We start from the raw sequence: 56,236 nt of genomic DNA, 5'->3' as shown, positions 1-56,236 counted from the left end.
GTGCGTCTCGTCGATCAGGTACTCGGGGGCCTGATAGTCCTTCAGGTAGATCATCTTCGGTTGTTCGGTGCGCATGCTGGAGTCCTTACTGATGCACGGCGAGCTGATAGGCCGTGTATTTACGAATATTGATCACGCCGGTATCGAAAATCAGGTATTGGCCCTTGATCCCCAGCAGCGTGCCTTCGGCAATCGGGTTCTTGTCCAGGTTGAAGCTGACGATCTTCGCCGGGTACTGCTCGACCGGATAACGGATTTCGAGCGGTTCGACATCGGCAATAGTCTGGATTGCCTGCAGGCCGAATCGTTCCTGCAAACCTTGCAAACCTTCGGCGCAACTTTCAAACAGCTGATCGCGAACCTGCGCCAGATCCACCGATACCGCCTCGCCCTTGAGTAAAGCACGCCAGTTGGTCTTGTCGGCCACCTGACTGCGGAACAGGTCTTCGACGAAGCCCGACTGCTGACGGGTCGAGACGCGCATGATGGGCAAGGCCTGTCGGGCGCCCTGGTCGATCCAGCGTGTGGGCAACTGGGTGGCACGGGTAATCCCGACTTTCACCCCCGACGAGTTGGACAGATACACGATGTGATCGGTCATGCAGAACTTCTCGCCCCACTCTGGCTCCCGGCAGGTGCCGGCGTCGTAGTGGCAACGCTCCGGGCTCATGATGCAGATGTCGCACTGAGCCAGTTTGGTCATGCACGGGTAGCAGTAACCCTGGCTGAAGCTGGTTTTGGTCTTGCGTCCGCAATGGGAGCAGTGAATCGCCCCCAGGTATTCCAGGCGCACCGTGCTGCCGATCAACGGATTGACCGGCACCTCGACGTCGCCCAGACGAAAAGCGTACTGCACATTCGGCCCATCTAGGCGTGCCGACATTTTACTGATTGCACCGCGGCCAATCTCGATCAATGGATGGCATCCGACTTGAATAGGATGTTCGGCACGGTGATCGACTTCGAACTGCATTCCTGCGGCCCCATGTAACCGGTGCGCTCTTCCTCGGGCAGGTTCTGGATTTCCCAGGCGATCATCGCTTGCAGCGACAGCTCGCGTTGCTCGGCGGTGAGTTTGCCACCGTCAGACCATTTACCGATTTCCACCGCCAGTTTCAGGCTCCGGTAGATATCAGGGGTGATGTTTTTGATCATTTCATTAAAAGAGGACATCAAGGGCTCCGCGCTCTTTATTCACATAACTGTTTTAGACGGCCAGTTTACGGCGGTTGTACAAACCGCCCAACAAACCGGTGAAGCATCCGATGAGTAACCCGCTGACGTGAGCCGCGTTGGCAATTTCACCGAAGCCAATCATCGAGACCAGCCCGGACAGACACAGCAGCAGCCACACCAGCATCATCACCAGAACCCCTCGAGGCAGGCGATAGGCCGGGTTCGGCGACAGGACCTGGAAAATCCAGCAATGCCCGAGCAGGCCATACAGGACCCCGGACAACCCACCAAACAGCGTCGCCCCACTGAAAACGAACTGGGCGTAGTTGGACACCACGCTGAACAACAGCGTCAGGCCGATCAGATTGATACTGCCCTGGCGCGACTCGATGCGCCGCCCCAGTTCCCAGAACCACATGCCGTTCATGGCCAGGTGCAGGATGCCGAAGTGGATCAGCATCGGCGTTACCAGACGCCACCACTGCCCCGCCGCCAGACTGTCGGCCAGTGGCGTGAAATAAATGTATTCGCCGACGACACGAAAATCGAGAAAGGTCAGCCAGTGCATCGTGTCGAGGTTTTCGCCCAGCAGCGTCACCGCGCCGACGATCAGGCTCAGCAACAACACCAGTGCAGTGGCCTTGGCGTAGCGCAGTTGCTCGGCAAAACCGGGGCGGCGCGTCGTCTGCGCCACGGGAATGTCCAGTTGCTGATCAGGGTCGCCAGCCGGGAAGCGTTCATACAACGAACGCACGTCCTCGCTGATGTTGGCGGGCACCCATAGCACCTGTTCACCCGCCTCTTCACTGACCCGATGCGGCACCTGCATGCGTTGCAGCAGTTTGACGAACCCACTCAAATCCACCGCCAGTGGCAGACGCAATACGGCCACAGCACTCATTGCAGCACCTCCGGCCGCTCGACATCGACCCAGACGAATTTATGCGGATCGAGGCGGGTTTCCTGATCCAGGCGATAGGCGACCAGTTTGCCGTAGAGCACGGCACTGTAATCCAGGCAGGCCAGGTTCGGACGGATCGGTGCCGGTTTGCCGCTGCGCCAGTAGTGGCCGACAAACAACAAAGGTTCGTCGACGCCGTAGCGCAGCAAGGTGTTTTTTTCGGTAGAGGACAGTGGCGTCTGGGCCACGGGCTCGGGCAAGGCGTCGGGCTGGAACACAATGTCTCCGTAGGTTTGCGGGTCGTCTTCCCAGAATTTGGTGCGAAAGAACGAACGCGTCAGGCCATCGCCGCTGGTCATGGTCAACCCATGGGGCAAGCGCATGTCGGTGCCGCGCAGCAGGCGGTCGAACACGGTGCAGGCAAAACTGCCTGGCACCGCCGAAGCCTGGAGGAAATGCTCATCGACGCAACCATCGGGAAACAACGCGCGCAGCGGTTCGATCAAGCCCGAATCCCAGCAGGCATGCACCACCCGGAAGCGCCCGGCATCAATAAACAACGGCAACTCGTAAAACCATTGCTGGAAGTCATGCCAGTCGCCGGGATGGTTTTCAAATTGAGTGAGGGTTTCACCCAGCAGGCGGGCATGACGCGGCGTGTGTTCACGCACGAACTGCTTGCCACTGCCCGGAGGCGCCGGGGTGCTCCAGCCGAGGGCGTTGAATTCATGGTTGCCCATGATGCACAGCGCCTGGCCAGCCTCGACCATGTCATGGACGATGTGCAGCGCTTCGCGAATCCGCGGGCCGCGGTCGATGATGTCACCGACGAACACCGCCATACGCGACGAATGTCGCCAGACGCCACCTTGTTTTTGATAACCGAGCCGGTCGAGCAAGTGCTCAAGGGTCAGAGCGCAACCGTGCACGTCACCGATCAGGTCGTAGCTACGCGCGGGATCGAGCATCAGTCGCCTCCACCACCCAACCGACTGCCCCAGCCGAGCTTGGTCCGGCAGACTTCATAGTAGTTGTGGTCGAGCGGATGGATCAGCCGAAGCTTCTGGGCCTTTTTGCTGATGGTGATGGTGTCACCGGGCGCGCAGGTGAAGTGGTTCTGCCCGTCACAGGAGACTTGCGGGTAGATCTGCATATCCTTGGACACGACGATTTTCAGCTCACTGTTGCCATCGACCACAATTGGTCTACCCGACAAGGTATGGGGGTACATCGGCACAATCACAATAGCGTCAAGCTTGGGATGCATGATCGGGCCACCTGCCGACAGCGCGTAAGCGGTCGAGCCGGTCGGCGTGGCGACGATCAGGCCGTCAGCCTTCTGGCTGCAGACGAACTGGCCATCGATGTACAGCTCGAACTCGATCATCCGCGTCGACTTGCCGGGGTGCAGCACCACGTCGTTCAACGCATCGCCCTGGCCAATAGCCTCGGCGTGGCGGCGGACTTCGGCTTGCAGCAGGAAGCGGTTTTCCACCAGATAGTGGCCGTCGAGCACTTCGGCGACTTTGACTTCCAGCTCATCGGGGCGGATATCGGTCAGGAAACCCAGGCTGCCCCGGTTAATGCCGAGCACCGGGATATTGTGTCGGGCCAGCGCACGTGCAGCGCCGAGCAAGCTGCCGTCGCCGCCAACCACAATCACCATGTCACACACTTCGCCGAGCATCTTGCGCGACGACGTTTGCAGGCCATGACCCGGCAGGACTTCGGCGATGGTGTCTTCGAGAATCACGTGCAGGTGACGATCGAGCAGAAACCGTTTCAGTCGGCGGACGGTATCCAGCACCTGAGAACTGCCCAGGCGACCGATGATGCCGATATTGCGAAATTGCTCCATGGGGCTCCTGCGGGGATCTTGGACGGCGAAAAACACGATTATGGGCGAAAGCCGCCCGTAGACAAAATCCTTTCAGCCACAACGATGTACTCCTGTTTAAGGCTATGCTCGCAAGATGATCCTATTTCCAGACTTGCTCCAGTTGCCCCACCAGTTACGCCATCCCGAAGTGCGTGATCTGGCGTGGGTCATCCTCGCGCCGCCGATGCTCGACGTCACCCCGTGGCCGCAGCGTCATCCGCTGGCCGGCAGCGACTGGGTGCAGGCACCGCAGCGACTGGAACAATGGCTGCGGCAGCTCGATCGCGACAGTTATGACTTGTTGCACTGGCTGGCGCAGGCCAGGACCCGGCGTCTGGGCTTGTACTATGAGCGACTATGGCAATACGCCGTGCGACACGCACCGGGAATCGAGCTGATTGCCGCCAACATGCCGATCCGCCGCGAAGGCCACACCCTGGGCGAACTGGACATGCTGCTGCGTGATCGCGACGGCGTGCATCATCTGGAACTGGCGATCAAGCTTTACCTCGGCCCGCAGAATGGCGACGGACACGACACAGCGCAATGGCTCGGCCCGGGTTGTCACGACCGGCTGGACCGCAAACTGGCGCACCTGAGCCAGCATCAATTGCCGATTTCCGCGCGCCCTGAAAGCCGTGAAGTCCTGGCGGCGCTGGATATCCAACGGTTCAGTGCCCATTTGTGGCTGGGCGGCTATTTGCTGTATCCATGGCCGGGACAGTCCGCATCACCAAGTGGCGCGCATCCGCAGCATCTGCGCGGTAGCTGGTTGCATCAAAAGGATTGGGCCGAGTTTGTCATGCAGCGTCCATTCGGCCGCTGGCAACCCCTGCCCCGCCACGCCTGGCTGGCGCCGGCGCACTATCCCGCCGAGCAGACCTGGAACACCGAACAGCTCGATGCCTGGCGGAGCGAACTGGACCCGCTGGCTCCGGCGCAGTTGCTGGTGCGATTGACCGAAAATGCCGAAGGCGAGTGGGAAGAAGCCGAGCGGCTGTTTCTGGTGGCGGATCTTTGGCCGAATGTGCCGGGCCAGGGCTGAGTTTTTTGTAGTGACTGGACTGGCCCTATCGCGGGCAAGCCCGCTCCCCCAGGGATCTTTGGCGTAAGAAAATCCTGTGGGAGCGGGCTTACCCCCGAAGGGGTCGACTCGATCTAAAAGGACAACCGCAAAGCCAACGCCGCCAACGTCGCCAACAACACCGGCACCGTCAACACGATCCCCACCTTGAAGTAATACCCCCAGCCAATCCGGATATTCTTGCGCTGCAACACATGCAGCCACAGCAACGTCGCCAGACTGCCAATTGGAGTAATTTTCGGCCCCAGGTCGCTGCCGATGACGTTGGCATAGATCATCGCCTCCTTCACCACGCCCGTCGCCTGGCTGGCATCGATCGACAGCAGACCGATCAGCACCGTCGGCAGATTGTTCATCATCGACGACAGCAGCGCCGTCAACACCCCGGTGCCCATCGCCGCGCCCCAGATGCCGTAACCGGCAAAACCGTCGAGCCACCCGGCCAGATACCCGGTGAGCCCGGCGTTGCGCAGGCCGTAAACCACCAGGTACATGCCCAGCGAGAAAATCACGATCTGCCACGGCGCTTCTTTCATGACCTTGCGCGTGGAAATCTTGTGGCCCCGCGCGGCGATGGCCAGCAGCAACGCCGCGCACACCGCCGAGATCGCACTGATCGGAATGCCCAGCGGCTCCAGGGCAAAGCAGCCGAGCAACAGAATCAGCAACACCACCCACCCGGCATAAAACGTGGCCTTGTCGTGGATCGCGGACTCAGGATGCGCCAGTTGTCCGGGGTCGTAATCCTTGGGAATGTCACGACGGAAAAACCACATCAGCATGGCCAGGGTGGCCGCGACGCTCACCAGGTTGACCGGGACCATCACCGCCGCATAGCGGTTGAAACTGATGTTGAAGAAGTCCGCGGACACAATGTTCACCAGGTTCGACACCACCAGCGGCAAGCTCGCCGTGTCGGCGATGAAACCGGCGCCCATGACGAACGCCAGGGTCGCCGCGGGGGAGAAACGCAACGCCAGCAGCATGGAAATCACGATGGGCGTGAGGATCAACGCAGCCCCGTCATTGGCGAACAACGCCGAGACCAACGCCCCGAGCAGCACCATATAAGCAAACAATTTGCGCCCGCTGCCCCGACCCCAACGGGCCACATGCAGCGCCGCCCAGGCGAAGAACCCCGCCTCGTCCAGCAATAGGCTGATGATGATAAGCGCAACAAAAGTGCCGGTGGCGTTCCAGATGATCTGCCACACAATCGGGATGTCGCCCAGGTGTACCACACCGAAAATCAGCGCCAACACCGCGCCCAATACCGCACTCCAGCCGACACCGAGGCCTTTGGGTTGCCAGATCACCAGGGTAATGGTCAGGAGGAATATCAACGACGCAACAAGCATCCGAGCAGCCTTCAGAGAATGGAGAAACAATCAGCGGCACCGAACCGGACGGTCAAACAGCTGATCGCTGTGTCGCAGTTGTGCCAGATGACGGGAGATCTTAAAGCAAAGTCTGAAAACCGCTGGTTTTTGTAGCAGCTGCCGAGCCCGCGAGCTGCTGCTACAGGGGCCGGGTTGAATTCACAACCGGATCACATGTCCTTCCACCGGTGCGGTCTGTCCAAGAAACAGGCGGGATATAACGCCTTGCGCCGCTTCATAGCCCTGACTCTCGATCACTTTAAGCAATGGATTTTCAGTCGCCGTCACCTTCTGGAAAAACCGCTGCAAGCCCTCGCCAATATGCTGACTGACCCCTTCAGGCCCCCAGTTGGCATTGCGCTTGCGGATTTGGATTGGCGCGAAAAAGAACACGGGCTGGGGTCCCGAAATGGCCGTTAGCCTGGCCTCATCGGTACTCTGTGCTGAGCCGGCGAAGCAGCTATAAACCAATTGCCCGGCAAAATGCTGGTGTACCTGATCGCGCAAATCCAGGTCGCCGGAAAAGTCCACATAGAGTGTCGGACGGTCCGTGGCCAGACTCGTCAATTCCGAGTAGGACACCGTCCGTTCATAACAACCGAGCCGCTCGACAAAATCCATGTTACCGGCAGAGGTCAAGGCTACTTTTTCCAGTCCGGGGTGGTTTTCCAGACAAGCAGCCGTGCCATAGGCGGTTTTGCTCGAAGCGCTGGAGAATACCAATCGAGTCGCGCCGAAGAACTGCTTGTCCTGGAGGAAGTCCGCCAACATTGACGAGGTCAGAAACAGCGGCTTGAGCAATATCTGCAAGTTTTCAGTTTCGGGGCTGTAGTACGAATCCCAACTGCAACGGGTGTATTGGTTGTAGGCGGAGGTCAACCCGAGCCTATGCTCGGCGCCGTCGTAGAAACCACGTTCAGTGACCCGTTCCGGGCGCATCCACAGATGGCTGGCAATCGGGAAATACCCGTAGAAGCGCTCACCTGGCGTGATGCCTGTCACATCCGAAGCCACAACATCGGCAAAACCCCAGGCAGGGACGTGGCCCCATTCCGCCAGACCCGTAGGAAAAAATCCCCAATAGTTCATCGAATCGCCATAGGCGGCGTAGGTAATGTTATTGGTCGTCAGTGCGCAACGTTCAATCTTCAGAATCACCTCTCCAGCAGCCGGAACCAGGCTACGTTGCTCCTGCTCGATTCGGCTTTGGTCGAGGGCATTTTTACGGGTAATCAGCCGTGTTACCGTGCTTGAACTTTGCATTTTTCAGACTCCTACTGCCACCCAGTGGCGGGTCACACCAGAGTAATGACAACCGATGAAGAGCGGGTTCGGAAACTCCAGGGACAATAAGCCAACACTCAACCCCCGCGCCAAACCGTTGAAACGACCGAGTCAGGCCCGGGCGATTTTCACCGTTGAGGCCATTTACGAGGCGTTTGTTCGGATTTGGCGACGTGATGGCTGGTCGGGGTTGACAACTCGCGAGGTGGCATTGGAAGCAGGCGTTGCGATTGGCACGCTGTACGACTATTTCCCGAGCAAGGAAGCCTTGCTATCGGGTTACATCCGGCATGCGCTGGATACCTTGTTACAGCAACTGGATCAACACGTCGTACACGCGAACGACCTGGACTGGCCAACCCGAATCAAACGCCTGATACGCCTGACCTGCGAATCCGACGATGCCCGACAACTCCCCTTCGTCCATGACGTGTTGGTGATCGAACACCTGATCGCCGAGCCCAAACATCATCGACGACATTTCCAGGAGCTGTCGAACAAATGGCGTGAAGCCTTCGCCGCCTGTAGGGATTTGCCGGCGCAACCGTCAGAAATGACCATTGATGCCTGGGTAATCATGGCTTGGGGCGGTCGTCGTTATTGCGTTGCCGTACAACCAGCGGCGGAGCAAACCGCCGCATGGCTGTCGGAAATGGAAACGATGATCTGTAGTCGACTGGCCAGCACCCCGTAACGAATGTGGGAGCGGGCTTGCTCGCGAAGGCGATCGATGAATCAACATTAGTGTTGAAGGTGATGGCCTCTTCGCGAGCAAGCCCGCTCCCACATTTATTACCGGGTCACAGTTTCTTGTGTTGTTCGACCCAAAGTCCATAAGCGTTTATGAAGCTTTGCAGGAATGGCTTCACCGATTCGGACAGTTTGCCCGCCTCGTCGAACGCCGAACCGGCACCGCCCAGATAGGCTTCCGGCTGCTGCATGCACGGCACATTCAAGAACACCATCGACTGGCGCAGGTGATGGTTGGCACCAAAACCGCCGACCGCACCTGGTGAAACGCTGATCACCGCCCCGGGCTTGCCGCTCCAGGCGCTTTTGCCATACGGACGCGACCCGACGTCAATCGCATTTTTCAACGGCGCCGGCACTGAACGGTTGTATTCAGGGGTCACGAACAGCACCGCGTCGGATGAACTCACTTGTTGTCGGAAAGTGCTGTAGGCTGCCGGCGGTGAATCTCCATCGATGTCTTCGTTATAGAGCGGCAGATCGCCAATTTCGATGATAGTGAGTTTGAGGTTGGCAGGCGCCAGGTCGGCCAGGGCCAGCGCAACCTTGCGATTGATCGATGCCTTTCTCAAGCTGCCGACCAGTACGGCGATCGTATAGACGTTGCTCATGGAAGATTCTCGACTGTCCGATAGAAAGAGCTAGTAGTTATAGATGACGATTCAAGCAGCGGGCGAGCGAAAACACCGCCCCTGACTATTTTTTTCCTGTAGGAAAACTTACCTCGCCCAACCACGGTCTACTGAGCCGCAAATTGAGTGATTTATCCCCAGAGGTTCTAAGCAGATGGCAGCAGTACTCGTCGGTCAGTTCCATGCAAGAGACGCGGAAGGCCGCGTTTATTCCGTGCATGAGTTCCAGGAATCCACCCCGTCGGCAGACGGTCTTACCGGCTCGGTGCCTGTCACCACTTACAAGCTGGCCATTGGCGATCGCGTCAACAAGCTCGATGACAACGAGTTTCTGCTGGTGCAATCGGGCGTTACCATTACCCGTGAGCCGGAAACGAACGTCGTTTCATAACTCGATGTTATGAGCAGAAGTCATATGCGCGGACTTGGGTTAGGATTCAGCCACTGACTTCCTCACCTGCTGAACATGGACTTCACGCATGCGTTTACGTCATATCGAAGTGATCCAGGCGCTCCTGCAGACCGGTCACCTGGGCACCGCCGCCGAATGGCTGCAGTTGCCGGTGGCCGAGGTCGAACATATTCTGCGCGACGCCGAGGATCAGTTGGGTTTCATGCTGTTTTCCAGCGTGCGTGGACGCTTGCAGGCCACGCGCGAGGCGCGGGAGCTACAGACCGGCATCGCCCATGTCTACGACGCGCTTGAACCCGTCCAGCGCCTGGCCAACAGCCTCAAGCAATATCAAGCCCCTCCGCTACGAATCATCTGTACCCCGCCTTTGGCACAACAGTTGTTGCCCCACAGCATCGCAACCCTGCGCCGGCGCCTCCCCGATGCGCCTTGCACCCTGCTGAGCCAACCCACCCGCGAGATCGTCAAAAGCCTCCTGCTGCGCGAGAGCGATCTGGGGCTGAGCCTGCATGATCCCGATCACGCCGACATTCACTGTCAGGTAATTGCCCAAGGCAAACTGCAGCTGCTGGCGCCCCATGGCTGGCTACAACCGAAACAGAAGTACATTTCTCTGCAGGATCTGGCCGGGCAGTCGATGGTGGGGCTGGAAGGTCATGATCCGCTGAGTCCGGCGCTGGACAACAAACTGCATGCGCTGCGCCCTGCCCCGGTCATTCAGACCCGGGTTCAGACTCACCAGATGATGCGCAGCATGGTCGAGGCCGGAGAAGGCCTGGCCATCGTCGACCCTTTCACCGCCCTTGGTGCCAAATCGGCTGGCCTGGATGCCTGCCCGATCGCACCCGCCGTGCCCATCAGTCTCTATGCCTTGAGCCTGAAGAACGGCGAGCCGTCACCAGCCGTTCAGGCGTTGCTGGAGATCATCACGGAACAAGCCGCGGCGATGCTGGCGAGCTGAGCGGGTTTTCCAGCGGATTATCGAACAACCGATACCAGAACAGCGCCACTTCGGCAGTGTTCGGATCGATGCCGCGATAGCGCAGGTGATCAATCCCGCCAACCACGTAACCGCAGCGTTCATAGAGCCGGCAGGCCCCAAGGTTGTTGTTTTGGGTTTCGAGCATGATGCCCGGCAGTTTCTTTTTGCGGCTCCAGAACTGCGCCACGTCCAGCAGTGCCTTGGCCACACCATGCCGCCGTGCCGGCGCATGCACCGCCAACTCGTCGATGTGGGCAAAGCCGTTCCAGTTGGTGCTGACCACCAGGTGACCCACCGGCTCGTCATCGAGAAAAGCCATGAAAATCTCGCTGTCGGCAGCATCACGGAAACTGCTGAACTCCTCGGGATCGATGCCGTAGCACTTTCGATAAGAGGTGATCGGCGTCACCGGCCATTGCTCCACCGGCTTGCCAATTTCGGGGGTGCCATAGGCGGCGACTTCAAAACTGAAGTCACTGCCCCAGATGTAGGCCGCGAAGCCATCGTCGGCAACGCGCACCGACAGCCCTGGGTATTTCGGATTCATAACCGGTTGCATACTGGGAAAGGTCCTCATTCCTTGATGCAATCGACGGTGTAATGCCGTCCATTGCCCTCGTCTTCGTGTTGCAAGCCGTGCACATCAGCGACAAACCCTGGAAAACTGCTGTCGAACGTACGGGCGAACGCCAGGTAGTCAATGATCGAGCGGGTCGACTCAGTGAAACGCTCGCCGGGCATGATCAACGGGATCCCCGGCGGGTATGGCACAAGCATTACCGCTGCGATCCGCCCATCCAGAGCATCGATCGATACCGCTTCAACTTCACCCCGCACCAATTGATCATAGGCGTCCGCTGGCTTCATGGCGATTTCCGGCAACACCGTGTACATGCGCTTGAGGTGTTTGGCCGTGGCATTGCTGCGATAGCAGACGTGCAATTGATCGCACAGATCGCGCAGGCCCATGCCTTGATACCGCGCGCCATGCTGTTGCGCCACGCAAGGCAGGCACGTTGCAAGACTGACGTTGGCATCGTAGCTGCGCTTGAATTCCAGCAACTCGGTCAGCAACGTGCTCCATTTGCCCTTGGTGATGCCCATGGAGAACAACACCAGGAACGAATACAGCCCGGTCTTCTCGACGACCAGTCCGCGCTCCCAGAGGAATTTGCTGACCACTGCCGCCGGAATCCCCCGCTCGCTGAGGGCGCCGCCAGCGGTCAGGCCTGGCATTACCAGGGTGACCTTGATCGGGTCGAGCAGCACGTAGTCATCGGTCACGCCGCCAAACCCGTGCCAGTCAGCGTCGGGTTGCAGGAGCCAGTCTTCGGTCACGACCCGCTCGATACCTTCCACCGAAGGCGGCTGCCAGATAGAAAACCACCAGTCATCTGCGTCAATGTGCTGACGCAGGTTGGCCAGGGCACGGCGAAAGCTCAGGGCCTCGTCGAACATTTCCTGCAACAGTGAACGCCCGGCCGGGCCTTCCATCATGGCTGACGCCACATCCAGCGAAGCGATGATGCTGTACTGCGGCGAGGTGGAGATATGCATCATGAAGGCTTCGTTGAAGCGATCGCGGTCGAGCTGCCGCGCACCGCCATCCTGCACGTGAATCATCGAGGCCTGGCTGAACGCGGCCAGCAGTTTGTGGGTGGAATGAGTAGTAAACACCAGCGGGCTGTCTTCGCTGCGGGAAGTGCCCATGCCATAACGCCCGGCGAAAAATTCGTGAAACGCCGCATAGGCGTACCAGGCTTCGTCGAAGTGCAGGACCTCGACGCTGTTGCCCAGGTTCTGCTTGATCAACTCGGCGTTGTAGCAAAGGCCGTCATAAGTCGAGTTGGTGATCACCGCCAACTTGACCTTGGGCGCTCGGCCCTTGGTCAGCGGGCTGGCGTCGATCTTGGCCTGGATTGATTCGCGGCTGAACTCGCTCAAGGGAATCGGACCGATGATCCCCAGTTCGTTGCGCTCCGGGCACAGGTACAACGGGATGGCGCCGGTCATGATGATCGAATGCAGCACCGACTTGTGGCAATTGCGATCCACCAGCACCAGATCATCGCGAGCGACCATCGAATGCCAGACGATCTTGTTGGCAGTCGAGGTGCCATTGATCACGAAAAAGGTGTGATCGGCGCCGAAGTTACGGGCCGCACGGGCTTCCGCTTCTTCCAGAGGGCCGGTGTGATCGAGCAGTGAACCCAGCTCCGGCACCGACACTGACAAATCCGAACGCAGGGTGTTTTCTCCAAAAAACTGGTGAAACGCCTGCCCCACGGGGCTCTTGTGGTAAGCCACGCCGCCGCCATGACCGGGCGTGTGCCAGGAATAATTGGAGTCGGCCGTGTGTTGCACCAACGCCTTGAAAAACGGTGGCAGCAGACCATCCAGGTATTTGCGCGCGGCGCGGGCCACTTGCCGGGCGAGGAACGGCACCGTGTCTTCGAACAAATAAAGAATGCCGCGCAGCTGATTGAGCTCGGCCATGGCGTCGGCGGGAGCGTTCTCCAGCGTTACCTGTTCGCCCAGGGCGAAGATCGGCAAATCCGGGGCACGCACCCGCGCCAGGCCGATCAACTCAGCCATGTTCTGTAACAAATGAGAATTCGTACTGGCGTCTTCAGAAGCAATCAACATGCAGGACAGACCGTGATGGGTCGAAGCGACCAGCCGCCCTTCGGCGTAATCCACCGCCGAAACGATACTGAAACCTTCCTGCTCCAGCTCCCGGGCGATGCCACGCACGCGATCACCGGCAACCGTGTCGGCCTTGATGTCGCGATGGACGATCAGGACCGGGAATTTCAAATCTTTGTACATGAGGCTCAGTGTCCTGAGGCGGCGGACCGTGGTCGGCCAATAACCTCAGGGTAGAGGGTTGGAGTGAATGTGGCGAGCGTCGATGCCCTGAAGCGGGTCAGTCCCTGCACTCAAATGTGGCAATAGGGCTTGTCTGTGGCGAGGGAGCAAGCGCCCTCGCCACAAAAAACCTTTCACTTGAAACCGGCGAATCAGGCCTGAGCCTTGGCCTCGGCCAGTTGCTGCCAAAGCGATGGAGCACCGGCGGATTTGGCGATGGCTTCCAGGCGAGCCACATGCTGGGCCAGGTCATCTTCGCTGGCACGGATGATTCGCGTCGGCTGGCGATCGACCGGCAGACGACGGATTTCAGTAGCGGAGTTGTCCGCGCCTTCACCGGAACCGTTGCCATCGGAGGCATTACCGGCCAGGGACAGGCTGGTCTGGCCACCGGTCATGGTCAGGTAAACGTCGGCGAGAATCTCGGAGTCGAGCAAGGCGCCGTGCAGTTCACGGCCAGAGTTATCGACGCCATAACGTTTGCACAAGGCGTCAAGGCTGTTGCGCTGCCCCGGGTGACGTTCCCGGGCCATCATCAGGGTATCGAGGATCGAGCAGTGTCGCGTGATGTCTGCGCGATCCTGATGGCCCATCAGGGCGAATTCGTTGTTGATGAAACCAACGTCAAACGCCGCGTTGTGAATGATCAGCTGCGCGCCCTTGATGAATTCGAAGAACTCATCGGCCACTTCATTGAAACGCGGTTTGCCCACCAGGAATTCGTTGGTGATGCCGTGGACGCCGATGGCGCCTTCATCGCTTTCGCGGTCCGGTTGCAGGTAAACGTGAAAATGCCGGCCCGTCAGGCGCCGACCGATCAACTCGACACAACCGATTTCGATAATCCGGTGGCCGTCGGTCACCGGCATGCCGGTGGTTTCGGTATCGAGTACAACGGATCTGGTGGCCATCAGTGCTCAGCTCTCAACGGGTCATTCGTGCAAAAGCGGCGATATTAACACGGCAGCTGGCTGAAGCCATTTTGATGCGGCGAGGTTCTGTAGGAGCCGGGTTTGTCCGCGCCCCAGACCGAGGTCAGTCAGGAACATCGTGTCATCGTTCTTCGCGAGCAAGCCCGCTCCCACATTCGACCGAGATCCAATGTGGGAGCGGGCTTGCTCGCGAAGGCCGCGACGCGGTGCATCGCTAATGCAGGGATCAGGCCTGCTTGTACCCACGCACTTCATCCACGCCACGGTTGGCCAGTTGGTCGGCGCGTTCGTTGCCGTGGTGGCCGATATGCCCGCGCACCCATTTCCAGGTGACGTTGTGGCGGTTCACCTGCTCGTCGAGCAGCTTCCAAAGGTCGGCGTTTTTAACCGGTTCTTTCGCAGCGGTTTTCCAGCCGCGCTTTTTCCAGTTGTCCATCCACTCATTGATGCCTTTCATCACGTACTGGGAGTCGGTCACCAGCAGTACGTCACAGGAGCGCTTAAGTTCTTCCAGGCCGCGGATCGCGCCCATCAGCTCCATGCGGTTGTTGGTGGTGTTGGCTTCGCCGCCCCAGAGTTCTTTTTCCACGCCCTTGCACACCAGCAATGCCCCCCAGCCGCCTGGGCCGGGATTGCCTTTGCAGGCGCCGTCGGTGAAGAGTTCTACGCTATCGCTCATGCCAATCTATCCAGAAAATGCGGTGGCTCGCCGATCGGTGACCGACGATGCCCGAGGCCGGGGCAAACCCGGCCGGGAATATAAAAGTGTGTTTTACGGATCGATGCGACGACGGTTGACCTTAGCCATCGGCAGCGGAATCAGTTTGCCCATCGGTTCGCGTCGCTCCTGACGAACCGGACGCAGGCCGACGACGATCTTGCGCGCCACCAATAAATAGAAGCCGCCGCCAGACAGTTGCCAGTCACCGGCCTTGCGCTCCCAACCGGCCAGGCGGGCCTGCCAGGCGGGTGACGCAAGCGGCGGACGATAGCACCCGAAGCGGCGTTTCTCCAGCGCGAAACCCAGCAGATTCAGCCAGTCGCCGACCCGAGACGGGGAAATGCAACGGGCCTTGCGCAAGGCATCGTGGGCGAAGACGTGACGCAAGCCCCAGGTGCTCCAGGGATTGATCCCGATGATCACCAGATGCCCGCCGGGCCGCACACTGCTCGCTGCTTCGCGCAGCAATCCGTGGGGCGACAGGCAGAAGTCCAGCCCGTGCTGCAACACCACGACATCGGCGGCATGCTCGCTCAACGGCCAAGCCTGTTCTTCGCAGACGATCTCGACTCCCGGCAACGGCGCGCCGAGGCGCACGTTGCGCTGGACTTGCGGCGCCGACGGCGGCGTTTGCGCCGACGGGCCGTAATGCACCAGGTAACCACCGAAGAAGCGCCCCAGCTCGTCTTCGAGCATGCGCCGTTCTTCGTCCAGCAAAAATTGCCCGATCGGGCCGGACAGCCATTCACGGGCCGCGCTGATCAACGCCAGCCAGTCAGGATCAGCCTGAGCGAACGCTTTATCGGTCATTGCATTCTCCAACGCGCCAGGAAGTTCTAAGATGCGCCATTGTTTACCGCTTGGCGAATCCGACGATGATACAGATCACAGCCCTGCCCGCCTTCACCGACAACTACATCTGGTTGTTACAAGACCCCGACACCCGGCGCTGCGCCGTGGTCGATCCGGGCGATGCCGCGCCGGTGCAGGCCTGGCTTGCGGCAAATCCGCAATGGATATTGAGCGATATTTTGATCACTCACCATCATCATGACCACGTCGGCGGCGTCGATGAGCTGAAAAAAGCGACGGACGCGAACGTCTACGGCCCGGCCAGCGAAACGATCCCTGTGCGAGATGTTGCGCTCAAGGACAACGACCGGATCAACGTGCTGGGCTGCGACTTCGACGTCATCGAAGTCCCTGGCCATACGCTTGGGCACATCGCTTTTTATCACCACGGCCATTTGTTTTGCGGAGACACCCTGTTCGCCGCCGGTTGTGGGCGCTTGTTCGAAGGTACGCCGGAACAAATGCACGCCTCGCTGACGCGGCTCGCAGGCCTCCCAGAAGACACGCAAGTCTACTGCGCCCACGAATACACTTTGAGCAATCTGCGCTTCGCCGCAGCGGTCGAACCTGGCAATCCTGACATCGCCCATCGGCTGGCCAAAGTCGCTCAACAACGGGAAGCCGGGATCATTACACTGCCCTCCACGCTGGCCCTGGAAAAACGCACAAATCCGTTTCTGCGCACAGGAGAAACATCCGTTAAAGAAAAAGTGGACGAACGGAACGGAACTCAAACCAGGGCTCCCAGTGCGGTTTTTGCTGCTCTTCGTGCTTGGAAAGATAAGTTCTAAGAGGATTGCCTGATGGTACAAAAATTCTGAATGGTTGACCGCAGGGGGTGCGCTTTCTAGAATCGCCCGACATTTTTGCCCGGAACTTACTTCCAGCCAATGTCGTCATCTATTCGCAAAGCCATCAATTCAGACGCATTGACCCGCTTGGCTCAAGCCATCGCGGTGGCTGTGTCCGCCACATTGGCGGGCTGCTCGAGCCATGTGCCGCAAACCGAAGCGACACACACGCCGAATATCGCCGCTCGAGCCAAGCAGAAACCTATCTGGCTTACCGAAAAACCAACACCGCAAATCCCGCAGGACGTCTGGGAGCGCATGCGCCAAGGCTTCCAGTTGCAGGACAACGTGGGCGTCAACCCGCGTATCGAGCAACAGCGCCTGTGGTTCGCCAGCAATCCGTCCTTCCTCGAAAACGCCGGCGAACGCGGCAGCCTCTACATTCATTACATCGTCGAACGCCTTGAAGAACGCAACATGCCGCTGGAACTGGCGCTGCTGCCAGTGATTGAAAGCGCCTACAACCCGATGGCCTATTCCCGGGCCAACGCGGTGGGTCTTTGGCAATTCATCCCTTCCACCGGGCGTTACTTCAACCTGCGTCAAACCCGCTTCTACGATGGCCGCCGCGACATCACCGCCTCGACCACCGCGGCCATGGATTACCTGACCCGCCTGCACGACATGTTCAACGGTGACTGGTTGCTGGCACTGGCGGCCTACAATGCCGGGGAAGGCACGGTCAGCCGGGCCATCGAGCGCAACGAGAAGCTGGGGCTGCCGACCGATTACTGGAACCTGCCCCTGCCCGCCGAAACCCAGGCTTACGTGCCCAAGTTGCTGGCCTTGTCGCAAGTGGTTCTGGCACCCGAAGCCTATGGCGTGAACCTCAACCCGATCGCCAACGAACCGTACTTCCAGGTCGTCGAAATCAACCAGCGCATGGACCTGTCCAAGGTTGCCGCGGTGGCCAACATCGACGAAGACGAACTGTTCCAGCTCAACCCGGCCTTCAAGCAACGCACCACCATCGACGGCCCTCAGCATTTGCTGGTGCCGACGTCCAAGGCGCAACTGCTGACCGCCAGCCTGTCGACCATGCGTCCTGATGAGTTGATCAGCAAGAAGTCGCTCAAGCCGGTCTTCGACGGAGCGGACAGCACCGAAGTCGCCAGTCTCAAGCGTGCCTACCGAGTCAAGCGCGGCGACAATCTCGGCACCATCGCCAAGGCCAACAAAGTCGACGTCAAGGACCTGCAGCGCTGGAACAAGATGACCGGCAAGAACCTTAAAGTCGGCCAGACCCTGGTGATGCAGGACACCACCAAACGCAGCGCCGGACGCGTCAACACCGTGGTGGCAGCGAACAGCAAGGGCAACAGCAAGGCAACCAGCAAGACGCAACAGACCCAATACAAGGTCAAGCAAGGCGATTCGCTGTACATGGTCGCCAAACGCTTCAATGTTGAAATGCAGCACCTCAAGCGCTGGAACCCTCGTGTTGGCCAGGCGCTGAAGCCGGGGCAGATGCTGACGGTTTCCAATCCGCACTAAAAAACGAACCCCTGATTTTCAGGGGCTTTTTTTGCCTGCAACCCGGTTTCTCTGGCGTGAATGCAATTCCTGTGGGAGCAAGCTCGCTCCCACAGGTTCTACGCCAAGCCGATCGCGCCAGCAATTAACCACGCATTAAGCCCCCGTCTTTTTCCTGTCGATACAAGCTGTTACTGTACGGCCCACAAAGCCCAAGCCGCCTGGATCGGATCTCTGACTTGAAGCGTCCCCTCCTCCTGTTCCTGATCAGCCTGGCCTTGAGCTCCACCGCAAGCGCGACGATCAGCGAAAGCCACGGTTATGCGCAGTTCGGCACGCTCAAGTACCCGGCCAGATTTACCCACTTCGACTGGGTCAACCCGCAAGCGCCCAAGGGCGGTACGTTGCGGGTGATGGCGTTTGGCACCTTCGATACACTCAACCCTTACACCTTCAAGGGGTCAAGCCCGGTTTCCACACCGAACTTCCTGCAATACGGCATCAACGAGCTCAATGAACCGCTGATGGTCGGCACCGGCCAGTACGCGCCGTCCGGCGATGAGCCGACATCCAGTTATGGCCTGATCGCCCAATCAGTGGAGTACAGCGAGGACCGCAGCTGGGTGGTGTTCAACCTGCGCCCCGAAGCGCGGTTCCACGATGGCACACCGATTACCGCGTACGACGTGGCATTTTCCTACCGTTTGCTGCTCAAGGAAGGTCACCCGCAGTACCGCACCAATCTTCAGGAAGTGTCGCGGGTCGATATCCTCAACCCGCATCGCATCCGTTTCGTCTTCAAGCGCGCCGGCAATCCCTTGCTGATCCTGCGCTTGGGCGAGTTGCCGGTGCTGGCGCAGCATTACTGGAAAGGTCGTGACTTCAAGGCCACCACCTTCGAACCGCCGCTGGGCAGCGGCCCGTATCGCATCACGTCGGTAACGCCCGGCCGGGCTATCGTCTTCGAACGGGTCAAGGATTACTGGGGCAAGGACCTGGCGGTCAATCGTGGCAAGTACAACGTCGACCGCATGGACGTCGAGTTCTACCGCGACAGCGACGTCGCGTTCGAAGCCTTCAAGGCCGGCGAGTTCGACATCTACATCGAGCACCAGGCGAAGAACTGGCAAAACGGCTACCACTTCCCGGCGGTGCGTCGCGGCGATGTCATCAAGGCGCAGATTCCACACCAGATCCCGACCCAGAGCCAGGGCCTGTTCATGAACAGCCGCCGCCCGGCGTTCTCCGACGCCAGGGTTCGTGAAGCGCTGGGGCTGATGTTCGATTTCGAGTGGACCAATCGCACGCTGTTCAGCGGCGCTTATAAACGTGCCATGAGCTACTACCCCAACAGCGAATTTTCCGCCACCGGCCTGCCGGTCGGCCATGAATGGCTGATGCTCAAGCCGTATCGTGAACAATTGCCCGCCAAGCTGCTCACCGAGCCGTTCAGCCTGCCGCAGACCCAAGGGCGCGGCATTCCGCGGGAAACCATGCGCAAGGCCCTGAGCCTGCTTGCCGAGGCCGGCTGGAAGCTGAGCGGCCAGCATGTACAGAACACCGCGGGGCAACCGCTGCGTCTGGAGATCCTGCTGGTCAATCCGAACCTGGAGCGAATCCTTCAGCCTTATGTCGAGAACCTCGCCAGCATTGGCATCGATGCTCGGCTGCGCACCGTCGACCGCGCCCAATACAAGCAGCGCCTCGATCAGTTCGACTTCGACATGATCCTGATGACCCTCGGCCAGACGCTCAGCCCGGGCCTGGAGCAATGGCAGTACTTTCATTCCAGCCAGGTCGGGGTCAAGGGCAGCAAAAACTACGCGGGGATCGCCAACCCGGTGGTCGATCATTTGCTAGAACAATTGCTCGCCGCCCAGACCCGCGATGAACAGGTTGCCGCCGGCAAAGCCCTGGACCGAGTGCTGCTGTGGCAGCACTACATCATTCCCAATTGGTACCTCAATTATCACCGCCTGGCTTACCGCAACCGGTTTGCCTTTGTCACAACGCCGCCCTACACCCTGGGCCTGAACGCGTGGTGGCTGAAATCTTCGGAGAAAGATCGATGAAACCCATACGCGCCCTGCTGTTGCAGGCCAGCGGTCTGTTGTTCGCCGGGCTGGCCTGCGCCGCCCCGCAACATGCCCTGACCCTGTACAACGAGCCACCGAAATACCCGGCCGACTTCAAGCACTTCGACTACGTCAACCCGGATGCACCCAAGGGCGGAATCTTTCGCCAGGCAGGTTTCGGCGGCTTCGACAGCCTCAACCCGTTTATCAGCAAGGGAGTGCCGGCCGACGACATTGGCATCATCTACGACACCCTGGCCAGACAGGGCCTGGATGAACCATTCACCGAATACGGGCTGGTGGCCGGCAAGATCGAAAAAGCCCCGGATAACAGCTGGGTGCGCTTCTACCTGCGTCCTGAGGCGCGTTTCCACGACGGTCATCCGATGCGTGCCGAGGACGTGGTGTTCAGTTTCCAGACGTTGATCAAGGACGGTGCGCCGCTGTACCGCGGTTACTACAGCGATGTGGCCGAAGTGATCGCCGAAGACCCGCTCAAGGTGCTGTTCAAATTCAAGCACAACAACAACCGCGAGCTGCCACTGATCCTCGGCCAACTGCCAGTGCTGCCCAAGCACTGGTGGGCGACCCGCGACTTCAACAAGGGCAACCTGGAAATGCCGTTGGGCAGCGGCCCCTACAAGGTCAGTGAGGTGAAGGCCGGGCGTTCGGTTCGCTATGAGCGGGTCAAGGATTACTGGGCCAAGGACCTGCCGGTGAATCGCGGTTTCTACAATTTCGATGTGATGACCACCGATTACTATCGCGACAATACCGTGGCCCTCGAAGCGCTCAAGGCCGGTCAGTTCGATTACTGGCTGGAGATGGCCGCGAAGAACTGGGCCAATGCCTACAACGTCCCGGCGGTCACCGAGGGTCGTTTGATCAAGGAACAGATCCCCAACGGCAACCCCACCGGCATGCAGGGCTTCGTGTTCAACCTGCGCCGCCCGGTGTTCCAGGACGTGCGCGTGCGCCAGGCGCTGACCCTGTTGCTCGACTTCGAATGGACCAACAAGCAATTGTTCAACGGCGCCTACGTGCGCACCCGCAGTTATTTCGAGAACTCGGAAATGGCCGCCACCGGCCTGCCGGATGCCGATCAACTGGCGATCCTCGACCCATTCCGCAGCCAGCTGCCGGCGCAGGTGTTCTGCGAGGCCTTTGAGAACCCGGCCACCGACGGCAGCGGCATGATCCGCTCCCAGCAACGCAAGGCCTATCAATTGCTGCAAGAGGCCGGCTGGCGCATCGTCGATGACAAAATGGTCGACGCCACCGGCAAACCGGTGACCCTCGAATTCCTGCTGGCCCAGACCGAATTCGAGCGGGTGTTGCTCCCGTTCAAGCGCAACTTGAGTGACCTTGGCATCGAACTGGTGATCCGCCGGGTCGACGTCTCGCAGTACATCAACCGCGTACGCTCACGGGATTTCGACATGATTGTCGGCAGCTTCCCGCAGTCCAACTCTCCGGGCAACGAACAGCGCGAATTCTGGATGTCCGCCGCCGCGGACAAACCCGGCAGCCGCAATTCCATGGGCCTGAAAGACCCGGTGGTGGACCAACTGGTCGAGCAACTGATCAACGCCGACTCGCGCAAAAGCCTGGTGGCTCATGCCCGCGCGCTGGACCGCGTGCTGCAATGGGGCTATTACGTGATCCCCAACTGGCACATCAAGACCTGGCGGGTGGCTTACTGGAACCACATCGGTCATCCAAAGGTCTCGCCCAAATATGACATCGGCATCTCCACCTGGTGGATCAAGCCCGATGCCAAACCGGCGATAGAAATCGAAACCAAACTGCAAGCCGACCCTGCGGGCACGGAGTAATCAGATGCTGGCGTATATTTTTCGGCGACTGCTGCTGATCATCCCGACCTTGCTCGGCATTTTGCTGATCAACTTCGTGATCATCCAGGCCGCGCCCGGCGGGCCTGTGGAACAGATGATCGCCAAGCTCGAAGGCTTCGAAGGCGCCACCAGCCGCATCGCCGGTGGCGGCGCGGAAGTCTCGGTGGCCGGCTCGGCCTATCGTGGCGCCCAAGGCCTGGACCCGGCGTTGGTGAAGGAAATCGAGCACATGTACGGCTTCGACAAATCGGCGCCAGAACGTTTGTGGATCATGATCAAGAACTACGCCACCCTGGATTTCGGCGATAGCTTCTTCCGCGACGCCAAGGTTATCGACCTGATCAAGGAAAAGATGCCGGTGTCGATCTCCCTCGGGCTGTGGAGCACCCTGATCATGTACCTGGTGTCGATCCCGCTGGGGATCGCCAAGGCCACTCGACATGGCAGCCACTTCGACGTCTGGACCAGTTCGGCGATCATCGTCGGGTATGCGATCCCGGCGTTTCTGTTCGCCATCCTGCTGATCGTGGTGTTCGCCGGTGGCAGCTATTTCGACTGGTTCCCGCTACGGGGGCTGACCTCTAACAATTTCGATGAGCTGAGCATGGGCGGCAAGATCCTCGACTACTTCTGGCACCTGGCCTTGCCGGTGACCGCGCTGGTGATCGGCAACTTCGCGACCATGACCCTGCTGACCAAAAACAGCTTCCTCGACGAGATCAACAAACAGTACGTGGTCACCGCCAGGGCCAAGGGCCTGACCAACCACCGCGTGCTCTACGGCCATGTGTTCCGAAACGCGATGCTGCTGGTGATTGCCGGGTTCCCCTCGGCGTTCATCGGCATCTTCTTCACCGGCTCGTTGCTGGTGGAAGTGATCTTCTCCCTCGACGGCCTCGGCCTGATGAGCTTTGAAGCCGCGATCAACCGCGATTACCCGGTGGTCTTCGGCACACTGTTCATCTTCACCCTGCTGGGGTTGGTGGTGAAGCTGATCGGCGATCTCACGTACACCTTTGTCGATCCGCGCATCGACTTCGAAAGCCGGGAGCAGTGAGATGACCCTGTCCCCTCTTAATCGCCGACGCTTCGAACTGTTCAAGGCCAACAAGCGTGGCTGGTGGTCGCTGTGGCTGTTCCTGCTGCTGTTCGGCCTGAGCCTCGGCGCCGAACTGATCGCCAACGACAAACCGCTGGTGGTGCATTACGACAACGGTTGGTACTTCCCGGCGCTCAAGCGCTACCCGGAAACCGCGTTCGGCGGCGAATTCCCGCTGGAAGCCAACTACAAGAGCCCGTACATCCGCGAGCTGCTCAAGGCCAAGGACGCCTGGGTGGTGTGGGCGCCGATTCCCTACAGCTACCAGAGCATCAACTACGACCTGAAAGTCCCGGCGCCGGCGCCACCGTCAACGGACAACTTACTGGGCACCGACGATCAGGGCCGCGACGTGCTGGCCCGGGTGATTTACGGCTTCCGGATTTCGGTGCTGTTCGCCCTGACCCTGACCATCCTCAGCTCGATCATCGGCGTGATCGCCGGCGCGTTGCAGGGTTTCTATGGCGGCTGGGTCGATCTGGCCGGGCAGCGGTTCCTGGAGATCTGGTCCGGGTTGCCGGTGTTGTACTTGCTGATCATCCTGGCCAGTTTCGTCCAGCCGAATTTCTGGTGGTTGCTGGGGATCATGCTGTTGTTCTCGTGGATGAGCCTGGTGGACGTGGTCCGCGCCGAGTTCCTGCGCGGGCGTAACCTCGAATACGTGCGCGCGGCCCGGGCGTTGGGGATGCAGAACGGTGCGATCATGTTCCGTCACATCCTGCCCAACGCCATGGTCTCGACCATGACCTTCATGCCGTTCATCCTGACCGGCGCCATTGGCACCCTGACCGCCCTGGATTTCCTCGGCTTCGGCCTGCCGCCCGGCGCGCCGTCCCTGGGTGAGCTGGTGGCCCAGGGCAAATCCAACCTGCAGGCGCCGTGGCTCGGTATGAGCGCGTTTGCGGTGTTGGCGTTGATGTTGAGTTTGCTGGTGTTCATCGGCGAGTCCGCTCGCGATGCCTTCGACCCGAGGAAGTGAAATGAATCAGGACAATCTGATCGAAGTGCGCGACCTGTCCGTCGAATTCGGCGTCGGGGATCGCTTCCAGCGAGTGGTCGAAGGTGTCAGCTTCGACATCAAGCGCGGCGAAACCCTGGCGCTGGTGGGTGAAAGCGGTTCCGGCAAATCGGTGACCGCCCACTCGATCCTGCGCCTGCTGCCCTACCCGCTCGCCCGGCACCCGTCCGGCACCATCGAGTATTCCGGGCAAAACCTGCTGAGCCTGAAAGAGAAAACCATCCGCCACATCCGTGGTAACCGGATCGCGATGATCTTCCAGGAGCCGATGACCTCGCTCAATCCGCTGCATTCGATCGAGAAACAGATCAACGAGGTGCTGGGCATCCACAAAGGCCTGATCGGCAAAGTAGCGACCAAGCGCACCCTGGAATTACTGGAGATGGTCGGCATTCCGGAGCCAGAGAAACGCCTCAAGGCCCTGCCCCACGAATTGTCCGGCGGCCAGCGTCAGCGGGTGATGATCGCCATGGCCCTGGCCAACGAGCCGGAACTGCTGATCGCCGACGAACCGACCACCGCACTGGACGTGACCGTTCAGCTGAAAATCCTCGAATTGCTCAAGGAGTTGCAGACCCGACTGGGCATGGCGTTGCTACTGATCAGTCACGATTTGAACCTCGTTCAAAGAATTGCGCATCGCGTATGTGTCATGCAGCGCGGTTGCATCGTCGAACAGGCATCGTGCGAAGAGTTGTTCCGCGCGCCGCAGCATCCGTACACTCGGGAACTGCTGGCAGCGGAGCCCAGCGGCAAGCCGGCCACCAATGTCATTGGCCCGCCGCTGCTGCAAGTCGAGGACCTGAAAGTCTGGTTCCCGATCAAAAAAGGCTTCCTGAAAAAGACGGTGGATTACGTCAAAGCGGTAGACGGCATCAATTTCAGCCTGACTCAGGGCCAGACCCTGGGGATCGTGGGAGAAAGCGGTTCCGGCAAGTCGACACTCGGTCTGGCGATTTTGCGGCTGATCGGCAGCAAAGGCGCCATCCGTTTTGAAGGCAAGCAGCTAGACTGCCTGACGCAGCAACAGGTTCGGCCGCTGCGGCGGGAGATGCAGGTGGTGTTCCAGGACCCGTTCGGCAGCCTGAGTCCACGGATGTGCGTGAGCCAGATCGTCGGCGAAGGCCTGCGGATCCACAAGATGGGCACAGAGGCAGAACAGGAACAAGCGATTATTGCGGCACTGAAGGAGGTAGGCCTGGACCCGGAAACCCGGAACCGCTACCCCCACGAATTTTCCGGTGGGCAACGGCAGAGAATCGCCATTGCCCGGGCATTAGTGTTAAAACCGGCGCTGATTCTGCTGGACGAGCCGACCTCGGCCCTCGACCGGACAGTGCAGCGCCAAGTGGTGGAGCTGCTGCGTTCACTGCAAACCAAGTACAACCTGACGTATCTGTTTATCAGCCATGACCTGGCTGTCGTCAAAGCGCTGAGCCACCAGCTGATGGTGGTCAAGCAAGGCCAAGTGGTCGAACAGGGAGACGCGCAAAGTATTTTTGCCGCCCCCCAACATCCGTATACACAGCAGTTGCTGGAAGCCGCTTTCCTGGCACCAGCCACTGCGCAATAACCTGAAAAGAGGAGCAACACATGGGTTTTCTCGCCGGTAAGCGCGTACTGATCGTCGGTGTCGCCAGCAAGCTGTCCATCGCATCCGGCATCGCTGCCGCCATGCATCGCGAGGGCGCTGAGCTTGCCTTCACTTATCAGAACGACAAACTCAAGGGTCGTGTCGAAGAGTTCGCGCAAAGCTGGGGTTCCAACCCTGACTTGTGCTTCCCGTGCGACGTGGCCAGCGATGAAGAAATCGCCAAGGTCTTTGAAGCGTTGAGCAAGAAGTGGGACGGCCTGGATTGCATCGTGCACTCCGTCGGCTTCGCCCCGGGCGACCAACTGGACGGCGACTTCACCGAAGCCACCACCCGTGAAGGTTTCCGCATCGCTCACGACATCAGCGCCTACAGCTTCGTGGCCCTGGCCAAAGCCGGTCGCGAAATGATGAAAGGCCGTAACGGCAGCCTGCTGACCCTGTCGTACCTGGGTGCCGAGCGCACCATGCCGAACTACAACGTGATGGGCATGGCCAAGGCTTCGCTGGAAGCTGGCGTACGTTACCTGGCCGGCTCCCTGGGCCCGGACGGCACCCGCGTCAACTGTGTATCGGCAGGCCCGATCCGCACCCTCGCCGCTTCCGGCATCAAGAACTTCCGCAAGATGCTGGCCGCCAACGAAGCGCAAACCCCGCTGCGTCGTAACGTCACCATCGACGAAGTCGGCAACGCCGGCGCCTTCCTGTGCTCGGACCTGGCGTCCGGCATCAGCGGCGAAATCATGTACGTGGACGGTGGCTTCAACACCACGGCCATGGGCAGCCTCGAAGAGTAATCTTCAGCCTGCCACGAAAAACCCGCCTCTTCAGGCGGGTTTTTTTATGCCTGCGATTCCAGGCCTGACTCGATTTAATGTGGGAGCGGGCTTGCTCGCGAAAGCGGCGTGCCAGTCGACATCAATGTTGAATGATCAACCGCATTCGCGAGCAAGCCCACTCCCACAGGGTTAATGAGTGTCCAGACACTTCGCAAACAACTGTTGAATCGGCTGTGTGCGCTGACTGTAACGCTGCAACAACACAATCTCGCGGTAGAACGTCAACTCGCCCAACGGGATGATCCTGACCTTCGCGCCATGCTCAAGCCAGAGCCCCGCCTCGGGTAGCAGCGACACTCCCAATCCGCACTCGACCATTTTCACGATGGCTTCCAGTTCATCCAGTTCCAACGCAACGTGCACGTCGATCCGTTGTTCGCGCAAAAACCGCGTCACCAGGCGTCCGCCGAACGAATTGCGGTCGTAGCGCACATGGGGATGGCCTGCCAGCAGCTGCAACGGGTCATCGCCTTCAATGTCGGCGGGCACGATCAGCACGAATGGCTCCCGGCGAATCACTTGCGCCGAGAGTTCCTTGGGCAAATCGAATGGCGGCTTGATCAGGAGCGCCAGATCCACTTCGCCGGTATCGACCTGACTCAACAGATTCAGCGACACGCCTGGCACAAGTTTCGGTTCCAGCAGCGGGGCCTGTTGCCGTAGTCGCACCAACGCCTGGGGCAGCAGCCCGGTCTGGACGGTGGCCACCGCGCCGATCTTCAAATCACCACGGTATTCGCTGACGTCATCGCTGACCGCCATGCGACTGAAGATCTCCAGCATGTCCCTGGCCATCGGCAACGCCCGCTGCCCCGCCGCATTAAGCAGCGCCTGGCGTCCGGTGCGATCGAACAGACGAATGCCCAGGGCCTGTTCCAGATTACGAATCTGCGCACTGACCGCCGATTGGGTCAGGCCGATGTGCATCCCGGCGGCGGCGAACGTGCCGTAGCGCGTCACGGCGATGAAGGTTTTCAGTTCCCGTAGCATACGGTCCTCGATTGATCGAAATAATTCGTGCTCGCTGCAAAAATTATCGTCTTTCAATCAAAAAGCACAGGACTAAACTCAGCCTGAACCTATAAACCGCTGAGGTACGCCTGATGTCGCTTTCCCCTTTTCACTTGGCCATCCCGGTCTACGACCTGCCAGCCGCTCGGCATTTCTATCGCGAAGTGTTCGGTCTGGAAGAAGGTCGCTCCAGCGATCATTGGGTCGATTTCAACTTTTTCGGCCATCAACTGGTCATTCACCTGGCACCGAAGCACGCCTCCCAGGAAGCCGCCCACACCAATGCCGTCGACGGTCATGACGTGCCGGTGCCGCATTTCGGGGTGGTACTGGGGATGGCCGAATGGGAAGCGCTGGCTGAGCGCCTGCAATCACTGGGCACGCGGTTCGTGATTGAACCGGGGATTCGTTTTCAAGGGATGGTGGGCGAGCAAGCGACGATGTTTCTCTTCGATCCTTGCGGCAACGCCCTTGAGTTCAAGGCATTCAAGGACATCGGCCAGCTGTTTGCCAAATGATCAACGCGCGCAGGGCAACGACTTAAAACTCGACCGCCCCCTGATTACGCGCCCGCTCAACAGCTGTCATCAGGCCCTCCACCGTTTTGTGAAGGCGGGGATTGAACTCGACCTGATCGATGCTGAAGCGAATGTCGTAACAGCGATGCACCGTGGCGTTGCGCTCGTCGAGCATCTCTTCGAGCCGCGCCCTGATGCCGGCGACTTCCACGGCAGTTGAGCCGGTCAGCAACACGGCGAACTCATCGCCGCCCACCCGTCCGACGACATCGCTCTCGCGAAAGGCGATCCGCAGCACGTCAGCAAAGGTTTTCAGGGCATCGTCGCCTTCCGCACGGCCGTACAACTCGTTGATACGCTTGAAGGAATCAAGGTCGAAGAACAACAGGCTCGCTGGTTTTTCCAGATGCTGCAAGGTGTCCAGCCACAGCTGGGCCAGGACAAGAAAGCCGTGGAGATTGGTCAACAATGTCAACTCATCCATGCTCGCCATCTCCACTGCCATCAGCTGTTGTTCAAACTGGCGTGCCTGCTCGCGAAACCATTCGCGCTCTTGCACAGGGGTGTCAAGGACATTAAGCCCGCGCAAGCTGTCTGCGCAAGGGCCGGGTTTGACCGGTTTGCCGGGAAACAACATTACTCACTCCTGTGATGGGTATGTACGTTAGAGGCGCCCATACCCGGTTTGACTCCTGTAAACCTTGCCGTTGGTCAGATCCCCGCTACGGGACACGGCCCTCCGGCATCCGCCCAAAGCTTGAACTGGGTGACAAAGATGTCGTGGGGCACCGGTACCGGCGCTCGTCCAACACCCGGATTCCAGCCCCAAAGCACCAGTTTGTCGTCGCTGACATGCTTGATCAGCGCCGCGAAATCACGATCGCCATTGGCGGCGCGGTCCTTGATCATGGCGCATAACTGGTCGGCGGGCAGGCCGATCCAGGCCATTTTGTGCGCCGCTGGCGGCAGGCTCCAGTGCGGCGCGCCTGGTGGGGTGTTAGCGCCGTAGCTGGCCGGTGGATTGCTTTCGGCGTGGCATGTGGAACAGGGCAAACCGGCGGCGCCTTTGCCGTCCAGGCCGCGCATCACATTCATCGCGTGGGGGATTCCGGCGTCGAACTGCAACGGCGAATCGCCAGGGATGTGGCAATTCTGGCAACGCGGGCTCTGGAAGACTTTCTGCACGGTCTCGAAAGCCTTCACTGCGGCCTTATCGTCAGCGAACAGGTCCGAGGCGTAGCCGGCCAGGCCGATCAACACCACCGCGCCAAGTATCAGATGTCGTTTCATTTCACACCCCCGACAGTTGCAGCGGCAGTTCCCGCAAGCGCTGCCCGGTCAAGGCAAACACCGCATTGGCCACTGCCGGCGCCGTGGGCGGCACACCGGCCTCGCCGATGCCGCCGGGTTTGGCGCTGCTGGGCACGATATGCACTTCGACCACCGGCATCTCGTTCAGCCGCAATACTTGATAGTCGTGATAATTGGACTGCACCACCTTCCCGTCCTTGAAGGTCAGTTTGCTGTGCAAGGTGAATCCGAGGCCGAAGGTGATGGCCGATTCCATTTGCGCGGCGATGCTCATCGGGTTGACCGCAATGCCGCAATCCACCGCACACACCACCCGGTGGACCCGGATTGCCAGGTTGTCCTGGGACACTTCGGCGACCTGGGCCACGTAACTGCCGAACGATTCATGCACCGCGACGCCCAGTGCGTGGCCGTCGGGCAGTGGCGCCTTCCAGTTGGCTTTTTCGATGGCCAGGTTCAGCACACCCAAGTGTCGCGGATGGTCCTTGAGCAAGGTTCGCCGGTATTCCACCGGGTCCTTGCCCGCCGCTTCGGCCAGTTCGTCAATCAGCGACTCCATCACGAACGCGGTGTGGGTATGCCCGACCGAACGCAACCAGAGCACGCTGATACCGGTTTTCGGCGAATGCAGATCAACCTGGTGATTGGCCAGTTTCGCAAGATAAGGACTGTCAGCCACCCCTTCGACAGAAGTCTTGTCGACACCATTCTTGACCATCATCGCCTCGAAAGACGTGCCCGCCATAATCGACTGTCCGACCATGACATGCTTCCAGGCGATCGGCAGGCCACCGGCATTGAGCCCGATGCGTGCCTGGTGGAGGAACGCCGAACGGTAGTAACCGCCGCGGATGTCGTCCTCCCGGGACCAGACGGTTTTCACCGGCCCACCCGCTGCCTTGGCGACTTCCACGGCTTCAGCGACAAAATCCGAGGTCGGATTGGCCCGACGTCCAAAGCCACCGCCCAAGAACTCGGTATGAATCTGCACCTGCTCGGGTTTGAGCCCGGTGATCTTCCCCGCGATCATTTGATCCAGGGTCTGGAACTGGGTGCCGGTCCAGATCTCGCATTTGTCCTTGGTAATGCTCACCGTGCAATTGAGCGGTTCCATCGGCGCGTGGGCCAGGTACGGCACGCTGTATTCGACATCGACGGTTTTCAGCGCTTTGCCCAGCGTCGCCTCCGTATCACCGGCCTTGCTGGCCGAGGTGCCAGGGGTGGCGGCGAGAGCGCGGAAGCTCTCCAGCAGCTTCTGACTGTCGAGCCCGGCGTTCGGCCCCGGGTCCCAATCGACCTTCAGCGCATCGCGGCCCAGCTTCGCCGCCCAATAATGATCGGCGATCACCGCAACGCCCGTGGGCACCTGCACCACTTTATGCACGCCCGGTATCGCCAGCGCCTCGGCGCCTTCGAAGGATTTGACGCTGCCGCCGAACACCGGCGAACGGGCGACCATGGCGGTCATCAAGCCGTCGAACTGCACGTCCATGCCGAACTTGGCTCGGCCGGTGATTTTCTCCGGAGTGTCGAGGCGTTTGGTGGGTTTGCCGATCAGCTTCCAGTCCTTGGACTCCTTGAGTTTGATCGAAGCCGGGGCCGGGACCGGCAGCTTGCCGGCGTCATCGGCCAGTTCGCCGTACGTGGCCTGTTTGTCACCGGCAATGACTACGCCCGATTCGGTGCGAATCTCCGACGGCGCTACGTTGAAGCGCTTGGCCGCCGCGTCGATCAACATCAAGCGCGCTGCAGCACCGGCCTGGCGGTAGCGATCGAACTCCGCCCAGGTCGAGGTCGAGCCACCGGTAATCTGCATCCCGCCAAACCCGGCCAGCCCATAATCAGCCGCCGAGGCAGGTGCATGTTCGACACGGATTTTCGACCAGTCGGCGTCCAGTTCTTCGGCGATCAGCATGGTCAGGCCGGTCCAGATGCCCTGCCCCATCTCCGAATGGCCGAGCAGCACGGTGACGCTGTTGTCATTGCCGATCCGCAGGAACGCATTGGGCGCGAACACGTTGCCTTGATTCTCGGCGCCCATGGCAAAGCGATGCGCGCCGGGGATGACAAATGCCACCACCAGCCCACCGCCCAACAGGGCGCTGCCCTTGAGAAAACCACGGCGCGATAACGGATTGATGCGGTTCATTGCGAAGCCTCCCGTCGACGTGGCATCAACCGATTTCGGCGGCGCGTTTAACCGCGGCACGAATCCTTGGATAGGTACCGCAGCGGCAGATGTTGCCGGACAGTGCCTGATCGATGTCGCTGTCGGTGGGTTTGGGGATCTTCGCCAGCAAGGCCGCCGCGGACATGATTTGCCCGGACTGGCAGTACCCGCACTGGACCACATCGAGTTCGGCCCAGGCTTGCTGCACCGGGTGCGAGCCGTCGCTGGACAGCCCTTCGATGGTGAGAATTTTCTGCCCATGGGCCACGGCCGTGGCGGGGGTGATGCAAGCGCGTAACGGCGCGCCGTCGACGTGCACGGTGCAGGCCCCGCATTGGGCCATGCCGCAACCGAATTTGGTGCCGGTCAGGTGCGCGACATCGCGCAAGACCCAGAGCAGTGGCATGTCAGCGGGGACATCCAGCTCCTGGTCCTTGCCATTGATGTTCAAGGTCAGCATGACAACGTTCCTCAGACTCACGGTGTTCTGAAGGGGCGTCGCTGTAGTGGTTCAGAGCCTACGCGCGCCTCGGGTTATCCCTACAGCTAAGCGCAATTTGCCCTGCCGGCCATGTTCATCGACCACCGGTCACACAAAGGCCGCCTCGATGGGCGGCCTTTTGTGACGAGACTGATCCCGTACGCTAGACCCTCGGCTTGAGCAAGATGCCGGTATAACGCGTGAGAAACAATCCGAAAGCGGCACACCAGAGCAGTGCCGACAGTCCCAGCCCGACGCCGGAAAAAGGCACGAGCAGCACGCGGCAGACACCGGCGGCCAACAATAAGGCGAACGCCAGAACCACCCATTTTGCTGGTTGCAACACGCGACCGGTATGACCCAGGCTGACCCGCGCAATCATTGCCAGAATCAACCCGCCGATGCCGCCCACCGCCAGTGAATGAGTCGCCAGGCTTTGTTGCGGCATCAGGCCGGCGTGCCACAGCGCCATGGCCAATGCCGCCACCACGAGCCAGGCATAAGCCACATACAGCGACCAGAGCAGCGGCACGCGCCAGATTCCGCGATCGTGCCAGCGCCACAAGCGCAGCAGGTGCAGCACACCCATCAGCCCGAATAACACTGCCAGCCAAAGCCTGGGGACGTTATTCAGGCCAGCAGCAAAAGACACTGCCGCCAACAATCCGCCAACCAGCAGCACGCGGGTTGGCAGCGGATGCGCGGCGGGCGCGGCAGGACGATTCAAGCCACGCTGAATGAAGAATGGGATCACCCGACCGCCAATCACACTCATCAGCGCGCCCACCAACCACAACGCCGCCAGTACACCCCGTCGTTGAAGGTCAAGGTCGTCGGTCGACAAGCCCCACAGCGTCATGGCCTGGCATCCGGCCAACAACGCGACCATCAGCAGAATCGGATAGTTGTCACGTTTTCCAGCGGCGACCAGGTCCCGTCCCAGCACCCACGCCAGCAACGGTAGAAAAGGCAGTTGCAACACCAGTAATGCTTGCGCCGGAATCGGCATCAACCAAGCCAGTCGCGCCACCAGCCACACCAGTAACAGACCGATCAAGGGCCAGCCGTTGAGGCCCGGACGCCCGGTCCAGTTCGGCACGGCCGTCAGCAGAAATCCGGCGATGATCGCCGTGGCAAAACCGAATGGCATTTCATGCCGATGCCAGGCCAACATGCCGCCAACCGGTTGTGCGCCAGGCAGTCGGCCGTACAACCACAGCGCCCAGATCGCGACGGTTATTGCGGCGAACCCGGCCCCCAGCAGAAAGAAGGGACGAAACCCGAGGCTGAAGAGCGGCGCTGCGGCCAGCCGACGCATCAGGCCGACACCCGGACCAGGCTTTTACCCAATCGATGCTGGGACAACAGGCGCATGACGTAGCCGATTTTGAGCAGGGTTGGCCCGATGATGGTCATGGCATGCAGCGACACCTGCGCGATGATCGATAAATGGCCGTTGTAGAGATAAGCGCCGTAGATCCCGGCCAACAGCATCGCCAGGCCGAAGATGAGTACTTCGCTCGACAAACGTAGAACGTTGCGAGGATTGCTGAAGAAATCGAACATTTTTCGGTACTCCCAAAGCAGTTCAGTGGTACTGGGGAGGTATCAAGTCTCGTGCCAGGTCTTGAGTCCTTGTAAATCAAGGCCCTCGTGATTAAGGAGTCATATCGACTCATATCGGAAAGAGTCTTTATGACCATTATTGAAGTCGTAATGACTGCACGCGCGCGCTAATGTGGGAGCGGGCTTGCTCGCGCAGGCGGTTTGTCAGTCAACATCAATGTTGAATGTGAGTCAGCTTTCGCGAGCAAGCCCGCTCCCACATTTGCCTGTGGTATGGCGCGGTGTTTGTCGATCTACGGCACTGCCAGACGACAACGGGCTGACTAAGCTGAAAGTCCGACATGCGCAATCCGCAGAGGAGCATCACCATGCACCGCGTTCAAAAACTCACGCCCTGCCTGTGGTTTGACGATCAGGCCGAAGACGCTGCGAAGTTTTACTGCGCGATCTTCGATCATTCGAAAATCACCGCCACCACTCACTACGGCAAGGCGGGTCAGGAGATTCACGGTCGACCCGACGGCTCGGTGATGACGGTCAGTTTCGAACTCGACGGGCAAAGCTTCACCGGTCTCAATGGAGGCCCGGTATTCAAGTTCAACGAGGCCATCTCGTTCCAGGTCAATTGCCACACGCAGGAAGAGGTCGACCACTTCTGGGGGCGTCTGTCGGCTGGCGGCCCCGTCGAGGCGCAGCAATGCGGCTGGCTCAAGGACAAGTTCGGCGTGTCCTGGCAGATCGTACCGGTGGCCCTGATGGACATGATGAAAGATCCCGACACGACGAAATCCCAGCGCGCCATGTCGGCGATGTTGCAGATGAAAAAACTCGATATCGCCAAGCTGCAACAAGCCTTTGACGGCGAGAGCTAATACACTCCGAAGCTGACCTGCCGAGGATCGACCATGAAGCACTCCGTTGCCAAAGACGCTGACAAGGCTCCACGCTTCTGGCGCGACGACGCCCTGCCCTTCATCGAAGCCCGCTCCATCGCCGACGGGCGCGAGGTCTGCTACACCCGGCACTCCCACGAGCATTTTTCCATTGGCGCGATCACGGCCGGTCGCAGTACCTATATCCACGAGCAATCGGAGTTTCAGGTCAGCGCCGGCACCGTCGTGCTGATGAACCCTGGCGATGTCCACGCCTGCAACCCGATCGACGACCAACCCTGGTCGTACTTGATGCTGTACGTCGATGCGTCCTGGCTCACCGATTTGCAGCATCAGCTCGGGTTCAGCCACGATCTGGCGTTTCGCCGGTTTTCCATCACCCACACCGGCGACGCCGGGCTGTTTGACGGCTTGAAGGGTTTGTACGAAGTTCTGGTCGATCACCAGCAAGACGTGTTGTGTAAACACAGCGCAGCGGTGGAGTTTTTCACCGAGGTGCAGCAGCGACTCAACCCAAGCGATCAACCGTTGCGCGAGCCCAATTTCAAACTGGAGCGGGCCGCTGATTACATCCGCGATAACTGCACGCACATGCTCAAGCTCGAAGACATTTGCGAGGCGGCGCAGCTGTCGCCGTCCTACCTGATTCGCGCGTTCAAACAGCATTACGGCATGACGCCCCACGCGTTTCTGGTCAACCGGCGTATTCAGTTTGCCCAGGACCAACTGCGCAGCGGCAAGCTCATCGCCGATGTGGCGCTGGAAGCGGGGTTTGCCGATCAGGCGCATTTTCAACGGGCGTTCAAACAGCACCTGGCCGCGACACCGGGGCAGTATCGCGGTTGATTAAGGTCATGGCAGTAGCAGGTACACCGCGCTCACCGCCAGCAACAACGCCATGATCCGATTGAACAACCGCATGCCCGCCGGATTGTTCAGGTAGCCGCGCAAGAAGGTCCCGGCATAGGCCCAGCAGCCGACGGACACATAGCAGATCACCAGATACACCGCGGCAAACTGCCAGACCAGACGCGCCTCGCCGTCGGCGACGAACGCGCCCATTCCCGCCACACAGGCCAGCCAGGCTTTCGGGTTGAGCCATTGCATCACCGCGCCGTACAGCATCGACGGTGCCCGGCCTGACGCCTTGGCATCGAGATGGCCGTTGTCGGCAGCCAGTTTGAAGGCCATGTACAACAAGAACGCCACGCCTGCCCACTGCACCACCTTCGTCAGCGCCGGCCACAGCTGCAACAGCTCATGCAGCCCCAACCCCATCAACACCAGCAGCAAGACAAAGCCCAGCGTTGCACCGGCCACATGCCGTTGACTGGCGCGGAAACCGAACCGTGCCCCCGAGCTCAGCGCGACAATATTCACCGGCCCCGGCGTTATCGAAGCCGCCAACGCAAACGCTGCCATGGAGATAATCAGACTCATCGCATACCTTCTTCAATTCAGTGGACTCAGTGCTCAAGGTAAAGAGCACCCTGCCCCTGCGTATTGAAGAAAACTGCCCAATGCGATTGATGCGGCCCCATTCAGGTGACGAACCTGTGGGAGCGGGCTTTTTCAACGGTCTGCCCGCTCAATCATCCTCGTGCAATTTGATGCCCCGAGCGTGAAGCAGGTGAGGAACCAGCAGCACCAGCAGCGTCAGTGCCAGGAACGCGGCCGAAATGGGCTGCGTCAAAAATATCATCCAGTCGCCCTCGCTGATGGACAAGGCGTTACGCAGTTGTTTTTCGGCCATCGGGCCCAGCAGCATGCCCACGATCACGGGCGCGACCGGGAAATCAAAGCGACGCATCAGCACCCCGCCCCAGCCGATGGCGAGCATCAGCAGCAGGTCGAAGGAAGAATGTCGCATGCCGTACACGCCGATGGTGGCAAACACCAGGATGCCGGCGTTCAGGTACGGTCGGGGGATTTCCAGAAGCTTGACCCAGAGCCCCACCAGCGGCAGGTTCAACACCAGCAGGATGACGTTACCAATGTACAGCGAGGCAACGAGGGTCCAGACCAGGTCGCCCGACGTCTGGAACAGCATTGGCCCCGGTTGCAGGTTGTAGTTCTGGAACGCCGCCAACAGAATCGCCGCGGTGGCGGACGTCGGGATGCCGAGGGTCAGCAGGGGCACCAAAGAACCCGTCGCGCTCGCGTTGTTAGCAGCCTCGGGGCCGGCAACTCCCTCGATCGCCCCTTCGCCCTTGTTGCCCGCAAATTCCTTGGGGTACTTGCTCAGTTTGCGTTCGGCGGAATAGGACAAAAATGTCGGAATTTCCGCGCCACCGGCCGGAATGGAACCGAACGGGAACCCGATCACCGTTCCCCGCAACCAGGCGGGAATCGATCGTTTCCAGTCCGAGCGCGTCATCCACATCGACGTCAACCGATGCCGGCCGACCGCTTCCTCTTTTTGATACAGCAGGCTGTACAAGGCCTCGCCCACGGCAAACAGACCGACCGCCACGAGCACGACTTCAATGCCGTCAACCATTTCCGGCACGCCCAATGTGTATCGCGCAATGCCCGAGGTCGAGTCCAGGCCAATCAAACCAATGGTCAGTCCAATCCCCAACGAAACAAAACCGCGCAGCATCGAAGCGCCGAGCACCGCCGACACCGTGGTGAACGACAGCACCAGGATCGCGAAGTACTCCGCAGGACCAAATTTCAGTGCCAGCGTCGCCACGATCGGGGCAAACAGGGTCAGCAGCACTGTCGCGATGGTCCCGGCCACGAACGAGCCGATCGCGGCCGTCGCCAGGGCCGGGCCTGCCCGTCCGTTGCGGGCCATGAGATTGCCTTCCAGGGCCGTGACCATGGACGACGATTCTCCGGGAGTATTGAGCAAGATCGAGGTCGTGGAGCCACCAAACTGTGCGCCGTAATAGATCCCGGCGAACATGATCAGAGCCCCGGTGGGATCGACTTTGGCGGTAATCGGCAGCAGCAAGGCCACCGTCAGCGCCGGCCCGATGCCCGGCAAGACACCGATGGCGGTGCCGAGCAAACAACCGATGAACCCCCACATCAAATTGATCGGCGTCAGCGCGGCGGAAAAACCGACTGCCAGGCTTGAGAGAATTTCCACCGTGTTTATCTCCTTTGGCCCAGGGTCAGATCCAGGCGTTGATCAGGGGCGGAAGGGAAACCCCGAGCCCGGCGTTGAACAGCCAGTAAATCGGCAGGGTCAAGGCAATGCCGATGGCCAGGTCCCGCACCGGACGACGACTGCCGAAACCCCGTGCCGAACAGACAAACAACAGCGCCGCCGCCAGTACGAAGCCGATGAGGTTAATCAGCAAGGCCACCCCCACCAGACCGGCAGTCACCCAAGCCGCACCGGCTTTACCGCCGGGTAACGCTTGGGCTGACTCGTCAGTGTGGTCTGCCAGTTCGCGGAAACCACCGGTGAGCGCCTGATAGCTCAGCAGAATGCCCACGACGCCCAGGAAAGCCGCGACGCCATAGGGATAGACGTGGGCGCCGAGAATGACGAACCCCATTTCAGGGGGAAACCGAAAGGCACCGACTGCCAACACTGCACTGATGGCAATCACACCCACGCCGATCGCCAGTTGCACCGGCACAATCTTGCGAGGATGATTCATTTCGCGATCAACCCGACCTCGACCAGCATCGCGCGCAGTCGCACGTGCTCTTCGTCGACGAACTTGCCGAACTCATCGCCGGTCAGGACGTTGGGTGACCATTTGTTGGTGTCGATATTTTCTTTCCAGACTTTGCTGTTGGAGGCAGCCACGACGGCATCGATCACTTCTTTGCGCTGCTCGGGCGTAAGGTTCGCTGCGCCATAAACACCGCGCCAATTGCCGATTGTGACGTCGTAGTCTTTCTCCTTGAGGGTCGGTGCATCAATGCCTTCAACGCGCTCCGGCGCGCCAATGGCGAGTACCCGGAACTGGCCGTTTCTGATGTATTGGCCCAGCTCGGCATAACCGCCCGTGATCACCTTGATCGAACCACCCAAAGCCTGGGCAACCACTTCACCCCCTCCGGCGAAAGCGACGTAGTTCACCTTGTTGACGGGTATACCCATCTTGCTGGCCAGGTCGGCGATGCCAATGTGATCGATCGAGCCCTTGGAGCCACCGCCCCAGGTGATGCTGGTCGGCTTGTCCTTGAAGGCTTTCAGCAAGTCCTCCAAGGTTTTGAACTCGGACTCCTTGCGTACGGCAAGCACGTTGTATTCGGTAAAGAGGCGGGCAATCGGCGTTACATCTTTCAGGCTGATTTGCGGTTTGTTCTGTTCAATGCCCGCGACCATGATCGCGCCGACAACCAGTAGCGCGTTCGGATCGCCCTTGGTGCTGTTGGCAAACTGCGCCAGCCCCAGCGTCCCGCCTGCCCCGCCCTTATTCTCGAAGGTGGTGGATTTTGCCGCTTTGGCCTCGATCAAGGCTTTACCCAGCACGCGTGCGGTCTGGTCATAACCGCCACCGACCGAGCCTGGGGCCATGATTTTGACGGTATCCAGCGCAAAGGCAGGTGTCGCAAGCGCGGCAGTGGTAATCGCAACGGCAATGGAGCGGTGGAATCGACGGAACAAGGCCTGCATGAGTTGTCTCCCGATACTTTTGTTTTTTTATGGGTGCCGATTGATGGCGGTCAGGAGCCTTTCCTGCTCCCTGAACCTGCGTCTGTGAACAAGCGTAGGCCATAGTTCGGTTTTTCGACGTGACAGGGGCAAGTGTACGGCGACTTGCGCGCGCCGCTGTATGGGTAAAACCGCTCGCCATCCGTGATAAAAATACGGCTCTCGCACCAGGAGCCCGGTCATGGACATCGCCACCCTTACCCTCTTTCTGCCCGCCTGCTTCGCCCTGAACATGGCGCCCGGCCCGAATAATTTGCTGTCCGTCAGCAACTCGACCCGCTATGGCTATCGCACGGCGTGCGTGGCCGGCATCGGTCGGTTGCTGGCGTTTGCCGGGATGATTGCGCTTGCGTCGGCGGGGCTGGCGGTGGTGCTGCAAACGTCGGAGTTGCTGTTCTACGGGATCAAGATTCTGGGCGCGGCGTACCTGTTCTATCTCGCCTGGCAATTGTGGCGTGCCGATCCCGGAGCGGAAAACGTGGTGGCGGGGGCGCCGGTGGGAATGCTGGTGTTGGCGCGGCAGGAGTTCCTGGTGGCGGCCGGCAACCCGAAAGCGATTCTGATCTTCACTGCGTTCCTGCCCCAGTTCGTCGACTCGACCCGCGCGGTAACGCCGCAATTCGCGGTGTTGGGCGCGCTGTTCCTGATGCTCGAATGGATCGCCATCGGCGCCTATGCCTATATGGGCCTGCACATGCGTCGCTGGTTCGCCGAACCTCGGGGCAAACGGATATTCAACCGCTGCTGCGCCGGATTGCTGTCGGCGGCGGCTTCAGTGCTGCTGATGGCGCGCCGCGCATAAAAATGTGGAAGCGGGCTTGCTCGCGAAGGCTGACTCACATCCAACATGGATGTGACTGACAAACCGCTTTCGCGAGCAAGCCCTCTCCCACATGGGTTTGCGGTGTGGCTGGAATTCTCTGTCGATTTTCCGGTGGAGGCGTTGGACGACGCGCCTTATGCTCAGCCCATGAACCTACAAAACGCTTTGCTTCCGCCCCACGCCGAGATGGTTCGCGCCATGCTCGAACGAGACACCGCCTACGAGGGGGTGTTCTTTACCGCGGTCAAAACCACCGGCATCTTCTGCCGCCCCAGCTGCACGGCGCGCAAGCCGAAACCGGAGAACGTCGAGTTCTTCGCCCACGCCGACGAGTGCATGTCCGCGGGTTATCGGGCCTGCCTGCGCTGCAAGCCGTTGGACGCCGCGGCCATCGCACCTGACTGGGTCCAGAAGCTGCTCAAGACCGTGGACGCCGATCCCGACCTGCGCTGGACTGACGCCCACTTGCTGGCCGAGGGCATCGAGCCGCTGAAGCTGCGCCGCTGGTTCAAGCAGCATTTCGGCATGACCTTTCACGCGTGGTTACGTACCCGGCGCCTGGGCATGGCGCTGGGCGGGATCAAACAAGGCGATTCCATCGACCACGCAGCGTTCGACTCGGGCTATGAATCCCTCAGCGGATTTCGCGATGCGTTTCAAAAATCTTTCCACATCACCCCCGGTCGCGCCGCCAACAGCGAGCCGCTGCTATTCACCCGCCTGACCACGCCGCTGGGGCCGATGATTGCCATGGCCGAGCGCCGTGGACTGGTGCTGCTGGAATTTCTCGACCGACCGGCACTGACCCGGGAAGTCGAGGAACTGCAAAACCGCTATGGCTATGCCGTCGCCCCCGGGCATAACGGCCACTTGCAGCAAATCGAAGAGGAACTGGCGCAGTACTTCGCCGGCAAACTCACCGAATTCACCGTTTCGCTACACCTGCCCGGCAGTGAGTTCGCCCGCCAGGTCTGGGCTGAACTGGCGAAAATCCCGTACGGCCAAACCAGCACCTACGGGACTATTGCCGCACAGTTGGGCAAGCCCGGCGCCAGTCGCGCGGTGGGTCTGGCCAACGGGCACAACCGCCTTTCGATTGTCCTTCCCTGCCACCGAGTGATCGGTGCAGACGGTTCATTGACGGGCTATGGTGGTGGACAACCGCGCAAGGCGTTTTTGCTCAGACTGGAAAATGCCGCAGTCCAGGTCACCCGCCAACTTGCATTCTGATCAAACCGTTTTTTGAACAGGTCATAAGGAAGGACTCGATGAACAGACTCGACAACCCGTTCCACCAATTGCACCAGGAAGGCCTGCTGATCCTCACCAACGTCGCCGATGCCGCCGGAGCGCGACTGGTGGAGCAACTGGGCAGCAAGGCCGTTGCTACCAGCAGTGCGGCAGTGGCCTGGGTTCACGGCTATCCGGATGGCAATACCCTGCCCCTTGAGCGGCTGGTGTCGACAGTCGAGTCCATCGCCCGGGTCATCAGGGTGCCGCTGACCGTGGACATCGAGGCCGGTTACTCCGATGACCTGACACGGGTTGCAGAAGTGATTGATGCGGTAATCGCCGCCGGCGCTGTCGGGATCAATATCGAAGACGGTGCCTCCCCGCCCGAGCTGCTGGCGCGCAAGATCGAGATGGCTCGTCAGGTCGCCGATCGACGCAACGTGAAGTTGTTCATCAATGCGCGCAGCGATGTGTACCTCAAGAGTCTGGTGCCCGCCGAAGACCGCGTGGCCGAAACGCTCAAGCGCGCCGCTGTGTACCAGGCGGCCGGTGCCGATGGATTGTTCGCGGCGGGCGTCACCGCGGAGTACGAGATTGCCGCGCTCTGCCAAGGCACCACGTTGCCGGTGAATGTGCTCGGGCTCCCGGGCCTGCCGTCGCCTGAAGCGTTGCAAGCCCTCGGCGTGCGCCGCTTGAGCGCCGGTTCCGGCATCGCCGAATTTCTCTATGGCGCCATGGCGGGCCTGGCCAAAAGCTTTCTGGAAACCGGGAAACTCGACAGTCATGACCTCAAGGCCTTCACTTATGGCCAAGTGAATGCCTTGTTGATGCCGACCGGGAAACCTTGACCCCATGCCCGACCGCTATTTGCCCGCGACCGAGTTTCTATCGTCCATCGATGAGGATTGGCGTCGCCACATCGCCGCCATTGGTCCCTGCCTGCACCAACCTCATGCGGCTCGCGATCCTTATGAGTCGCTGGTGCGGGCGATTGCCTACCAGCAATTGCACGCCCGGGCCGGGGATGCGATTGTCGGTCGGCTGCTGGCATTGTTCCCTTCGGGCGGGTTCCCGAGGCCTGAGCAGATTGTCGCCACCGACTTTGACCGGATGCGCAGTTGCGGGTTTTCCGCCAGCAAGATCGCCACCATTCAAGGAATCGCCCAGGCTGCTCTGGACGGCGTCGTACCGGATTACGCCACGGCGTTGGCCATGGACGATGAGGCGTTGATCGAACGATTGATCACCTTGCGTGGCGTGGGTCGCTGGACCGTGGAGATGCTGTTGATCTACAGCCTGGAGCGGCCGGATATCTTGCCGGCCGATGATTTCGGGGTGCGTGAGGGGTATCGACGGCTCAAGGGGCTGGAGGTGCAGCCGACGCGAAAGCAGATGATCGAGATCGGGTTGCCGTGGAGTCCTTACCGGACGGTGGCCTCCTGGTATTTGTGGCGGTTGACGGGCAAGTAGACCGCGTTATCGTTCTTCGCGAGCAAGCCCGCTCCCACAGGGATCATCGTCGAGCACAGAATCTGCGTTCACTGGAGATCCACTGTGGGAGCGAGCTTGCTCGCGATGGCGGTCGCAGGGTAAACACATCACCCAAAGCCGATCACAACCCGGATTTCAACCGACTGAACGCCCGAATCAACGCCCGGTTGAATGCCTTGCCATTGTCATTCTTGCTGTACAACGAAGCCCGCACCTCAGCCGACGGATAGGTCCCCGGATCATTGCGAATCGCCGGGTCAATCAAGGCATCCGCCGCCGTAATCGCGTTGGCGTAGTGAATGGTGTCCGTGATCGGCGCAATCACCTGCGGCGTCATCAGGTAGTCCATCAACGCCAGCCCCGCCTGCGGATGCGGCGCATCCTTGGGAATGACCATGGCATCGAACCAGATCAACGTGCCCTCTTTCGGTATCCGGTAACTCAAGGTGTACGGCTTGTTCGCCGCCGCAGCCTGCCCGGCGGCGATGGCCACGTTGCCGTTCCAGGACATGGCGACGCAGGTGTTGCCATTGGCCAGGTCGCTGATGTTCAGATCGTTGTCGAAGTAGCGGATGTAGGGCCGAATCTTCGCCAGTTGCTGTTCGGCCAGTTTCAGGTCGTCGAGGTTCTGGCGGTTGATGTCCAGCCCCATGTACTTCATGACGGCGGCGAACACTTCGTTGGGATCGTTAAGCAGGCTGACCCCGCAATCGGCGAATTTCGACACCACCGCCGGATCGAACAACATCGCCCAACTGTCGGTTGGCGCGTCGGGCAGGCGTCGTTTGATCGCCTCCTGCTGATACCCGACACCCGTGGTGCCCCAGGCGTAAATCCCGGCATAGCGATTGCCCGGATCGAACACTGCCATGTGCTGGCGGAATTCCTCGCCGACGCCAGCGAAATGCGGCAATTGCTGCTTGTCCACGGTCTGGATTGCACCGCTCTGGATCGCCCGGGACAGATGCTGCCCGGCGGTCAGCACCAGGTCATAACCGCTGCGGCCGGTGAGCAATTTGGTCTCCACGGTTTCCAGGGAGTCGAAGTGATCGACCACCACATGGATGCCGGTTTTCTTCTCGAAATCGGTCAGGGTATCCGGGGCCAGGTACTCGCCCCAGATATACAGGTTCACCACCGGTTTGGCGGAGTCGGCAGCCTGCACACACAAGGGTGCAAGCACCAGCAATAACGCTTTCGTCAGTTTGTGCAGGCCCATGGTCACACTCCCTTTTTGTTGCGGTCATTGCCGGCGTACTGCGGCATGGTGATGCACGCGACGTTGCCGCCACCGAGGAGGATTTCCCGAGAGTTTTCGATGCCGACGATTTTGTGTTTCGGGAACAGTTCGGCCAGGATCGCCTGTGCCGCCTGGTCATGGCGGTCGCCAAACAGCGGCACCACGATCGAGCTATTACCGGCGTAGTAGTTGATGTACGACGCGCAGATTTTGGTCCCGGCCTGACGCACGTGCGTGCTGTCGAGCTGGTCCAGGCCTTCGGCTTCTTCAGCGGTCCATTCCAGCACATCCGGTTGCGGCAGCTTGTGCACGATCAACTCGCGACCACGGCTGTCGCGGGTGCTGCGCAGGATGTCGTAGGCCTCCTGGTAGATTTCCCACTGCGGGTCGTCGCGATTGTCGGTCCATTGCAACACCACTTCACCGGGACGCACGAAGCAGGCGAGATCATCGACGTGGCCATCGGTTTCATCGAACTTACAACCCCGTGGCAGCCAGATGATTTGCTCGGCGCCGAGATAATCGGTCAACCGGCGAGTGACCTCTTCCTTGCCCAGGTGCTGGTTGCGATTGCGGTTGAGCAGGCATTGCTCGGTGGTGAGGATGCTGCCTTGGCCGTCACTCTGGATGCCGCCCAGTTCGGCGATCAACGGTGCGCGATACCGGTCGAAGCGTTCGATTTCGAGGATCTTGCTGGCGATTTGATCGTCCTTGTCCCACGGGTAGTACAAGCCGCCGTCGAGACCGCCATAGGCGTTGAACTCAAAATCGACGCCGCGTACTTCACCGCTGTCGTCATTGACCACGAAGCACGGACCGCTGTCGCGGAACCACGTGTCGTTGCAGGTCATTTCCACCACTCGAACTTGCGGCGGCAACTGCCGGCGAGCGGTGGCGAATTGCACGGCGGACGCACATACGGTGACAGGTTCGCTCCGGGAGATGGCTGTGACGATCTGCACCCAGACTTTCTGCGCAGGCTTGGCGCCGTTGCGCCAGACGTCGGTGCGTTCCGGCCAGCCGAGCCAGCATCCGGATTTGGTTTCGAATTCGCCGGGCAAACGGAAACCGTCTTGTTTGGGTGTCGAGTCGAGCAAACGTGCCATGGTCAAACCTCATCAGCGGGGATTGGAATGACCACAGGCTAAGGTTGCCGGCGCCCTCCTCGCCAACGATGATTATTTCGGAATACTTGAATTCAACTCATCAATCGATCAACTGATCGTTGAACCACTCCAGCATCTGCGCCACAGCCGGACGCTCCAGGCGCACCCGTTCGCACACCAGCGCGTATTGGCCGAGCGCCGTCATGCTCGACGTAAAAGGCCGCACCAAACGACCGCTGAGCAAATCTTCCTGAGCCGTCAGGTTGTCACCCATCGCCACGCCCTGCCCTTGCGCCGCCGCCTCCAGCGCCAGGCCCGCATGGGCGAAATACAGTTGCCGTTCCGGGCGCTGGTCGCCGGCATGGCTGGTGAGCCAGGCCGTCCAGGTCTTGCCGTCCTGATCGTCGTGCAACAGGCAGTGACGTGCCAGGTCCTTCGGGTTTTTCAGGGTTCCCTGGTTGAACAGGCCGGGGCTGCACACCGGGAAGAACTGCAATGCCGGCAACGGCCTGACGAAGAACGCACTGCTGTCCACCGGGCCGGTGCCGTAGGTGATCGCCAGGTCGATGTCTTCCCCCGGCGCCGTGGCGTCGATCGGTTGTTCATAGAGGTGCAAGGTGATGTGCGGGTAGCGCGCGTAAAAATCCGTCAGACGACTCATCAACCATTTTTGCGCCAGTTCGGCAGTCACCGCCAGGCGCAACACCGCCAGCGATGATGGATCGCGGAGTTCATCGCAGGCATCGCCGATCAGCTCGAAGGCTTGTTGCAAGCTTTGCATCAGGCGCCCGGCGGCCAGCGTCGGGCGAATCTGCCGGCCCTCGCGCACGAACAGCGATACACCCAGTTGCTCTTCGAGCTGGCGAATCTGATGGCTGACCGCGCTGTCGGTGACACACAACTCCGCCGCCGCTCGGCCGAAATGCGCGTGGCGGGCGGCACATTCGAAGGTTCTGAGTGCAGCCAGGGAAGGAAGACGTCGCATGGGTGAGGCTCACGATTTCAAGGTGCTCATGCTGACTCGGTGGGTGGCGGGCGTCCAGTGGGACCGTGTCATCGTTCTTCGCGAGCAAGCCCGCTCGCACATTGGATCTCCTGCGTTCACAAATCCAATGTGGGAGCGGGCTTGCTCGCGAAGGAGCCGGCACATTCACCACAAATCCAACTGCCCATCACCCTTCCTTATCGTCAATGACTTCCCCCCAAACCCGGCGCATGTTGACCCCTTCAACCGGAGGGATTCGTCATGCTCAACACACTCAAACAAGTCAACTCAACCTCAGCCTTCAACCGCTGGGCCGGCTTCGAAGTCACGCGCGCCGAGAGCGGTGAAGCGGAACTGTCCATGGCTTTTCGTGAGGCCGACATGGCGCAATATGCCGGCTTCCTGCATGCAGGGCTGATCAGCGCGCTACTCGACACCGCCTGCGGTTTTGCCGCGGGAACGGTCGCCGGGAATGTGTTGGCGTCGCATTTTTCGGTCAATTGCCTGGCCCCTGCGGTCGGTGAAGTCTTCATCGCTCGGGGTCGGGTGGTGAAAGCGGGCAAGAAGCAGGTATTTGCTCGCGCCGAGCTGTTCGCGCAAACCGGCGATCAACTGAAACTGGTGGCGACCGGCGATGCGATTCTGGTGCCGGTCTAGGCTGTCTGGATTAGCCCAAGACTCGTCGGAGGTTGCCATGCAACTCGAAGGTTCCTGCCATTGCGGCGCGGTGTCGTTCAGTCTAATCAGCGCCCACCCCTACCCCTATCAGCGCTGCTACTGCTCGATCTGCCGCAAGACCCAGGGCGGTGGCGGTTATGCGATCAATATTGCCGGTGATGCTGCCAGCCTGAAGGTCCGCGGTCGCAAGTACCTCGCGATTTACCGTGCGCGGATCAAGGAAGAAGGCGAGAAACGCGCCCACCGCAGCAGCCTGGAGCGGCATTTCTGCTCGGTCTGCGGCTCGGGCTTATGGATATTCAGCCCCGAATGGCCGGAACTGATTCACCCGTTCGCGTCGGCCATCGACACCCCGCTGCCGGTGCCGCCGGAACACACGCATCTGTTGCTCGGTTCCAAGGCACCCTGGGTGGAGGCAGAGGTGCAGCCTGGCGATAAACAATTCGACCTCTATCCCGAAGAGTCCATCGCCCAGTGGCATGAGCGTCTGGGCTTGAGCCGCTAAGCCCCTTCACAGTCTTTGACAGTTTCTCGACAAAGCTGCCAAAGATTGCGGGCCGGCAGCCGCCTAGCATGGGCGCATCCAACCTCCCTTCGGGTGCTCCCATGTTTCGTTCGCTGTGTCTGTCGTTGACCTCATTCTGCCTGCTCCTTCCTGCCGACTCATTGCATGCCGAAGACTGGCGCTACAGCCTGCGGGCCGGCGCGGCGAGCGTACCCCGTTACAGCGGCAGCGATGAACGCATGGTCGCGCCGCTGATTGGCGGTGAAATCGTCAGCCCTTACGGATTTTTCCTCGACACACAAAAAGGCCTGGGCTGGGCGTTTGACGAGGACGACTTTGGCCTCAGCGTGTACATCGGCGCCAGTGATGTGCGCAAGGATCGCGAGTCGAAATACAAGGGTTCCGATGAGCTCGACGGCATGGGCTCGATCAAGTCACGTCCGGTGCTGGGGCTGGACGGGACATATCACATGGGTCCGATCATTCTTGGGGCGAGTTTCGAACATGCCCTGGAAAAGGACGATGACCCTGACACCGGCGCGGCCTGGAACCGGTTGAAACTGAGCATCAGTGCGCCACTTTATGAGGGCGACTTTGGCAAGGTGGTGGGCAGGCTCAATAGCCAGTTCGGCGACGGCGACTACGTGCGCACCTGGTATGGCGTCAGCGATGCCCAGGCTTCGCGCAGTCAGTTCAGGGCGCATGACACCCACGGTGGACTGGTCAGTCGTGGGGCGGACTTGACCTGGTCGTTGCCGCTCGATGAGGCGTGGAGTGTTTCCACGGTGCTGGCGGTGCAGTATCTGGCCGGTGATGCGGCGGACAGTCCGATTGTCGAACGGCGAATGCAGACTTCGTTGGTTGGGCAGGTGGTGTACACCTTTTGAGATGTGGGCGTTGCTGATGGCCTCTTCGCGAGCAAGCCCGCTCCCACAGGGGAATGCATTTCTAATGTGGGAGCGGGCTTGCTCGCGAAGGCGCTAGTGAGACCGACACAATTAATCCAGATGCGCCCAAGTCATCCGAAACGACGCCCCGCCCCACGGCGAGTCTGTCACTTCCACTTGTCCGCCATGGGACTGTGAAACCCGCCTGACCAGCGCCAACCCCAATCCGAAGCCGCCCGTGCGACGGTCGCGGCTGGCGTCCAGGCGCGAGAACGGCTCGAAGATTTTCTCTCGCCCGTCCACTGGCACGCCCGGTCCGTCATCGTTGACCCGCACTTCATAATGATCGCCAGTACGGATCAATGACACTTCCACGCGCTCATCGGCATAGCGAATGGCGTTGCGCAGCAGGTTGATCACTGCCCGGGCCATGAAACGCGGCTCGATGCGCACCTGATCGACCTGACATTCGACAATCAGCAGTTGCACGCCGGCCGCGTCGGCCTCAAGCGCCACGCTGCCGACCACACTGTCGAGCCAGCTGTTGGCCTGAATATTTTCCCGTGAGATCACCGTGGCGCCGCGCTCAAGGCTGGCGTAGGTCAGCAATTCGGACACCATTTCCTCGAGCTCACCGAGGTCGGCGTACATGTCGGCGATCAGTTCGCGGTTCTGGGTCGGATCAGACAGTTGTTTGAGCTGGTCGAGTTCGAAAGACAATCGCGCAATGGGTGTACGCAGTTCGTGGGACACCGCGTTGGTCAGCTCACGCTGATTGGCGATCAGGCCTTCAATGCGCGCGGCCATCAGGTTGAAGTGTTCGGCCAGGTCGCGGATGTTCGAGCGTTTCGACAACTGGATGCGTGAAGACAGGTCGTTGTCACCGAACCGCTCGGCCGCCAGGCGCAGTTTCTCCAGATCCCGCCAATGCGGGCGCACCCAGAAAAACAGCACGATGCCGATCATCACCGCGATCATCAGGTAAGCCGCAGCAATGTAGAACGGCATCAGACTCGGCTCGGCGGGCAGCTTGATGCTGAGCAACTGCGGGCCGTCGTCGATGCGGGAGATGAATTGCGTGTATTTGTCGCGAATCACCAACAATCCCTGGGCCAGCTCGGCTTTTTCCTGATCACTCAAGGCCAGTTGATCAGCCTCGACCAGGGTCAACCCCAGACCGTAATGCGGGCGCACCGTTTCCAGTTGCCGCTCCCGGGCCGGACCGTCCAGACCGCGCAATTGCTCGGCCAGCGAATGGGCCTGGCCGCGCACCGCTTCCCGGTTGTAGGTCTGCATCTCGTGGTCAAGCAACGCATCGAACGTGCGCTCGACCGTTTGCAGTGCCAGCACCAACCCGACCGTCATCACCAGGAACAACCCAAGAAATAACCGCAGCATCTACAACTCCCACGCGAACGGATTGAACAGGTAACCCTTGCCCCACACGGTCTTGATGCACACTGGCTCGCGCGGATTGTCCTTCAGCTTGCCCCGCAGCTTGCTGATGTAGACGTCGACGCTACGGTTAAGCCCGTCGAACGCGATACCGCGCATGCGGTTAAGAATGTCGTCACGGGACAGAATCTTGCCGGCGGCGCTGGCCAGCAACCACAGCAGTTCGAATTCCATGGTCGTGAGTTCGATGCCCTCGCCCGCCAGCCGCACTTCACGGCAGCTGCGGTCGATGCTCAGGTGGCCGAACTCCAGGGCGCTGCACACGCCGCTGTCCGGGGTTTGACGGCGTTGCAGGGCACGCAGACGGGCCAGCAACACCGGCGGTTTGATCGGTTTGATCACGTAGTCGTCGGCACCGGACTCCAGGCCGAGGATGTGATCGAGGTCGTCTTCCTTGGCAGTGAGAATGACGATCGGTGTGTCGGACACGCTGCGAATCTCGCGACACACGTGCAGGCCGCTCTGGCCCGGCAACATCAGGTCGAGCACGACGATTTTCGGTTTGAATTCGAGAAACGCGGTCAGCGCGAGGTCACCACGGTGTACCTGTCGAACCTCAAAGCCATGTTGGGACAGGAAATGCGCGATCAGCCCGGCGAGCTTTTCGTCGTCTTCCACCAGCAATACTTTGCCAAAACCCAGGTTATCCATAACGACCGTCTGCCAACCCTTGAGTGAAGTGGGCCGCATTATGGCGCCAATCGGTGGCGGGACGGTGATTGCAGGCAGCAAAAACCGGCCTCGGGGGCCGGTTTTCGGAGATGTTTCATACTCTTAAGAGTTTTTAACAATTCACGCCGCGGCGGGTACGCCGCTATGGAAGCGGAATTCCACGTCCGGCGATTCGATCAGCTCCTGCTCGGCGGCACGAACCTTGTCGATCACCTGGCCAATGTCCTTGGCATCACCGTACTGATAAGCCAGTTTCAGGTAACCCTGGAAATGCCGGGCCTCGCTTTTGAGCAATCCGAAGTAAAACTTGCCCAGTTCCTCGTCCAGATGCGGCACTAGCGCCTCGAAACGCTCGCAGCTGCGGGCTTCAATGAACGCACCGACCACCAGGGTATCCACCAGTTTCACCGGCTCTTGATTGCGCACCACTTTACGCAGGCCCGAGGCGTAACGCCCGGCAGACAACTGACGCAGCTCGATCTTGCGCTTTTTCATCAGGCGCATGACCTGCTCGTGGTGCACCAGCTCTTCCCGGGCCAGACGCGACATCAGGTTGATCAGGTCGACGTGGGAGTGATACTTGGCAATCAGGCTCAACGCGGTGCTGGCGGCCTTGAATTCGCAGTTCTTGTGGTCGATCAGCAGGGTTTCCTGATCGGCCAGCGCGGCCTGAACCCAGCCATCGGGGGTGCGGCAGCCGAGGAACTCGTGGATTTCGGGTAGGATCATTGGCTCACGTCCGACAGTTCAAACGGCAGGACGACGACTTCAGGCTTCAGTTGCATGGGGCTCACGGAAAATAGGACTCGGCGAAGGGCGCCGATTATACCGGCCTGCCCGCAGACCACCAGTCGACAACCGTTGATATGCATCAAGTCCCGAATGGCCAACCAGCAACTATAGTTGTCCCACGCAGTATTTTTTACCTTTCAGGAGATCCCGATCATGCAAGCCATTCGCAGCATTCTGGTGGTCATCGAACCCGAACATTCGGAAAGCCTGGCGCTCAAACGGGCCAAATTGATTGCCGGCGTGACCCAGGCTCACCTGCACCTGCTGGTCTGCGACCGCAAGCATGACCATAGCGGCATGTTGGGCGTGCTCAAGGCCGCGTTGCTGGAAGATGGCTACAGCGTCACCACCGAGCAGGCCTGGAACGAAAGCCTGCACGAAACCATCGTCGACGTGCAGCAAGCGGAAGGCTGCGGGTTGGTGATCAAGCAGCATTACCCCGACAGCCCGCTGAAAAAGGCCCTGCTGACCCCGGCGGACTGGAAACTGCTGCGCTACTGTCCGACCCCGGTGCTGCTGGTCAAAACCTCGAAACCGTGGACCGGCGGGGTTATTCTGGCGGCAATCGATGTGGGCAATACCGATGGCGAACACCGCACTTTGCACGCCAGCATCATCGATCACGGTTATGACATCGCCAGCCTGGCCAAGGCCCATTTACACGTGGTCAGCGCCCATCCGTCGCCGATGCTCTCGGCGGCCGACCCGACGTTACAACTCAGCGAAACCATCGAGGCGCGCTACCGCGAACAGTGCAAGGCCTTTCAGGCCGAGTTCGACATTGATGACGAACACCTGCATATCGCGGAAGGCCCGGCGGATGTGCTGATTCCGTACATGGTGCACAAGCTGCAGGCCTCGGTAACGGTCATTGGTACCGTGGCGCGCACTGGGTTGTCCGGGACGTTGATCGGGAATACGGCGGAAGTGGTGCTGGATGCGGTGGAGAGCGATGTGCTGGTGCTCAAGCCGGATACAGTCATGGATCATCTGGAGGAGATTGTGACTCAGCATTGAGATTTTCGGTGCCGGGTAGATCGCTTTCGCGAGCAAGCCCGCTCCCACATTTGATCCGTGTCGTTCACAAATTAGTGTCCGCTGGAGATTCAATGTGGGAGCGGGCTTGCTCGCGAAGCTTTCAAGATTTACCCGCCAAAGGCATCCTTCAGGAACCCTGGTGCGATGTAGCGCTGGTAATGCGCCTCGGACAGCAAAAAGAATTCCCGATCAATGGCATCACGCAATTCCGGCAGGTTCCAGTCGCGAAATTCCGGCATCAGCACCATCCCGTAGGCTTCCAGATTGTTGATCACCCGCGCGCCCCGGGCGATCAGCTGATAAGCCCAGCAGTATTCCGACTGATGCGGCACAAAGCGGATCTTGCGCTGTTCCAGCTGCTGACGCAGGCGCTGGGAATCGAAGATTTCCAGCTTGCTGGCCATCACCTGGGACAACAACTGCTCAAGACGCAGCCACACCGCGCGTTTTTCTTCCTCGTTGTAACCGTTCCAGTTGATCACTTCATGGTGGAAACGCTTGCAGCCGCGGCACACCAGATCACCGTAAACAGTGGAGCAGAGGCCGACGCAGGGGGTCTTGATGGTCTGATTGGGCATAGGTTGGAAAACACGGGAAAGCAGAACAGGTGGGCATGTTAGCCCTTTGTCTAACATTCATCACCCCTCAAAGTTCAGGGCCTCAGGGTCTATTGGACTTTGGTGACGGCCGCGACGGATGCCCGCTTGGTGCAGGGCAAGGCGCGAGGAACGTGGTCTGGTTGTTCCAAATAAGTTCCGAGCAACGCAGCCCTGCACCAATCGGGCACCGGCCCTTCGGGTTGCGTGCCAACGTGCGCGAGGCTGCGTTGCAGGATTTGCCAAGGGAACAACCATGGGCGGCATCCCGCGCCTTGCCTCGCACACGTTGGCCCAGCAACGCGGCTCGCCACCAAAGTCCAATAGACCCTGACTTACGTTAATTTTTTTTTTGCCGTAGAATCAGCCAGCCTTTTAAGGCGCCAATGTCCGTTAGAAGCTGTTTTCAAAGCGTCACGAGCACAGTCGTTCCTTCAGAGCGGTGTTGGCGACGGGTTTTTCCAGCGGGGAAAAGCCCAACGCCAACCCTCATCAGCTCCCGTTCTGCAGGCGTAAAACTTTGAAAGCAGCTTCTGTAAGGGATTGTCGGTAATTCTGGCTAAGTGGCCCACAACGCCATGCAGCGCATGAGTACGGCAATTTCGGGATGAGCGTCCCGGACACCCATTTGGGACCACTGATGAGGGTAATAACTGTGCTTGAAGCCTACCGCAAACATATCGAAGAGCGCGCAGCACTGGGTATCGTTCCCCAGCCGCTAAACGCCGAACAAACTGCAGGCCTTGTAGAGCTGCTGAAGAATCCCCCGGCTGGCGAAGAAGCTTTCCTCGTTGACCTGATCACCAATCGCGTTCCGCCAGGTGTGGACGAAGCGGCCTATGTAAAGGCCGGTTTCCTGTCTGCCCTCGCCAAAGGCGAAGCAAAATCCCCTCTGATCGATAAGAAGCGCGCTGTTGAACTGCTCGGCACCATGCAGGGCGGCTACAACATCGTGACGTTGGTCAACCTGCTGGACGACGCCGAGCTGGCTCCAGTAGCCGCCGAAGAACTCAAGCACACCCTGCTGATGTTCGACGCCTTCCACGACGTGGCTGAAAGAGCCAAGAACGGCAACGTTCACGCCAAAGGCGTTCTGCAATCCTGGGCTGACGGCGAGTGGTTCAAGAACCGCCCGACCCTGGCTGACAAGATCAGCCTGCGCGTGTTCAAGGTGACTGGCGAAACCAACACCGACGACCTGTCCCCTGCTCCGGATGCCTGGTCCCGCCCGGACATCCCGCTGCACGCCCTGGCCATGCTGAAAATGGCTCGCGACGGCATCGTGCCGGACGTACAAGGCTCCATCGGTCCGATGAAGCAGATCGAAGAAATGCGCAACGCCGGCTTCCCGATCGCCTACGTCGGCGACGTGGTCGGTACCGGTTCTTCGCGTAAATCGGCGACCAACTCGGTGCTGTGGTTCTTCGGCGACGACGTTCCTTACGTGCCGAACAAGCGTGCTGGCGGTTTCTGCTTCGGCAGCAAGATCGCTCCAATCTTCTACAACACCATGGAAGATGCGGGCGCACTGCCAATCGAGTTCGACGTCACCAACATCAACATGGGCGACGTGATCGACCTGTACCCGCACGCTGGCAAAGTCTGCAAGCACGGTACCGACGAAGTCATCACCACCTTCGAAATGAAGACCCCTGTGCTGTTGGACGAAGTCCGTGCCGGCGGTCGTATTCCGCTGATCATCGGCCGTGGCCTGACCGACAAGGCTCGCGCCGAACTGGGTCTGCCAGCGTTCGACCTGTTCAAGAAACCGGATGCCCCGATTGAAAGCACCAAGGGTTTCACCCTGGCGCAGAAAATGGTCGGCAAGGCGTGCGGCGTAGCCGGTGTGCGTCCAGGCACCTACTGCGAACCGAAGATGACCACCGTTGGTTCCCAGGACACCACGGGCCCGATGACCCGCGACGAACTGAAAGACCTGGCGTGCCTGGGCTTCTCGGCCGATCTGGTAATGCAGTCCTTCTGCCACACCGCGGCTTATCCAAAGCCGATCGACGTGACTACCCACCACACCCTGCCTGACTTCATCATGACCCGCGGCGGCGTTTCCCTGCGTCCGGGCGACGGCATCATCCACAGCTGGCTGAACCGCATGCTGCTGCCGGACACCGTCGGCACCGGTGGTGACTCCCACACCCGTTTCCCAATGGGCATTTCGTTCCCGGCCGGTTCCGGTCTGGTCGCCTTCGCCGCTGCCACTGGCGTGATGCCGCTGGACATGCCGGAATCGATCCTGGTGCGCTTCAAAGGCAAGATGCAACCGGGCGTCACCCTGCGTGACCTGGTTCACGCCATTCCTTACTTCGCGATCCAGGCTGGCCTGCTGACCGTCGAGAAGAAAGGCAAGAAGAACGCCTTCTCCGGCCGCATCCTGGAAATCGAAGGCCTGGACAACCTGAGCATCGAACAGGCTTTCGAGCTGTCCGACGCCTCGGCCGAACGTTCGGCTGCCGGTTGCACCATCAAGCTGTCGAAAGAGTCGATCACCGAATACCTGCAATCGAACATCACCCTGCTGCGCTGGATGATCGGTGAAGGCTACGGCGATGTGCGTACCCTGGAACGTCGTGCTCAAGCGATGGAAGCCTGGATCGCCAACCCTGAGTTGATGGTTGCCGATGCTGACGCCGAATACGCTGAAATCATCGAAATCGACCTGGCCGACATCAAGGAGCCTGTGCTCTGCGCGCCGAACGATCCGGACGACGCCCGTCTGCTGTCCAGCGTTGCTGGCGAGAAGATCGACGAAGTGTTCATCGGTTCGTGCATGACCAACATCGGTCACTTCCGCGCTGCCGGCAAGTTGCTGGAACAGGTCAAGGGTCAGCTGCCAACCCGTCTGTGGCTGTCGCCGCCGACCAAAATGGACGCTCACCAGCTGACCGAAGAAGGCTACTACGGCATCTACGGCAAGGCCGGCGCACGCATGGAAATGCCAGGCTGCTCGCTGTGCATGGGTAACCAGGCACGTGTAGAGCCGAACTCCACCGTGGTGTCGACGTCGACCCGTAACTTCCCGAACCGTCTGGGTGACGGCGCGAACGTTTACCTGGCTTCGGCTGAGTTGGCGTCCGTTGCTTCGATCCTGGGTCGCCTGCCGACCGTCGAGGAGTATATGGAATACGCTGGCAAGATCGACAGCATGGCGGCTGATGTTTACCGCTACCTGTCCTTCGACCAGATTGCGGAGTTCCGTGAAGCTGCTGCGAACGCCAATATCCCGGTTGTTCAAGCCTAAGGCTTTCACGCTGTAGAAGACGCCGCGTATCGTGAGATGCGCGGCGTTTTTTTATGCCTTTTGGGACTTGGCGCTCTAATTGATGGTGTACATATCCGTTTTTGCGGTTACGGCTACTGGCGGTTTCGCTTTTACAGCGAGTGGCCATCACCGCAGCAACGGATATGCACACAATCAAAAATCCCCGTCGGCGATCAGGCCGCCATCGCAGGCAAGCCAGCTCCCACAGTTGACCGAGTACGACCGCACTA

The 56,236-nt window shown here is 60.0% G+C and carries 56 protein-coding genes (1 of these 56 cut by a window edge); 24 read left to right on the top strand and 32 right to left on the bottom strand.

Annotated elements, in window-relative coordinates; translation table 11 throughout:
• The 6 genes in view from pepN to ACA055_RS13555 are tightly spaced (at most 34 nt apart) and all read right to left on the bottom strand, a layout consistent with a single transcriptional unit that may run on beyond the window.
• Window positions 1–75, bottom strand: the 5' end (the start) of a protein-coding gene (pepN, locus tag ACA055_RS13580) for an aminopeptidase N (RefSeq protein ID WP_497684099.1). Its footprint begins 2,583 nt before the window's first position; 75 of the gene's 2,658 nt are visible here — the first part of the coding sequence; its start codon is at window positions 73–75; its stop codon lies beyond the left edge, outside the window.
• Window positions 76–85: 10 nt separating this feature from the next.
• Window positions 86–916, bottom strand: coding sequence for a DUF2797 domain-containing protein (locus ACA055_RS13575; protein WP_497684407.1), 831 nt, complete (start codon window positions 914–916; stop codon window positions 86–88).
• Window positions 913–1,173 carry a YeaC family protein gene (locus ACA055_RS13570; protein ID WP_461950288.1) on the bottom strand — a complete coding sequence of 87 codons (261 nt, stop codon included), beginning with the start codon at window positions 1,171–1,173 and terminating at the stop codon, window positions 913–915. The genes ACA055_RS13575 and ACA055_RS13570 overlap by 4 nt, the downstream gene beginning before the upstream one ends.
• A 34-nt stretch (window positions 1,174–1,207) precedes the next feature.
• Window positions 1,208–2,077, bottom strand: a complete 870-nt coding sequence (locus tag ACA055_RS13565) for a rhomboid family intramembrane serine protease (RefSeq protein ID WP_497684098.1) — start codon at window positions 2,075–2,077, stop codon at window positions 1,208–1,210.
• Entirely contained in the window at window positions 2,074–3,048 is a 975-nt protein-coding gene (locus tag ACA055_RS13560) for a metallophosphoesterase (protein WP_497684406.1), read from the bottom strand. The genes ACA055_RS13565 and ACA055_RS13560 overlap by 4 nt, the downstream gene beginning before the upstream one ends.
• Window positions 3,045–3,935, bottom strand: a complete 891-nt coding sequence (locus ACA055_RS13555) for an NAD(+) kinase (protein ID WP_010459816.1) — start codon at window positions 3,933–3,935, stop codon at window positions 3,045–3,047. Before ACA055_RS13555 ends, ACA055_RS13560 begins: the two co-directional genes overlap by 4 nt.
• A 115-nt stretch (window positions 3,936–4,050) precedes the next feature.
• Here ACA055_RS13555 and ACA055_RS13550 point away from each other — a divergent pair, with 115 nt between their 5' ends.
• Complete coding sequence (locus ACA055_RS13550) at window positions 4,051–5,001, top strand: DUF1853 family protein (protein ID WP_497684097.1); 951 nt, start codon at window positions 4,051–4,053, stop codon at window positions 4,999–5,001.
• Window positions 5,002–5,114: 113 nt separating this feature from the next.
• On the opposite strand, the gene ACA055_RS13545 is transcribed toward ACA055_RS13550, so the two are convergent.
• Both ACA055_RS13545 and ACA055_RS13540 read right to left on the bottom strand, forming a co-directional pair.
• Window positions 5,115–6,398 carry an arsenic transporter gene (locus ACA055_RS13545; RefSeq protein WP_497684096.1) on the bottom strand — a complete coding sequence of 428 codons (1,284 nt, stop codon included), beginning with the start codon at window positions 6,396–6,398 and terminating at the stop codon, window positions 5,115–5,117.
• Between the two features lie 180 nt (window positions 6,399–6,578).
• On the bottom strand, window positions 6,579–7,682 hold the full coding sequence (locus ACA055_RS13540; protein ID WP_497684095.1) for a DUF2855 family protein: 1,104 nt from the start codon (window positions 7,680–7,682) through the stop codon (window positions 6,579–6,581).
• A gap of 55 nt (window positions 7,683–7,737) precedes the next feature.
• On the opposite strand from ACA055_RS13540, the gene ACA055_RS13535 reads away from it, so the two are divergent.
• On the top strand, window positions 7,738–8,397 hold the full coding sequence (locus ACA055_RS13535) for a TetR/AcrR family transcriptional regulator (protein ID WP_497684094.1): 660 nt from the start codon (window positions 7,738–7,740) through the stop codon (window positions 8,395–8,397).
• 106 nt (window positions 8,398–8,503) lie between these two features.
• Here ACA055_RS13535 and ACA055_RS13530 read toward each other — a convergent pair whose 3' ends face one another.
• A complete protein-coding gene (locus ACA055_RS13530; RefSeq protein WP_497684093.1) occupies window positions 8,504–9,064 on the bottom strand; it encodes an NADPH-dependent FMN reductase in 561 nt (186 codons plus the stop codon).
• A 175-nt stretch (window positions 9,065–9,239) separates the two neighbouring features.
• Here ACA055_RS13530 and ACA055_RS13525 point away from each other — a divergent pair, with 175 nt between their 5' ends.
• On the top strand, window positions 9,240–9,476 hold the full coding sequence (locus ACA055_RS13525) for a hypothetical protein (protein ID WP_462023056.1): 237 nt from the start codon (window positions 9,240–9,242) through the stop codon (window positions 9,474–9,476).
• A gap of 88 nt (window positions 9,477–9,564) precedes the next feature.
• Entirely contained in the window at window positions 9,565–10,458 is an 894-nt protein-coding gene (locus tag ACA055_RS13520) for a LysR family transcriptional regulator (RefSeq protein ID WP_497684092.1), read from the top strand.
• On the opposite strand, the gene ACA055_RS13515 is transcribed toward ACA055_RS13520, so the two are convergent.
• The 5 genes from ACA055_RS13515 to ACA055_RS13495 all read right to left on the bottom strand — a co-directional run bounded on the left by ACA055_RS13515 (window position 10,424) and on the right by ACA055_RS13495 (window position 15,810).
• Window positions 10,424–11,038: a GNAT family N-acetyltransferase gene (locus tag ACA055_RS13515; RefSeq protein ID WP_497684091.1), complete on the bottom strand. Its 615-nt coding sequence runs from the start codon at window positions 11,036–11,038 to the stop codon at window positions 10,424–10,426. The genes ACA055_RS13520 and ACA055_RS13515 overlap by 35 nt on opposite strands.
• Window positions 11,039–11,052: 14 nt before the next feature.
• Window positions 11,053–13,308 (bottom strand): Orn/Lys/Arg family decarboxylase, encoded by a 2,256-nt coding sequence (locus ACA055_RS13510; RefSeq protein ID WP_497684090.1) that lies wholly within the window; start codon window positions 13,306–13,308, stop codon window positions 11,053–11,055.
• Between the two features lie 191 nt (window positions 13,309–13,499).
• A complete protein-coding gene (dnaQ, locus tag ACA055_RS13505) occupies window positions 13,500–14,258 on the bottom strand; it encodes a DNA polymerase III subunit epsilon (RefSeq protein WP_497684089.1) in 759 nt (252 codons plus the stop codon).
• A 247-nt stretch (window positions 14,259–14,505) separates the two neighbouring features.
• Entirely contained in the window at window positions 14,506–14,958 is a 453-nt protein-coding gene (gene rnhA / locus ACA055_RS13500) for a ribonuclease HI (RefSeq protein WP_008028618.1), read from the bottom strand.
• Window positions 14,959–15,051: 93 nt separating this feature from the next.
• Window positions 15,052–15,810 carry a class I SAM-dependent methyltransferase gene (locus ACA055_RS13495; protein ID WP_497684088.1) on the bottom strand — a complete coding sequence of 253 codons (759 nt, stop codon included), beginning with the start codon at window positions 15,808–15,810 and terminating at the stop codon, window positions 15,052–15,054.
• A 65-nt stretch (window positions 15,811–15,875) separates the two neighbouring features.
• Here ACA055_RS13495 and gloB point away from each other — a divergent pair, with 65 nt between their 5' ends.
• The 8 genes from gloB (at window position 15,876) to fabI (ending at window position 26,612) form a co-directional block, all read left to right on the top strand.
• Window positions 15,876–16,643, top strand: coding sequence for a hydroxyacylglutathione hydrolase (gene gloB, locus ACA055_RS13490; RefSeq protein ID WP_497684087.1), 768 nt, complete (start codon window positions 15,876–15,878; stop codon window positions 16,641–16,643).
• A 99-nt stretch (window positions 16,644–16,742) separates the two neighbouring features.
• Entirely contained in the window at window positions 16,743–18,197 is a 1,455-nt protein-coding gene (locus ACA055_RS13485; RefSeq protein WP_497684086.1) for a transglycosylase SLT domain-containing protein, read from the top strand.
• Window positions 18,198–18,433: 236 nt separating this feature from the next.
• A complete protein-coding gene (locus ACA055_RS13480; protein WP_497684405.1) occupies window positions 18,434–20,248 on the top strand; it encodes an extracellular solute-binding protein in 1,815 nt (604 codons plus the stop codon).
• Window positions 20,245–22,086 (top strand): extracellular solute-binding protein, encoded by a 1,842-nt coding sequence (locus ACA055_RS13475; protein WP_497684085.1) that lies wholly within the window; start codon window positions 20,245–20,247, stop codon window positions 22,084–22,086. The genes ACA055_RS13480 and ACA055_RS13475 overlap by 4 nt, the downstream gene beginning before the upstream one ends.
• 4 nt (window positions 22,087–22,090) lie before the next feature.
• Window positions 22,091–23,164, top strand: coding sequence for a microcin C ABC transporter permease YejB (locus ACA055_RS13470; RefSeq protein ID WP_497684084.1), 1,074 nt, complete (start codon window positions 22,091–22,093; stop codon window positions 23,162–23,164).
• 1 nt (window position 23,165) lies between these two features.
• Window positions 23,166–24,185 carry an ABC transporter permease gene (locus tag ACA055_RS13465; RefSeq protein ID WP_497684083.1) on the top strand — a complete coding sequence of 340 codons (1,020 nt, stop codon included), beginning with the start codon at window positions 23,166–23,168 and terminating at the stop codon, window positions 24,183–24,185.
• A gap of 1 nt (window position 24,186) precedes the next feature.
• Window positions 24,187–25,797 carry an ABC transporter ATP-binding protein gene (locus ACA055_RS13460; RefSeq protein WP_497684082.1) on the top strand — a complete coding sequence of 537 codons (1,611 nt, stop codon included), beginning with the start codon at window positions 24,187–24,189 and terminating at the stop codon, window positions 25,795–25,797.
• A 20-nt stretch (window positions 25,798–25,817) separates the two neighbouring features.
• The gene (gene fabI, locus ACA055_RS13455) at window positions 25,818–26,612 is read left to right on the top strand and encodes an enoyl-ACP reductase FabI (RefSeq protein WP_214383772.1); all 795 of its coding nucleotides are present in this window, start codon (window positions 25,818–25,820) and stop codon (window positions 26,610–26,612) included.
• 171 nt (window positions 26,613–26,783) lie between these two features.
• On the opposite strand, the gene ACA055_RS13450 is transcribed toward fabI, so the two are convergent.
• Entirely contained in the window at window positions 26,784–27,644 is an 861-nt protein-coding gene (locus ACA055_RS13450; protein ID WP_497684081.1) for a LysR family transcriptional regulator, read from the bottom strand.
• Window positions 27,645–27,757: 113 nt separating this feature from the next.
• Here ACA055_RS13450 and ACA055_RS13445 point away from each other — a divergent pair, with 113 nt between their 5' ends.
• Window positions 27,758–28,183 (top strand): VOC family protein, encoded by a 426-nt coding sequence (locus tag ACA055_RS13445; protein WP_497684080.1) that lies wholly within the window; start codon window positions 27,758–27,760, stop codon window positions 28,181–28,183.
• 22 nt (window positions 28,184–28,205) lie between these two features.
• Here ACA055_RS13445 and ACA055_RS13440 read toward each other — a convergent pair whose 3' ends face one another.
• The 6 genes from ACA055_RS13440 to ACA055_RS13415 all read right to left on the bottom strand — a co-directional run bounded on the left by ACA055_RS13440 (window position 28,206) and on the right by ACA055_RS13415 (window position 33,711).
• A complete protein-coding gene (locus tag ACA055_RS13440) occupies window positions 28,206–28,820 on the bottom strand; it encodes a GGDEF domain-containing protein (RefSeq protein ID WP_497684079.1) in 615 nt (204 codons plus the stop codon).
• Between the two features lie 74 nt (window positions 28,821–28,894).
• Complete coding sequence (locus tag ACA055_RS13435; protein WP_497684078.1) at window positions 28,895–29,473, bottom strand: hypothetical protein; 579 nt, start codon at window positions 29,471–29,473, stop codon at window positions 28,895–28,897.
• Window position 29,474: 1 nt separating this feature from the next.
• The gene (locus ACA055_RS13430) at window positions 29,475–31,643 is read right to left on the bottom strand and encodes a xanthine dehydrogenase family protein molybdopterin-binding subunit (RefSeq protein WP_497684077.1); all 2,169 of its coding nucleotides are present in this window, start codon (window positions 31,641–31,643) and stop codon (window positions 29,475–29,477) included.
• A 25-nt stretch (window positions 31,644–31,668) separates the two neighbouring features.
• Window positions 31,669–32,124, bottom strand: a complete 456-nt coding sequence (locus ACA055_RS13425; protein WP_166220744.1) for a (2Fe-2S)-binding protein — start codon at window positions 32,122–32,124, stop codon at window positions 31,669–31,671.
• A 184-nt stretch (window positions 32,125–32,308) separates the two neighbouring features.
• The gene (locus ACA055_RS13420; protein ID WP_497684076.1) at window positions 32,309–33,463 is read right to left on the bottom strand and encodes an NnrS family protein; all 1,155 of its coding nucleotides are present in this window, start codon (window positions 33,461–33,463) and stop codon (window positions 32,309–32,311) included.
• A complete protein-coding gene (locus ACA055_RS13415; RefSeq protein WP_497684075.1) occupies window positions 33,463–33,711 on the bottom strand; it encodes a transmembrane sensor/regulator PpyR in 249 nt (82 codons plus the stop codon). Before ACA055_RS13415 ends, ACA055_RS13420 begins: the two co-directional genes overlap by 1 nt.
• Before the next feature lie 368 nt (window positions 33,712–34,079).
• On the opposite strand from ACA055_RS13415, the gene ACA055_RS13410 reads away from it, so the two are divergent.
• Both ACA055_RS13410 and ACA055_RS13405 read left to right on the top strand, forming a co-directional pair.
• The gene (locus tag ACA055_RS13410) at window positions 34,080–34,583 is read left to right on the top strand and encodes a VOC family protein (protein ID WP_497684074.1); all 504 of its coding nucleotides are present in this window, start codon (window positions 34,080–34,082) and stop codon (window positions 34,581–34,583) included.
• A 33-nt stretch (window positions 34,584–34,616) separates the two neighbouring features.
• The gene (locus ACA055_RS13405) at window positions 34,617–35,450 is read left to right on the top strand and encodes an AraC family ligand binding domain-containing protein (protein WP_497684073.1); all 834 of its coding nucleotides are present in this window, start codon (window positions 34,617–34,619) and stop codon (window positions 35,448–35,450) included.
• Between the two features lie 6 nt (window positions 35,451–35,456).
• Here ACA055_RS13405 and ACA055_RS13400 read toward each other — a convergent pair whose 3' ends face one another.
• From ACA055_RS13400 to ACA055_RS13385, 4 genes are all read right to left on the bottom strand, one after another.
• Entirely contained in the window at window positions 35,457–36,044 is a 588-nt protein-coding gene (locus ACA055_RS13400; RefSeq protein WP_497684072.1) for a LysE family translocator, read from the bottom strand.
• A gap of 148 nt (window positions 36,045–36,192) precedes the next feature.
• On the bottom strand, window positions 36,193–37,701 hold the full coding sequence (locus tag ACA055_RS13395; protein ID WP_497684071.1) for a tripartite tricarboxylate transporter permease: 1,509 nt from the start codon (window positions 37,699–37,701) through the stop codon (window positions 36,193–36,195).
• 25 nt (window positions 37,702–37,726) lie between these two features.
• A complete protein-coding gene (locus tag ACA055_RS13390; protein WP_497684070.1) occupies window positions 37,727–38,221 on the bottom strand; it encodes a tripartite tricarboxylate transporter TctB family protein in 495 nt (164 codons plus the stop codon).
• Window positions 38,218–39,189 carry a Bug family tripartite tricarboxylate transporter substrate binding protein gene (locus tag ACA055_RS13385; protein ID WP_497684069.1) on the bottom strand — a complete coding sequence of 324 codons (972 nt, stop codon included), beginning with the start codon at window positions 39,187–39,189 and terminating at the stop codon, window positions 38,218–38,220. The genes ACA055_RS13390 and ACA055_RS13385 overlap by 4 nt, the downstream gene beginning before the upstream one ends.
• 220 nt (window positions 39,190–39,409) lie before the next feature.
• Here ACA055_RS13385 and ACA055_RS13380 point away from each other — a divergent pair, with 220 nt between their 5' ends.
• The 4 genes from ACA055_RS13380 to ACA055_RS13365 all read left to right on the top strand — a co-directional run bounded on the left by ACA055_RS13380 (window position 39,410) and on the right by ACA055_RS13365 (window position 42,754).
• Window positions 39,410–40,030, top strand: coding sequence for a LysE family translocator (locus tag ACA055_RS13380; RefSeq protein ID WP_497684068.1), 621 nt, complete (start codon window positions 39,410–39,412; stop codon window positions 40,028–40,030).
• Window positions 40,031–40,198: 168 nt separating this feature from the next.
• A complete protein-coding gene (locus tag ACA055_RS13375) occupies window positions 40,199–41,281 on the top strand; it encodes a bifunctional transcriptional activator/DNA repair enzyme AdaA (RefSeq protein WP_497684067.1) in 1,083 nt (360 codons plus the stop codon).
• Window positions 41,282–41,319: 38 nt separating this feature from the next.
• Window positions 41,320–42,132: an isocitrate lyase/PEP mutase family protein gene (locus tag ACA055_RS13370; protein WP_497684066.1), complete on the top strand. Its 813-nt coding sequence runs from the start codon at window positions 41,320–41,322 to the stop codon at window positions 42,130–42,132.
• Between the two features lie 4 nt (window positions 42,133–42,136).
• Entirely contained in the window at window positions 42,137–42,754 is a 618-nt protein-coding gene (locus ACA055_RS13365; protein WP_497684065.1) for a DNA-3-methyladenine glycosylase family protein, read from the top strand.
• A 142-nt stretch (window positions 42,755–42,896) separates the two neighbouring features.
• On the opposite strand, the gene ACA055_RS13360 is transcribed toward ACA055_RS13365, so the two are convergent.
• The 3 genes from ACA055_RS13360 to ACA055_RS13350 form a co-directional block, all read right to left on the bottom strand.
• Window positions 42,897–43,994 carry an extracellular solute-binding protein gene (locus ACA055_RS13360; RefSeq protein WP_497684064.1) on the bottom strand — a complete coding sequence of 366 codons (1,098 nt, stop codon included), beginning with the start codon at window positions 43,992–43,994 and terminating at the stop codon, window positions 42,897–42,899.
• A 2-nt stretch (window positions 43,995–43,996) separates the two neighbouring features.
• Window positions 43,997–45,121: an agmatine deiminase gene (gene aguA, locus ACA055_RS13355; protein ID WP_497684063.1), complete on the bottom strand. Its 1,125-nt coding sequence runs from the start codon at window positions 45,119–45,121 to the stop codon at window positions 43,997–43,999.
• Window positions 45,122–45,221: 100 nt separating this feature from the next.
• Window positions 45,222–46,106, bottom strand: coding sequence for a LysR substrate-binding domain-containing protein (locus tag ACA055_RS13350; protein ID WP_497684062.1), 885 nt, complete (start codon window positions 46,104–46,106; stop codon window positions 45,222–45,224).
• Between the two features lie 261 nt (window positions 46,107–46,367).
• Here ACA055_RS13350 and ACA055_RS13345 point away from each other — a divergent pair, with 261 nt between their 5' ends.
• From ACA055_RS13345 to ACA055_RS13335, 3 genes are all read left to right on the top strand, one after another.
• Window positions 46,368–46,763, top strand: a complete 396-nt coding sequence (locus tag ACA055_RS13345; RefSeq protein ID WP_497684061.1) for a PaaI family thioesterase — start codon at window positions 46,368–46,370, stop codon at window positions 46,761–46,763.
• A 37-nt stretch (window positions 46,764–46,800) separates the two neighbouring features.
• Complete coding sequence (locus tag ACA055_RS13340; protein WP_497684060.1) at window positions 46,801–47,289, top strand: GFA family protein; 489 nt, start codon at window positions 46,801–46,803, stop codon at window positions 47,287–47,289.
• Window positions 47,290–47,390: 101 nt separating this feature from the next.
• Complete coding sequence (locus ACA055_RS13335) at window positions 47,391–48,176, top strand: MipA/OmpV family protein (RefSeq protein ID WP_497684059.1); 786 nt, start codon at window positions 47,391–47,393, stop codon at window positions 48,174–48,176.
• 111 nt (window positions 48,177–48,287) lie between these two features.
• On the opposite strand, the gene ACA055_RS13330 is transcribed toward ACA055_RS13335, so the two are convergent.
• The 3 genes from ACA055_RS13330 to ACA055_RS13320 all read right to left on the bottom strand — a co-directional run bounded on the left by ACA055_RS13330 (window position 48,288) and on the right by ACA055_RS13320 (window position 51,032).
• The gene (locus ACA055_RS13330) at window positions 48,288–49,574 is read right to left on the bottom strand and encodes an ATP-binding protein (RefSeq protein ID WP_497684058.1); all 1,287 of its coding nucleotides are present in this window, start codon (window positions 49,572–49,574) and stop codon (window positions 48,288–48,290) included.
• Window positions 49,575–50,282 (bottom strand): winged helix-turn-helix domain-containing protein, encoded by a 708-nt coding sequence (locus ACA055_RS13325; RefSeq protein WP_497684404.1) that lies wholly within the window; start codon window positions 50,280–50,282, stop codon window positions 49,575–49,577.
• A 141-nt stretch (window positions 50,283–50,423) separates the two neighbouring features.
• On the bottom strand, window positions 50,424–51,032 hold the full coding sequence (locus tag ACA055_RS13320; RefSeq protein WP_497684057.1) for a MiaE family protein: 609 nt from the start codon (window positions 51,030–51,032) through the stop codon (window positions 50,424–50,426).
• A 216-nt stretch (window positions 51,033–51,248) separates the two neighbouring features.
• Here ACA055_RS13320 and uspL point away from each other — a divergent pair, with 216 nt between their 5' ends.
• Entirely contained in the window at window positions 51,249–52,112 is an 864-nt protein-coding gene (uspL, locus tag ACA055_RS13315) for a universal stress protein UspL (protein WP_497684056.1), read from the top strand.
• A 128-nt stretch (window positions 52,113–52,240) separates the two neighbouring features.
• On the opposite strand, the gene ACA055_RS13310 is transcribed toward uspL, so the two are convergent.
• The gene (locus tag ACA055_RS13310) at window positions 52,241–52,711 is read right to left on the bottom strand and encodes a DUF1289 domain-containing protein (protein ID WP_497684055.1); all 471 of its coding nucleotides are present in this window, start codon (window positions 52,709–52,711) and stop codon (window positions 52,241–52,243) included.
• Window positions 52,712–53,384: 673 nt separating this feature from the next.
• On the opposite strand from ACA055_RS13310, the gene acnB reads away from it, so the two are divergent.
• Window positions 53,385–55,985, top strand: coding sequence for a bifunctional aconitate hydratase 2/2-methylisocitrate dehydratase (gene acnB / locus ACA055_RS13305; RefSeq protein ID WP_497684403.1), 2,601 nt, complete (start codon window positions 53,385–53,387; stop codon window positions 55,983–55,985).
• The last annotated feature ends 251 nt before the right edge of the window (window positions 55,986–56,236 follow it).

Source organism: Pseudomonas sp. LBUM1657 (assembly GCF_059716075.1).
The sequence above is the reverse complement of the archived record's forward strand: the minus strand, read 5'-3'. Positions and strand labels throughout refer to the sequence as shown.

Excerpts from the sequence above, each read along its gene's own strand:
- ACA055_RS13515 (WP_497684091.1), bottom strand. The coding sequence starts at position 11,038 with ATGCAACCGGTTATGAATCCGAAATACCCAGGGCTGTCGGTGCGCGTT.
- ACA055_RS13535 (WP_497684094.1), top strand. The coding sequence starts at position 7,738 with ATGAAGAGCGGGTTCGGAAACTCCAGGGACAATAAGCCAACACTCAAC.
- ACA055_RS13325 (WP_497684404.1), bottom strand. The coding sequence starts at position 50,282 with ATGGATAACCTGGGTTTTGGCAAAGTATTGCTGGTGGAAGACGACGAA.
- ACA055_RS13495 (WP_497684088.1), bottom strand. The coding sequence starts at position 15,810 with ATGACCGATAAAGCGTTCGCTCAGGCTGATCCTGACTGGCTGGCGTTG.
- ACA055_RS13530 (WP_497684093.1), bottom strand. The coding sequence starts at position 9,064 with ATGAGCAACGTCTATACGATCGCCGTACTGGTCGGCAGCTTGAGAAAG.
- ACA055_RS13370 (WP_497684066.1), top strand. The coding sequence starts at position 41,320 with ATGAACAGACTCGACAACCCGTTCCACCAATTGCACCAGGAAGGCCTG.
- ACA055_RS13570 (WP_461950288.1), bottom strand. The coding sequence starts at position 1,173 with ATGTCCTCTTTTAATGAAATGATCAAAAACATCACCCCTGATATCTAC.
- ACA055_RS13345 (WP_497684061.1), top strand. The coding sequence starts at position 46,368 with ATGCTCAACACACTCAAACAAGTCAACTCAACCTCAGCCTTCAACCGC.
- rnhA (WP_008028618.1), bottom strand. The coding sequence starts at position 14,958 with ATGAGCGATAGCGTAGAACTCTTCACCGACGGCGCCTGCAAAGGCAAT.
- ACA055_RS13365 (WP_497684065.1), top strand. The coding sequence starts at position 42,137 with ATGCCCGACCGCTATTTGCCCGCGACCGAGTTTCTATCGTCCATCGAT.
- ACA055_RS13425 (WP_166220744.1), bottom strand. The coding sequence starts at position 32,124 with ATGCTGACCTTGAACATCAATGGCAAGGACCAGGAGCTGGATGTCCCC.
- ACA055_RS13460 (WP_497684082.1), top strand. The coding sequence starts at position 24,187 with ATGAATCAGGACAATCTGATCGAAGTGCGCGACCTGTCCGTCGAATTC.
- fabI (WP_214383772.1), top strand. The coding sequence starts at position 25,818 with ATGGGTTTTCTCGCCGGTAAGCGCGTACTGATCGTCGGTGTCGCCAGC.
- ACA055_RS13320 (WP_497684057.1), bottom strand. The coding sequence starts at position 51,032 with ATGATCCTACCCGAAATCCACGAGTTCCTCGGCTGCCGCACCCCCGAT.
- ACA055_RS13445 (WP_497684080.1), top strand. The coding sequence starts at position 27,758 with ATGTCGCTTTCCCCTTTTCACTTGGCCATCCCGGTCTACGACCTGCCA.
- dnaQ (WP_497684089.1), bottom strand. The coding sequence starts at position 14,258 with ATGGCCACCAGATCCGTTGTACTCGATACCGAAACCACCGGCATGCCG.
- ACA055_RS13390 (WP_497684070.1), bottom strand. The coding sequence starts at position 38,221 with ATGAATCATCCTCGCAAGATTGTGCCGGTGCAACTGGCGATCGGCGTG.
- ACA055_RS13525 (WP_462023056.1), top strand. The coding sequence starts at position 9,240 with ATGGCAGCAGTACTCGTCGGTCAGTTCCATGCAAGAGACGCGGAAGGC.
- ACA055_RS13415 (WP_497684075.1), bottom strand. The coding sequence starts at position 33,711 with ATGTTCGATTTCTTCAGCAATCCTCGCAACGTTCTACGTTTGTCGAGC.
- ACA055_RS13435 (WP_497684078.1), bottom strand. The coding sequence starts at position 29,473 with ATGAAACGACATCTGATACTTGGCGCGGTGGTGTTGATCGGCCTGGCC.
- aguA (WP_497684063.1), bottom strand. The coding sequence starts at position 45,121 with ATGGCACGTTTGCTCGACTCGACACCCAAACAAGACGGTTTCCGTTTG.
- ACA055_RS13340 (WP_497684060.1), top strand. The coding sequence starts at position 46,801 with ATGCAACTCGAAGGTTCCTGCCATTGCGGCGCGGTGTCGTTCAGTCTA.
- ACA055_RS13430 (WP_497684077.1), bottom strand. The coding sequence starts at position 31,643 with ATGAACCGCATCAATCCGTTATCGCGCCGTGGTTTTCTCAAGGGCAGC.
- ACA055_RS13420 (WP_497684076.1), bottom strand. The coding sequence starts at position 33,463 with ATGCGTCGGCTGGCCGCAGCGCCGCTCTTCAGCCTCGGGTTTCGTCCC.
- ACA055_RS13360 (WP_497684064.1), bottom strand. The coding sequence starts at position 43,994 with ATGGGCCTGCACAAACTGACGAAAGCGTTATTGCTGGTGCTTGCACCC.
- ACA055_RS13510 (WP_497684090.1), bottom strand. The coding sequence starts at position 13,308 with ATGTACAAAGATTTGAAATTCCCGGTCCTGATCGTCCATCGCGACATC.
- ACA055_RS13540 (WP_497684095.1), bottom strand. The coding sequence starts at position 7,682 with ATGCAAAGTTCAAGCACGGTAACACGGCTGATTACCCGTAAAAATGCC.
- ACA055_RS13410 (WP_497684074.1), top strand. The coding sequence starts at position 34,080 with ATGCACCGCGTTCAAAAACTCACGCCCTGCCTGTGGTTTGACGATCAG.
- ACA055_RS13310 (WP_497684055.1), bottom strand. The coding sequence starts at position 52,711 with ATGCCCAATCAGACCATCAAGACCCCCTGCGTCGGCCTCTGCTCCACT.
- ACA055_RS13385 (WP_497684069.1), bottom strand. The coding sequence starts at position 39,189 with ATGCAGGCCTTGTTCCGTCGATTCCACCGCTCCATTGCCGTTGCGATT.
- ACA055_RS13440 (WP_497684079.1), bottom strand. The coding sequence starts at position 28,820 with ATGTTGTTTCCCGGCAAACCGGTCAAACCCGGCCCTTGCGCAGACAGC.
- gloB (WP_497684087.1), top strand. The coding sequence starts at position 15,876 with ATGATACAGATCACAGCCCTGCCCGCCTTCACCGACAACTACATCTGG.
- ACA055_RS13450 (WP_497684081.1), bottom strand. The coding sequence starts at position 27,644 with ATGCTACGGGAACTGAAAACCTTCATCGCCGTGACGCGCTACGGCACG.
- ACA055_RS13555 (WP_010459816.1), bottom strand. The coding sequence starts at position 3,935 with ATGGAGCAATTTCGCAATATCGGCATCATCGGTCGCCTGGGCAGTTCT.
- ACA055_RS13485 (WP_497684086.1), top strand. The coding sequence starts at position 16,743 with ATGTCGTCATCTATTCGCAAAGCCATCAATTCAGACGCATTGACCCGC.
- ACA055_RS13565 (WP_497684098.1), bottom strand. The coding sequence starts at position 2,077 with ATGAGTGCTGTGGCCGTATTGCGTCTGCCACTGGCGGTGGATTTGAGT.
- ACA055_RS13520 (WP_497684092.1), top strand. The coding sequence starts at position 9,565 with ATGCGTTTACGTCATATCGAAGTGATCCAGGCGCTCCTGCAGACCGGT.
- uspL (WP_497684056.1), top strand. The coding sequence starts at position 51,249 with ATGCAAGCCATTCGCAGCATTCTGGTGGTCATCGAACCCGAACATTCG.
- ACA055_RS13380 (WP_497684068.1), top strand. The coding sequence starts at position 39,410 with ATGGACATCGCCACCCTTACCCTCTTTCTGCCCGCCTGCTTCGCCCTG.
- ACA055_RS13330 (WP_497684058.1), bottom strand. The coding sequence starts at position 49,574 with ATGCTGCGGTTATTTCTTGGGTTGTTCCTGGTGATGACGGTCGGGTTG.
- ACA055_RS13465 (WP_497684083.1), top strand. The coding sequence starts at position 23,166 with ATGACCCTGTCCCCTCTTAATCGCCGACGCTTCGAACTGTTCAAGGCC.
- ACA055_RS13405 (WP_497684073.1), top strand. The coding sequence starts at position 34,617 with ATGAAGCACTCCGTTGCCAAAGACGCTGACAAGGCTCCACGCTTCTGG.
- ACA055_RS13545 (WP_497684096.1), bottom strand. The coding sequence starts at position 6,398 with ATGCTTGTTGCGTCGTTGATATTCCTCCTGACCATTACCCTGGTGATC.
- ACA055_RS13400 (WP_497684072.1), bottom strand. The coding sequence starts at position 36,044 with ATGAGTCTGATTATCTCCATGGCAGCGTTTGCGTTGGCGGCTTCGATA.
- ACA055_RS13375 (WP_497684067.1), top strand. The coding sequence starts at position 40,199 with ATGAACCTACAAAACGCTTTGCTTCCGCCCCACGCCGAGATGGTTCGC.
- ACA055_RS13335 (WP_497684059.1), top strand. The coding sequence starts at position 47,391 with ATGTTTCGTTCGCTGTGTCTGTCGTTGACCTCATTCTGCCTGCTCCTT.
- ACA055_RS13550 (WP_497684097.1), top strand. The coding sequence starts at position 4,051 with ATGATCCTATTTCCAGACTTGCTCCAGTTGCCCCACCAGTTACGCCAT.
- ACA055_RS13475 (WP_497684085.1), top strand. The coding sequence starts at position 20,245 with ATGAAACCCATACGCGCCCTGCTGTTGCAGGCCAGCGGTCTGTTGTTC.
- ACA055_RS13470 (WP_497684084.1), top strand. The coding sequence starts at position 22,091 with ATGCTGGCGTATATTTTTCGGCGACTGCTGCTGATCATCCCGACCTTG.
- ACA055_RS13350 (WP_497684062.1), bottom strand. The coding sequence starts at position 46,106 with ATGCGACGTCTTCCTTCCCTGGCTGCACTCAGAACCTTCGAATGTGCC.